The organism is Pueribacillus sp. YX66 (genome assembly GCF_041725775.1).
GTDB lineage: Bacteria > Bacillota > Bacilli > Bacillales > UBA6769 > Pueribacillus.
Map to the genome: position 1 here is coordinate 57672 of NZ_JBEUEL010000005.1, position 57671 is coordinate 115342.

Annotated in this window: 65 protein-coding genes, 1 other RNA gene and 1 pseudogene (1 of these 67 only partly in view); 64 read left to right on the top strand and 3 right to left on the bottom strand. The window is 36.4% G+C overall.

Annotation, left to right across the window (positions count from 1 at the left end):
* From ABU914_RS03630 to ABU914_RS03825, 40 genes and pseudogenes are all read left to right on the top strand, one after another.
* Positions 1-116, top strand: the final stretch of a protein-coding gene (locus ABU914_RS03630; protein ID WP_379668397.1) for a lysophospholipid acyltransferase family protein. It extends 475 nt beyond the left edge of the window; the window shows 116 of its 591 coding nt (coding positions 476-591); the start codon falls outside the window, past its left edge; it ends in the stop codon at positions 114-116.
* Positions 117-187: 71 nt separating this feature from the next.
* Entirely contained in the window at positions 188-1339 is a 1152-nt protein-coding gene (gene rpsA, locus ABU914_RS03635; RefSeq protein ID WP_379668398.1) for a 30S ribosomal protein S1, read from the top strand.
* Positions 1340-1351: 12 nt separating this feature from the next.
* Positions 1352-2398 (top strand): type 2 isopentenyl-diphosphate Delta-isomerase, encoded by a 1047-nt coding sequence (fni, locus tag ABU914_RS03640; RefSeq protein ID WP_379668399.1) that lies wholly within the window; start codon positions 1352-1354, stop codon positions 2396-2398.
* Positions 2399-2483: 85 nt separating this feature from the next.
* The gene (locus ABU914_RS03645) at positions 2484-3089 is read left to right on the top strand and encodes a YphA family membrane protein (protein WP_379668400.1); all 606 of its coding nucleotides are present in this window, start codon (positions 2484-2486) and stop codon (positions 3087-3089) included.
* Positions 3090-3213: 124 nt separating this feature from the next.
* Positions 3214-4527 (top strand): ribosome biogenesis GTPase Der, encoded by a 1314-nt coding sequence (gene der, locus ABU914_RS03650; RefSeq protein WP_379668401.1) that lies wholly within the window; start codon positions 3214-3216, stop codon positions 4525-4527.
* Positions 4528-4538: 11 nt separating this feature from the next.
* The gene (gene plsY / locus ABU914_RS03655) at positions 4539-5156 is read left to right on the top strand and encodes a glycerol-3-phosphate 1-O-acyltransferase PlsY (protein ID WP_379668402.1); all 618 of its coding nucleotides are present in this window, start codon (positions 4539-4541) and stop codon (positions 5154-5156) included.
* Entirely contained in the window at positions 5153-6193 is a 1041-nt protein-coding gene (locus tag ABU914_RS03660; RefSeq protein ID WP_379668403.1) for an NAD(P)H-dependent glycerol-3-phosphate dehydrogenase, read from the top strand. Before plsY ends, ABU914_RS03660 begins: the two co-directional genes overlap by 4 nt.
* 61 nt (positions 6194-6254) lie before the next feature.
* The gene (locus ABU914_RS03665) at positions 6255-6509 is read left to right on the top strand and encodes a stage VI sporulation protein F (protein WP_379668404.1); all 255 of its coding nucleotides are present in this window, start codon (positions 6255-6257) and stop codon (positions 6507-6509) included.
* A gap of 398 nt (positions 6510-6907) precedes the next feature.
* Positions 6908-7108, top strand: coding sequence for a DUF2768 domain-containing protein (locus ABU914_RS03670; protein WP_379668405.1), 201 nt, complete (start codon positions 6908-6910; stop codon positions 7106-7108).
* 25 nt (positions 7109-7133) lie between these two features.
* Entirely contained in the window at positions 7134-7856 is a 723-nt protein-coding gene (locus ABU914_RS03675; RefSeq protein ID WP_379668406.1) for a hypothetical protein, read from the top strand.
* Positions 7857-8072: 216 nt separating this feature from the next.
* Positions 8073-9551 carry a stage IV sporulation protein A gene (gene spoIVA / locus ABU914_RS03680; RefSeq protein WP_379668407.1) on the top strand — a complete coding sequence of 493 codons (1479 nt, stop codon included), beginning with the start codon at positions 8073-8075 and terminating at the stop codon, positions 9549-9551.
* 298 nt (positions 9552-9849) lie between these two features.
* Positions 9850-10122, top strand: a complete 273-nt coding sequence (locus ABU914_RS03685; protein WP_379668408.1) for an HU family DNA-binding protein — start codon at positions 9850-9852, stop codon at positions 10120-10122.
* Between the two features lie 136 nt (positions 10123-10258).
* Positions 10259-10828 (top strand): GTP cyclohydrolase I FolE, encoded by a 570-nt coding sequence (gene folE, locus ABU914_RS03690; protein ID WP_379668409.1) that lies wholly within the window; start codon positions 10259-10261, stop codon positions 10826-10828.
* 8 nt (positions 10829-10836) lie between these two features.
* Positions 10837-11058, top strand: coding sequence for a trp RNA-binding attenuation protein MtrB (gene mtrB, locus ABU914_RS03695; RefSeq protein WP_379668410.1), 222 nt, complete (start codon positions 10837-10839; stop codon positions 11056-11058).
* A 125-nt stretch (positions 11059-11183) separates the two neighbouring features.
* Positions 11184-11999, top strand: coding sequence for a heptaprenyl diphosphate synthase component 1 (locus ABU914_RS03700; RefSeq protein WP_379668411.1), 816 nt, complete (start codon positions 11184-11186; stop codon positions 11997-11999).
* Between the two features lie 6 nt (positions 12000-12005).
* Complete coding sequence (locus tag ABU914_RS03705; protein WP_379668412.1) at positions 12006-12713, top strand: demethylmenaquinone methyltransferase; 708 nt, start codon at positions 12006-12008, stop codon at positions 12711-12713.
* 17 nt (positions 12714-12730) lie between these two features.
* Positions 12731-13699, top strand: coding sequence for a heptaprenyl diphosphate synthase component II (hepT, locus tag ABU914_RS03710; RefSeq protein ID WP_379668413.1), 969 nt, complete (start codon positions 12731-12733; stop codon positions 13697-13699).
* 111 nt (positions 13700-13810) lie between these two features.
* The gene (gene ndk / locus ABU914_RS03715) at positions 13811-14254 is read left to right on the top strand and encodes a nucleoside-diphosphate kinase (protein ID WP_379668414.1); all 444 of its coding nucleotides are present in this window, start codon (positions 13811-13813) and stop codon (positions 14252-14254) included.
* Between the two features lie 67 nt (positions 14255-14321).
* Positions 14322-15110 carry a CheR family methyltransferase gene (locus ABU914_RS03720; protein WP_379668415.1) on the top strand — a complete coding sequence of 263 codons (789 nt, stop codon included), beginning with the start codon at positions 14322-14324 and terminating at the stop codon, positions 15108-15110.
* Positions 15111-15179: 69 nt separating this feature from the next.
* Positions 15180-16352, top strand: a complete 1173-nt coding sequence (gene aroC, locus ABU914_RS03725) for a chorismate synthase (protein ID WP_379668416.1) — start codon at positions 15180-15182, stop codon at positions 16350-16352.
* Positions 16353-16354: 2 nt separating this feature from the next.
* Positions 16355-17458: a 3-dehydroquinate synthase gene (gene aroB / locus ABU914_RS03730; protein ID WP_379668468.1), complete on the top strand. Its 1104-nt coding sequence runs from the start codon at positions 16355-16357 to the stop codon at positions 17456-17458.
* Positions 17442-17804 carry a chorismate mutase gene (aroH, locus tag ABU914_RS03735; RefSeq protein WP_379668417.1) on the top strand — a complete coding sequence of 121 codons (363 nt, stop codon included), beginning with the start codon at positions 17442-17444 and terminating at the stop codon, positions 17802-17804. Before aroB ends, aroH begins: the two co-directional genes overlap by 17 nt.
* Positions 17805-18031: 227 nt before the next feature.
* On the top strand, positions 18032-19558 hold the full coding sequence (gene trpE, locus ABU914_RS03740; RefSeq protein ID WP_379668418.1) for an anthranilate synthase component I: 1527 nt from the start codon (positions 18032-18034) through the stop codon (positions 19556-19558).
* Positions 19551-20576: an anthranilate phosphoribosyltransferase gene (trpD, locus tag ABU914_RS03745; RefSeq protein ID WP_379668419.1), complete on the top strand. Its 1026-nt coding sequence runs from the start codon at positions 19551-19553 to the stop codon at positions 20574-20576. The genes trpE and trpD overlap by 8 nt, the downstream gene beginning before the upstream one ends.
* Positions 20566-21339, top strand: a complete 774-nt coding sequence (gene trpC / locus ABU914_RS03750; protein ID WP_379668420.1) for an indole-3-glycerol phosphate synthase TrpC — start codon at positions 20566-20568, stop codon at positions 21337-21339. Before trpD ends, trpC begins: the two co-directional genes overlap by 11 nt.
* Positions 21336-21992 carry a phosphoribosylanthranilate isomerase gene (locus ABU914_RS03755; RefSeq protein WP_379668421.1) on the top strand — a complete coding sequence of 219 codons (657 nt, stop codon included), beginning with the start codon at positions 21336-21338 and terminating at the stop codon, positions 21990-21992. Before trpC ends, ABU914_RS03755 begins: the two co-directional genes overlap by 4 nt.
* Positions 21970-23169: pseudogene (gene trpB / locus ABU914_RS03760) on the top strand (tryptophan synthase subunit beta). The gene ABU914_RS03755 and the pseudogene trpB overlap by 23 nt, the downstream one beginning before the upstream one ends.
* A gap of 20 nt (positions 23170-23189) precedes the next feature.
* Positions 23190-23945: a tryptophan synthase subunit alpha gene (gene trpA / locus ABU914_RS03765; RefSeq protein WP_379668469.1), complete on the top strand. Its 756-nt coding sequence runs from the start codon at positions 23190-23192 to the stop codon at positions 23943-23945.
* Positions 23946-23963: 18 nt separating this feature from the next.
* On the top strand, positions 23964-25067 hold the full coding sequence (gene hisC, locus ABU914_RS03770; RefSeq protein WP_379668422.1) for a histidinol-phosphate transaminase: 1104 nt from the start codon (positions 23964-23966) through the stop codon (positions 25065-25067).
* 4 nt (positions 25068-25071) lie between these two features.
* A complete protein-coding gene (locus ABU914_RS03775; protein WP_379668423.1) occupies positions 25072-26175 on the top strand; it encodes a prephenate dehydrogenase in 1104 nt (367 codons plus the stop codon).
* A gap of 24 nt (positions 26176-26199) precedes the next feature.
* Positions 26200-27498 carry a 3-phosphoshikimate 1-carboxyvinyltransferase gene (gene aroA / locus ABU914_RS03780; protein ID WP_379668424.1) on the top strand — a complete coding sequence of 433 codons (1299 nt, stop codon included), beginning with the start codon at positions 26200-26202 and terminating at the stop codon, positions 27496-27498.
* 292 nt (positions 27499-27790) lie between these two features.
* Positions 27791-29062 carry a tetratricopeptide repeat protein gene (locus ABU914_RS03785; RefSeq protein WP_379668425.1) on the top strand — a complete coding sequence of 424 codons (1272 nt, stop codon included), beginning with the start codon at positions 27791-27793 and terminating at the stop codon, positions 29060-29062.
* 89 nt (positions 29063-29151) lie between these two features.
* Positions 29152-29700, top strand: coding sequence for a ReoY family proteolytic degradation factor (locus ABU914_RS03790; protein WP_379668426.1), 549 nt, complete (start codon positions 29152-29154; stop codon positions 29698-29700).
* 89 nt (positions 29701-29789) lie between these two features.
* Entirely contained in the window at positions 29790-30254 is a 465-nt protein-coding gene (locus ABU914_RS03795; RefSeq protein WP_379668427.1) for a YpiF family protein, read from the top strand.
* 88 nt (positions 30255-30342) lie between these two features.
* Positions 30343-30885 (top strand): QcrA and Rieske domain-containing protein, encoded by a 543-nt coding sequence (locus tag ABU914_RS03800; RefSeq protein WP_379668428.1) that lies wholly within the window; start codon positions 30343-30345, stop codon positions 30883-30885.
* A 15-nt stretch (positions 30886-30900) separates the two neighbouring features.
* Positions 30901-31575: a menaquinol-cytochrome c reductase cytochrome b subunit gene (gene qcrB, locus ABU914_RS03805; protein ID WP_379668429.1), complete on the top strand. Its 675-nt coding sequence runs from the start codon at positions 30901-30903 to the stop codon at positions 31573-31575.
* Between the two features lie 35 nt (positions 31576-31610).
* Entirely contained in the window at positions 31611-32375 is a 765-nt protein-coding gene (locus tag ABU914_RS03810; protein ID WP_379668430.1) for a menaquinol-cytochrome c reductase cytochrome b/c subunit, read from the top strand.
* Between the two features lie 81 nt (positions 32376-32456).
* Complete coding sequence (gene lhaT / locus ABU914_RS03815; protein WP_379668431.1) at positions 32457-33050, top strand: lipoprotein heptaprenylglyceryl N-acetyltransferase LhaT; 594 nt, start codon at positions 32457-32459, stop codon at positions 33048-33050.
* A gap of 71 nt (positions 33051-33121) precedes the next feature.
* Entirely contained in the window at positions 33122-33907 is a 786-nt protein-coding gene (locus tag ABU914_RS03820; RefSeq protein WP_379668432.1) for a sporulation protein YpjB, read from the top strand.
* A gap of 90 nt (positions 33908-33997) precedes the next feature.
* The gene (locus tag ABU914_RS03825) at positions 33998-34672 is read left to right on the top strand and encodes a zinc metallopeptidase (protein WP_379668433.1); all 675 of its coding nucleotides are present in this window, start codon (positions 33998-34000) and stop codon (positions 34670-34672) included.
* 196 nt (positions 34673-34868) lie between these two features.
* Here ABU914_RS03825 and ABU914_RS03830 read toward each other — a convergent pair whose 3' ends face one another.
* Positions 34869-35759, bottom strand: coding sequence for a YitT family protein (locus tag ABU914_RS03830; RefSeq protein ID WP_379668470.1), 891 nt, complete (start codon positions 35757-35759; stop codon positions 34869-34871).
* Between the two features lie 514 nt (positions 35760-36273).
* On the opposite strand from ABU914_RS03830, the gene ABU914_RS03835 reads away from it, so the two are divergent.
* The 13 genes from ABU914_RS03835 to ABU914_RS03895 all read left to right on the top strand — a co-directional run bounded on the left by ABU914_RS03835 (position 36274) and on the right by ABU914_RS03895 (position 46714).
* Positions 36274-36621, top strand: a complete 348-nt coding sequence (locus ABU914_RS03835) for a nucleotide pyrophosphohydrolase (protein WP_379668434.1) — start codon at positions 36274-36276, stop codon at positions 36619-36621.
* Positions 36611-37417, top strand: a complete 807-nt coding sequence (gene dapB, locus ABU914_RS03840) for a 4-hydroxy-tetrahydrodipicolinate reductase (RefSeq protein ID WP_379668471.1) — start codon at positions 36611-36613, stop codon at positions 37415-37417. The genes ABU914_RS03835 and dapB overlap by 11 nt, the downstream gene beginning before the upstream one ends.
* Before the next feature lie 11 nt (positions 37418-37428).
* Positions 37429-38556: an N-acetyl-alpha-D-glucosaminyl L-malate synthase BshA gene (gene bshA / locus ABU914_RS03845; RefSeq protein ID WP_379668435.1), complete on the top strand. Its 1128-nt coding sequence runs from the start codon at positions 37429-37431 to the stop codon at positions 38554-38556.
* A gap of 14 nt (positions 38557-38570) precedes the next feature.
* A complete protein-coding gene (locus ABU914_RS03850; protein ID WP_379668436.1) occupies positions 38571-39764 on the top strand; it encodes a CCA tRNA nucleotidyltransferase in 1194 nt (397 codons plus the stop codon).
* Positions 39749-40738 (top strand): biotin--[acetyl-CoA-carboxylase] ligase, encoded by a 990-nt coding sequence (locus tag ABU914_RS03855; RefSeq protein ID WP_379668437.1) that lies wholly within the window; start codon positions 39749-39751, stop codon positions 40736-40738. Before ABU914_RS03850 ends, ABU914_RS03855 begins: the two co-directional genes overlap by 16 nt.
* Positions 40739-40958: 220 nt before the next feature.
* Positions 40959-41798: a 3-methyl-2-oxobutanoate hydroxymethyltransferase gene (gene panB / locus ABU914_RS03860; RefSeq protein WP_379668438.1), complete on the top strand. Its 840-nt coding sequence runs from the start codon at positions 40959-40961 to the stop codon at positions 41796-41798.
* On the top strand, positions 41795-42667 hold the full coding sequence (panC, locus tag ABU914_RS03865) for a pantoate--beta-alanine ligase (protein WP_379668439.1): 873 nt from the start codon (positions 41795-41797) through the stop codon (positions 42665-42667). The genes panB and panC overlap by 4 nt, the downstream gene beginning before the upstream one ends.
* Positions 42652-43038, top strand: coding sequence for an aspartate 1-decarboxylase (gene panD, locus ABU914_RS03870; protein WP_379668440.1), 387 nt, complete (start codon positions 42652-42654; stop codon positions 43036-43038). The genes panC and panD overlap by 16 nt, the downstream gene beginning before the upstream one ends.
* A gap of 113 nt (positions 43039-43151) precedes the next feature.
* Positions 43152-43637, top strand: a complete 486-nt coding sequence (locus ABU914_RS03875; RefSeq protein ID WP_379668441.1) for a cell wall elongation regulator TseB-like domain-containing protein — start codon at positions 43152-43154, stop codon at positions 43635-43637.
* Positions 43638-43671: 34 nt separating this feature from the next.
* Positions 43672-44856, top strand: coding sequence for a pyridoxal phosphate-dependent aminotransferase (locus ABU914_RS03880; RefSeq protein WP_379668442.1), 1185 nt, complete (start codon positions 43672-43674; stop codon positions 44854-44856).
* A gap of 54 nt (positions 44857-44910) precedes the next feature.
* Positions 44911-45588, top strand: a complete 678-nt coding sequence (locus ABU914_RS03885) for a DnaD domain-containing protein (protein WP_379668443.1) — start codon at positions 44911-44913, stop codon at positions 45586-45588.
* A gap of 66 nt (positions 45589-45654) precedes the next feature.
* Complete coding sequence (nth, locus tag ABU914_RS03890; RefSeq protein ID WP_379668444.1) at positions 45655-46320, top strand: endonuclease III; 666 nt, start codon at positions 45655-45657, stop codon at positions 46318-46320.
* Positions 46307-46714, top strand: a complete 408-nt coding sequence (locus tag ABU914_RS03895; protein WP_379668445.1) for a YpoC family protein — start codon at positions 46307-46309, stop codon at positions 46712-46714. Before nth ends, ABU914_RS03895 begins: the two co-directional genes overlap by 14 nt.
* Before the next feature lie 28 nt (positions 46715-46742).
* Here ABU914_RS03895 and ABU914_RS03900 read toward each other — a convergent pair whose 3' ends face one another.
* Positions 46743-49268: a PBP1A family penicillin-binding protein gene (locus ABU914_RS03900; RefSeq protein ID WP_379668446.1), complete on the bottom strand. Its 2526-nt coding sequence runs from the start codon at positions 49266-49268 to the stop codon at positions 46743-46745.
* A 45-nt stretch (positions 49269-49313) separates the two neighbouring features.
* A complete protein-coding gene (gene recU, locus ABU914_RS03905; protein WP_379668447.1) occupies positions 49314-49910 on the bottom strand; it encodes a Holliday junction resolvase RecU in 597 nt (198 codons plus the stop codon).
* A 357-nt stretch (positions 49911-50267) separates the two neighbouring features.
* On the opposite strand from recU, the gene ABU914_RS03910 reads away from it, so the two are divergent.
* The 11 genes from ABU914_RS03910 to ABU914_RS03960 all read left to right on the top strand — a co-directional run bounded on the left by ABU914_RS03910 (position 50268) and on the right by ABU914_RS03960 (position 57664).
* Complete coding sequence (locus ABU914_RS03910; RefSeq protein WP_379668448.1) at positions 50268-50795, top strand: MerR family transcriptional regulator; 528 nt, start codon at positions 50268-50270, stop codon at positions 50793-50795.
* 40 nt (positions 50796-50835) lie between these two features.
* A complete protein-coding gene (locus ABU914_RS03915) occupies positions 50836-51204 on the top strand; it encodes a YppE family protein (RefSeq protein WP_379668449.1) in 369 nt (122 codons plus the stop codon).
* Positions 51205-51589: 385 nt separating this feature from the next.
* Positions 51590-52063, top strand: coding sequence for a diaminobutyrate acetyltransferase (gene ectA / locus ABU914_RS03920; RefSeq protein ID WP_379668472.1), 474 nt, complete (start codon positions 51590-51592; stop codon positions 52061-52063).
* A 43-nt stretch (positions 52064-52106) separates the two neighbouring features.
* Positions 52107-53387, top strand: coding sequence for a diaminobutyrate--2-oxoglutarate transaminase (gene ectB, locus ABU914_RS03925; RefSeq protein WP_379668450.1), 1281 nt, complete (start codon positions 52107-52109; stop codon positions 53385-53387).
* A 30-nt stretch (positions 53388-53417) separates the two neighbouring features.
* Positions 53418-53804, top strand: a complete 387-nt coding sequence (locus tag ABU914_RS03930) for an ectoine synthase (RefSeq protein WP_379668451.1) — start codon at positions 53418-53420, stop codon at positions 53802-53804.
* A gap of 460 nt (positions 53805-54264) precedes the next feature.
* The gene (locus tag ABU914_RS03935) at positions 54265-54585 is read left to right on the top strand and encodes a thioredoxin family protein (RefSeq protein ID WP_379668452.1); all 321 of its coding nucleotides are present in this window, start codon (positions 54265-54267) and stop codon (positions 54583-54585) included.
* Positions 54586-54734: 149 nt separating this feature from the next.
* On the top strand, positions 54735-54974 hold the full coding sequence (locus ABU914_RS03940) for a CotD family spore coat protein (protein WP_379668453.1): 240 nt from the start codon (positions 54735-54737) through the stop codon (positions 54972-54974).
* Between the two features lie 176 nt (positions 54975-55150).
* Entirely contained in the window at positions 55151-55462 is a 312-nt protein-coding gene (gene gpsB, locus ABU914_RS03945; RefSeq protein WP_379668454.1) for a cell division regulator GpsB, read from the top strand.
* Between the two features lie 62 nt (positions 55463-55524).
* Positions 55525-55919: RNase P RNA component class B (rnpB, locus tag ABU914_RS03950), an RNA gene on the top strand.
* 128 nt (positions 55920-56047) lie between these two features.
* Complete coding sequence (locus tag ABU914_RS03955; protein ID WP_379668455.1) at positions 56048-57193, top strand: THUMP domain-containing class I SAM-dependent RNA methyltransferase; 1146 nt, start codon at positions 56048-56050, stop codon at positions 57191-57193.
* A gap of 51 nt (positions 57194-57244) precedes the next feature.
* A complete protein-coding gene (locus ABU914_RS03960) occupies positions 57245-57664 on the top strand; it encodes a CoA-binding protein (protein ID WP_379668456.1) in 420 nt (139 codons plus the stop codon).
* The last annotated feature ends 7 nt before the right edge of the window (positions 57665-57671 follow it).

Genomic DNA, 57671 nt, shown 5'->3' on the forward strand with positions numbered 1-57671 from the left:
GTAAACAAATTAACTTTAACCAATTAAAAAATGAAAAACGATCAGCTAAAGAAGGGACAGAAGTAATTATGCATGAAATTCGTAAATTGTTAGAAAAAGAAAGGAGAAATATTTGACATTTGCTACATTTTATATAAACCTTAAGTTAAATGGGATTCTTTTGCTGTAATTTAAGGAGGGTATGTCAATGGGTGACATGAATAAAGAAATAACAAACTTTACTCCACTTGAAGTAGGAGACGTTGTAACTGGAACCGTATCAAAAATTGAAGAAAAACACGCACTTATCGATGTGAATTACAAACTAGAAGGGGTACTCCCAATAAGTGAATTATCAAATTTACATATTGAAAAAATAAGTAACGTTCTATCTGAAGGTGACACATTGGATGTCAAAGTTATCAAATCATCTGAAGATGAACTTGTTCTTTCAAAAAGAGCGGTTGATGCCGAAAAAGCATGGGAAAAGTTAAAACCAAAGTTTGAAAATAACGAAACATTCGAGGTTGAAATCAATGATGTTGTGAAAGGTGGATTAGTAGCTGATTTAGGTGTTCGTGGCTTTATCCCTGCATCATTGGTTGAAAATTATTACGTCGAAGATTTTTCCGATTACAAAGGTAAACCCTTATCGGTAAAAATTATTGAATTTGAACCTGAGCATAACAAACTAATTTTGTCACACCGAGCTGTGTTAGAAGAAGAACGTGAACAACAAAAACAAAAAGAATTAAAAAATTTGCAACCAGGAGAGATTAAAACAGGAACTGTACAGCGAATTACACACTTCGGAGCATTCGTCAACATCGGTGCAGTTGATGGACTCGTTCACATATCTCAACTTGCCCATCATCACGTAGAGACACCTGATGAGGTTGTTAAAGAAGGCGAAGAAGTTACAGTTAAAGTCCTTTCAGTTGATGTAGAAAATGAACGAATTTCATTATCAATCAAAGAAACTCTACCTGGTCCTTGGGAACAAGTGAGCGAAAAGTTTAACAGTGGAGATGTAGTAAAAGGTACGATAAAAAGACTTGTTTCTTTCGGTGCATTCGTAGAAATCTTACCTGGAGTCGAAGGTCTCGTCCATATATCAGAAATTGCGAACCAGCATATTGAAACACCTGGTGAAGTGCTTAAAGAGAATGAGGAAATCGAAGTGAAAATTCTCGATATTAATCCTGAAGCAAAAAGAGTGTCTTTAAGTATTAAAGCACTTCAAGAAGATGATACTCAAGAAACTGTAACAAATGAAATCAAATATGACGAAACTGAATCATCATCAACTAGTTTTTCGGTTGGAGATATGATTGGAGAGCAGCTAAAAAAATATAAGTAACTGGAGAAACGTATGAGAGAAAAACGAAAACATGAACACATTGACAATGCATTAACAACGGGCCAGTTACGTTTACACGGATTTGACGATATTCAATTTGTTCATCAAAGCTTGCCTGAGACAAGGTTAGACGAAATTGAAATATCGACTGCAATTGGCGAACTGGAGCTAAGTTCACCAATCTTTATTAATGCAATGACAGGTGGCGGTGGAAAGCGGACAAAAGATATTAATGCTGCGCTTGCAGAAGTTGCAAATGAATGTAAACTTGCGATCGGTGTTGGTTCACAAATGGCCGCCATTAAAGACCGTTCACAAGAAGAAACATATAGAATCATTCGCAAAAAAAATCCGAACGGAATTGTTTTTGCGAATCTCGGCAGTGAAGCAACTTCTGACGATGCCCAACGTGCAATCGAAATGATTGAAGCAGATGCCCTTCAAATTCATTTAAATGTCGTTCAAGAACTTATCATGCCAGAAGGAGACCGTGATTTTCACTTATCGTTATCTAATATCGAGAAAATTGCCTCCCACATTAACGTACCACTTATCGTGAAAGAAGTCGGTTTTGGCATAAGCAAAGAAACTGCAAAAAAATTATCTGACGTAGGTGCTACAATTATCGATGTTAGTGGCTTTGGCGGAACGAATTTTTCAGCAATCGAAAACATGCGAAGAAAACGAACATTATCTTTTTTAAATCATTGGGGAATTCCAACGGCATGTTCATTAGCAGAAGTTAAGAAATCTTTGCCAACGATTGAAGTGATTGCATCCGGTGGAATTCAAACAAGCTTAGACGTTGCAAAAGCTATTAGCCTTGGCGCCTCAGCTTGCGGTTTAGCTGGATATATTTTAAACATTTTAGTCAATGATGGGGAAGAAAAACTAATCGAAGAAATTCAAAACATTCACCATGAAATTAAAATGATTATGACCGCCCTCGGAACACCAAACATACATCGATTACAAAAGGCTCCGATTGTTATTAGTGGACCTACACACCATTGGTTAAAAGAAAGAGGAATTAAAACAGAAACATTTAGTCAACGATAAAACTGTCTACAATTAGACAGTTTTACTTATGTTTTTTTAGTTTTATGGCTAAAATTATAAAAACTAATGGGTGCAGGTATGAACAATGGAAAAATTTTTATTTTATTGGGTTGCTTGGTTAAGTTGGGTGTGGGCAACATGGATCATGGACAAAGGAAAACGTCGAACACAAATCGCTGTCATCTCTTTATTAGGAATTGTAAGTGCTAGCCATTCCATCTCAATGTTCGGATATACGATCAATTTAGCCATTTTATTTTTTTTATGTTTATCTATTTACTTTCTATTTGAAAAAAACATATTAACACAATTATATTTATATGTTTCAAGTATGATTGTTGCACTCGGATATGTCGCTATTTACTTATTTTCTATTTATGATCCGATCTCGCTACTGATCCCTTTTAAGTTCGTCGCACCGATCTATTTAATTTTCATTGTAACTTTTTTTGCAAAACAAATCCTCTATAAACTCGTTTTAGTATTCCTATCTGTATCATTAGGGGAAATCGTTATTGGAATCATATTAAATCAACTAGGGCTTTATAATGGAATTGGGATGATTGATTATTTAACAAATTTAACGTTATCTTTTATAAGTATTTTAATTTTAACGTTAAGTAAAGCATTGATTCAATCTTTCGAACGTTTTGTTACGAGACTTAAAGAAGAAAAAAGAAATGTAGTTTAATACTTTTTTTTGACATTGATGGAATTGAGCTTCTCTGCTACTATAAATGAGTTGACTGGTTACTACACGAATCCCTTCTTCAAAAGAAGGGGTTATTTATATCACTTGTGAGAGGAAGAGCGATATGACAAAGCCAGTAGTGGCTATAGTTGGACGACCTAATGTTGGGAAGTCCACGATTTTTAACCGGATCGTTGGCGACCGTGTTGCTATCGTAGAAGATATGCCAGGCGTGACGAGAGACCGTATTTATTCAGCGGCAGATTGGACAGGTTACGAATTTCATATCATTGATACAGGCGGAATTGAGATTGGCGATGAACCACTATTAATACAAATGCGTGAACAAGCTGAAATTGCCATTGATGAGGCAGATGTCATTCTTTTTATAGTAGATGGGAAAGAGGGGTTAACTGCTGCTGACGAAGACGTCGCTCAACTTCTTTTTCGCTCAAAAAAACCGACAGTGTTAGCGGTTAATAAAATCGATTATTTTGAACAGCGTGATTTGATTTATGAGTTCTATTCGTTAGGCTTTGGCGATCCTGTGCCAATATCTGGATCACATGGTATAGGGATAGGGAATCTACTCGATAAAATTGTTAGTCATTTTTCAAAAATTGAAAACGATGATTATGATGCAAATGTAATTCGGTTTAGCTTAATTGGAAGACCTAACGTTGGTAAATCTTCATTAGTAAATAGTATATTGGGAAGAGAAAGGGTGATCGTAAGCGATATTGCTGGGACTACAAGGGATGCGATTGACACTTCATTTGAAAGAGATGGACAAGAATATGTCATTATTGATACAGCAGGAATGCGTAAAAAAGGCAAAGTTTATGAAGCGACAGAAAAGTATAGTGTATTACGAGCATTACGAGCTATCGAACGATCTGATGTCGTATTAATCGTGTTAAATGCTGAAGAAGGCATTATTGAACAAGATAAAAAAATTGCCGGATATGCTCATGATGCTGGAAGAGCGCTAATCATTGTCGTAAACAAGTGGGATATTATAAAAAAAGATAATCAAACATTGAAAAAGTTTGAAGAGAAAATTCGTGATGAATTCCAATTTATTAGTTATGCACCCGTTTTATTCGTTTCCGCCATAACAAAACAACGTTTACAATCAATCTTACCAACAGTACAAACGGTTGCCGAAAATCATGCGCTTCGTATAAAAACAAATGTTCTAAATGATGTTATCATGGATGCAATTGCAATGAATCCGACACCAACTGATAAAGGGAAACGATTAAAAATTAATTATATCACACAAGTTTCAGTTAAACCGCCTACATTCGTGCTTTTCGTTAACGATCCAGACTTGTTACATTTTTCATATCGACGCTTTTTAGAAAATCAAATTCGTGATACATTTGGTTTTAAAGGAACTCCTATTAAAATCATAGCTCGTAAGAAAAATGACTAAGGGGGGAAAAGATGAACATTGTTTTTTCGATTATCATCGGGTATTTACTCGGATCGATAAGTTTTAGCTATTTATTGGGGAAGTACATAAAAAAAGTAGATATACGAAAATATGGAAGCGGAAATGCTGGTGCTACAAATACACTTCGCGTTCTAGGTAAAGGTCCGGCTATTGCCGTACTACTATTAGACATCGCTAAAGGGATCGTTGCTGTAATGATTAGTTCATTACTCGGAGGAGAAGAGTGGGTCCCTTTTTTAGCCGGCCTATTTGCAATCATCGGTCATAATTGGCCAATCTTTTTTGGCTTTCGTGGCGGAAAAGGAATTGCAACTACAATTGGCGTATTGCTAGTGTTAGTTCCTTATCCAGCGCTCTTAGCTGGCGTCGGGGCAATTATTCTGATCTTTTTAACTAGATATGTATCTTTAGGTTCACTCGTTTTTACTTTATTAACTCCAATTTTTATATTATTTTTTGACCAATACCCAATCTCATTTTTTTACAGTGCTCTTATCTTTACGTTGTTATCAATATGGCAACACCGTGTCAACATTAAAAAATTAATTCAAGGAAATGAAAATAAAATAGGCGAAAAGAGTAAAATTGAGGAAGTGAATAATTCATGAGCCATATCGCCCTTCTTGGTGCGGGGAGCTGGGGAACGGCGTTAGCACTCGTATTAGCAGATAACGGTTTTCAAGTTAAAATTTGGACGAGACGTTCAGAACATGCACACGAAATTAATTATAACCGCACGAACGAAAAATATTTGCCTAACATCGTCCTTCCAAGTAACATACTAGCAAATTCAACAATGGCTGATGTCGTAGACGGTTCAAATATAATTGTACTCGTTACACCGACAAAATCGATGCGGGAAGTTTTGAAAACATTAAATAAACAGTTGACTCAACCTGTCTCCATCATCCATGCTAGTAAAGGAATCGAACCAGATAGTTTAAAGCGAATTTCTGAAATCATAGAAGAAGAAATTGATAAACAATGGTTAAAGTCAATTGCTGTTTTGTCTGGTCCAAGTCATGCTGAAGAAGTAAGCTTAAGACAACCGACTACAGTAACTGTATCATCGATCGACAAACAAGCTTGTGAAGCTGCTCAAGATTTATTTATTAATGATTACTTTCGTGTCTATACAAATAAAGATATTATTGGCGTTGAACTTGGAGGAGCATTAAAAAATATTATTGCTCTTGGCGTCGGTATATGTAATGGTCTCGGGTATGGTGATAATACACGAGCTGCATTAATTACGCGAGGGCTTGCCGAGATTACTCGACTAGGAAAAGCGATGGGTGCGAATCCTTTAACTTTTTCTGGCTTAACAGGGGTTGGCGACCTCATCGTTACATGCACAAGTAAACATAGTAGAAACTGGCGAGCCGGTTATGCTTTAGGCCAAGGCAAGACTCTGCAAGACGTATTAGACAATATGGGAATGGCTGTAGAAGGCGTTAGGACGACAATGGCTGCATACCAATTATCGCAAAAGTATGCTGTTGATATGCCGATAACAGTAGAATTATACAGCGTTTTATTTAAAAATAAAAATGCGAAACAAGCTGTTGATGATTTGATGCAAAGAAAACGTACACATGAAGTTGAAGACTTAACCGCCATGTTAATACCTAAAGAAAAAAAGTAAATCACAAACTTTGTCCTCCCGCATAAACTAGTTGTAACTGCAACTGGGAGGAGGATGCTCATTGAGTCAAAATTTGTTTGATAACATTGAAAAAAGAACAAATGTAAAAAAAGAAGATATTTTAAAATTAGCCAATTCAGTTAGCAAGGCAGATTTAAAAGATGAACGTACTTTGCGAAACTTGATCGCCGATGTGTCTAGACTCGCTAACGTTCCTGTTTCTAAGGAAAAAGAAAATAAAATTGTGCAAGCGATTTTAAACAATAATATGCCTGCTGATTTATCTCAATTGACAAATATGATTAAAAAAAAATAAATTTCATCTATTATAGGCGAATCAACGATTCAGATCTTTCGCGAATAACATAGACTATTACCGTAAGACAGATAAAAGCTGTTTTCGTTTGAAACGATTTGGTCATCTAGCTGAAGAAAAAAGCCCCTTTACTTCAGCCTTAACACACCTAATACAAATCGATGTGAGCTATTCTTCAAATTGAAGAATAGCTCTTATTTCTTCTTTATTCACCAAAAGTTTTTATCACGTGGCAACCGGCCGTAAGAGCGCGCTTAATAGTCAAATCACAAACTGGAGGCTAACGAGTCGCTCATTACGTAATAAACCTTTCTAACCATCAGTCGGTTATGAATTTCCACTGATCGAAGTTTTGCTTTATGCTATAATGTGAAAGGATAATAAAAGGAGGCATTAAGATGTCACCAGGCTTAATGAAAATGTGGGTCTCTTTTGTTGCAATCGCATTGATGTTTGTTGCAGTCATTACAATATTGCTAAGTCGTGATAAATTAAAAGGTGTTTTAAAAATTATCGTGTCCACATTCGCATATTTATGTATGATAGTTGCTGGTTTTATTATGTTTATCGTTGTTTTTAGTGGCCCAGTGCCAGAATAGTCGAATGAATAGAGGCTTCAAAATCATGAAAAATAAATTTTATTTATGTGTTAGCTTCTTTTTAATCATTTTTTTAACAGGTTGTCTCTATCCCGAAGATAGGAAAGCGCAAAATCAAATTCCATACGAAGATCAGTTACAATCCGTTCAAAATGCCGTCGATCAATATTTGAACGATCATCAAGTTTTGCCAATTATGAATCGTGATCAAGATACACCAATATATCAAAAGTATCCGATTGATTTTAACAAACTTCTTCCTCGTTACATACAAGAACCTCCAGGAAATGCTTATGAAAATGGTGGAGTGTTTCAATATGTACTTGTTAACGTAGAAGAAAATCCAACAGTAAAATTAATCGACTTACGCATCGTCGAAGCGATTCGTGATTATCAATTTCAAATTAATCAATACAAACGTGAAAACAAATACATTCCATTCGGCAAAGTGATTGACAAACATTTATTTCAACTAAATCATGAAGCACTGGGGATAGAAACAACTCCACAAGTTAAAAGCCCAATCACTGGAAACCATTTGCCGTTTATCGTGAATGGGCAAGGTGAAATATTTGTTGACTATTCTCAAGATCTATATCAACTTTTACAAGGGTATGGGGATATATATGATTTTGAAGAAGGACAAGAAGATATTCGTGATCTTATCGTATATCATTCACATTTTGTTCCTGTCTTTTCTGTTCCTTATACTGTTGTAGACGGAATGCCGACTTTTCTGTCAGATTAAAGACATTTTTTGGTATGAAACTTCCCTTTTTATAATAAAAGTATAAAAAGGGAAGTTTTTTGATCAAATTAACAAAATAAATCTGCCGCTTCATTTTTATCGTGTCATAACTTTTGGACAACATCATAGATTGATAATGTACGTAGCAGGTCTGATCAAAAATTAACGTGAATTTTTAGATTCTGTCCCAACTATATTGTATTCGGAGGGGATGAAATGGAAAAAGTGGATATCTTTAAAGATATTGCAGAACGAACAGGAGGTGATATTTATTTAGGCATCGTCGGTCCTGTACGAACAGGCAAGTCAACATTTATAAAAAAATTTATGGAGTTGGTTGTCTTACCAAATATTGAAAACGAAGCTGACAAAATTAGGGCTCAAGACGAACTACCACAAAGTGCTGCTGGTCGGACAATTATGACAACAGAGCCGAAATTTGTTCCAAACAATGCTGTTTCAATTACAGTTGATGAAGGGCTAGAGGTAAATGTTCGATTAGTCGATTGTGTAGGTTACGCTGTCCCGAGTGCAAAAGGATATGAAGATGAGTCAGGTCCAAGAATGATTAATACTCCTTGGTATGATGAGCCAATTCCCTTCCAAGAGGCATCTGAGATCGGTACGAGAAAAGTTATACAAGAGCATTCAACATTAGGTGTTGTCGTTACAACAGATGGTTCGATTGGTGAATTGCCTAGAGAAGAATACATTGAATCTGAAGAAAGGGTCATAACGGAACTAAAGGAAGTTGGGAAACCGTTTATCGTCATTATTAATTCAGCACATCCTCATCATCCTGAAACGACAGCATTAAAAAAAGAAATGATGGAAAAATATGACATTCCTATTCTTGCCATGAGTGTAGAAAACATGACCGAACAAGATATCAATCTCGTATTAAAAGAAGTCCTTTTTGAATTCCCAGTCTTAGAAGTAAACGTTAATTTGCCAAGTTGGGTTATGGTCCTTAAAGAAGGACATTGGTTGCGAGGAAGCTACGAAGAAGTCGTACGTGAAACTGTTAAAGATATTAAAAGATTACGAGATGTTGATCGTGTCGTCAACCAATTCACGGAGTTTGAATTTATTGATGACGCAAAACTAGCTGGAATTGAAATGGGTCAAGGAATTGCTGAAATTGACTTATATGCACCAGATGATTTGTATGATGACATTTTAAAAGAAGTCGTCGGTGTTGAAATTCGCGGAAAAGATCACCTATTGCAGCTCATGCAAGAGTTTGCCCACGCTAAATCCGAATATGATCAAGTTGCAGATGCACTAAAAATGGTAAAGCAAACAGGTTATGGAATTGCAGCACCAACGCTGAATGATATGAGTTTAGACGAGCCAGAAATTATACGGCAAGGCTCTCGATTTGGTGTAAGACTGAAAGCTGTCGCACCTTCCATTCATATGATTAAAGTAGACGTACAATCTGAATTTGCTCCGATTATCGGGACAGAAAAGCAAAGTGAAGAACTTGTACGCTATTTAATGCAAGACTTTGAGGAGGACCCGCTTTCAATTTGGAACTCTGATATTTTTGGCCGCTCACTTAACTCAATCGTTAGAGAAGGAATTCAAGCAAAATTATCTTTAATGCCTGAAAATGCTCGCTACAAATTAAAAGAAACACTTGAACGAATTATAAATGAGGGCTCTGGTGGATTAATTGCAATCATTTTATAACGTTCTAAGAGGTGATATAGTACAATATATATCACCTTTTTTATTTTTTTAAGAAAGGATAGATTTTCACTTCTTTTAAAGTCTGTCCTTATAATTTTTAACACTTTTTGTCGAAAAATGACTAAAAAAGAGGGCTTTTCTAGAAAATTTATAATATTTCCTAGAAAAATATTGAATTTATTGCTGTATTCATTTAATATAAGCGGTGTCAACCGTTGATACTGCTTAGCAAAGTATAAAAGTCTAGATTTCTGTTAAAGAAAGTAGTATCACAAATTTTGAGAGGAGGTGAATAGGAATGAACAAAACAGACTTAATTAATTCTGTTGCGGAAGCTACAGAATTATCTAAAAAAGATGCAACAAAAGCAGTCGAAGCTGTTTTTGATTCGATCACGGACTCATTACGTCAAGGTCAAAAAGTTCAACTCATTGGTTTTGGAAACTTCGAAGTGCGTGAACGCGCTGCTCGAAAAGGTAGAAATCCTCAAACTGGTGAAGAAATCGATATTGCTGCAAGTAAGGTGCCAGCATTTAGACCAGGTAAAGCCCTAAAGGAAGCTGTAAAATAAACGACATACATAGGGCAAAAAAGAGTCGATAGTCGACTCTTTTTTTATTTTTTGCATTTATTTTCGTGAATTGGTAAGTTTTCTTTACGTTTAGGGTATAGCTATGCTAAAATTCCTTTGAATGGAGGAATGAAGATTGACGCAATTTGATAGCGAAAAAATAGAACGTGCAGTAGAAATGTTACTAGAAGCAATCGGAGAAGATCCTTTACGAGAAGGACTAGCAGATACTCCTAAACGTGTTGCAAGGATGTATGAAGAAATTTTTCAAGGGATAAACCAAGACCCTAAAGAATATTTCCAAACGATTTTTGGAGAAGATCATGAAGAATTGGTTTTAGTAAAAAATATTCCGTTTTATTCGATGTGTGAACACCATCTCGTACCATTTTTCGGAGAAGCTCATGTTGCGTACATTCCGAAAGGTGGAAAAGTTACCGGGCTAAGCAAGCTTGCTCGTGCTGTAGAAAGTGTTGCTAGAAGACCGCAATTACAAGAAAGAATTACATCTACAATCGCAAATTCCATCGTTGAAACACTTACACCACACGGCGTAATGGTTGTCGTTGAAGCAGAACATATGTGTATGACGATGCGGGGAATTAAAAAACCGGGCTCGATAACGGTTACTTCAGCTGTTAGAGGAGTTTTTGAAGAAGATGCTGCTGCAAGAACAGAAGTGTTAAATTTAATTAACAATAGATAATGAGGTGTATGGCGGTGAGTAGCCAAGACTTTTTTGTGATTAAAGCAAAAGAAAATGGTGTGAATGTCATTGGGCTAACGAGAGGTACAGACACACGCTTTCATCATTCTGAAAAACTAGATAAAGGTGAAGTGATGATCGCTCAATTTACTGAGCATACATCAGCAGTCAAGGTTCGAGGAAAAGCAGTCATTCAAACGAGCCATGGCATCATTGATACAGAAGATTAAACCAAGGTGTCAAAACGAAAGCAGTTAATTAGAGGCATGACACCTGCTTTTCTTTTTTTATGTGCTATAATACATTCATATATTCAGTTATTTTTCACTTTTTCATATAGATTAGGGGATTTCTAATGAACAGTAACGAACTTTATTTAGAAGCAGCTGAATTAAAGGACGCAATCCAGCAAGCGCTATATCATCCGTACATATTTAAACACATTGAACCACCGATTATTGATGATGAAAAGCTGCTACTTTTATGTTCGATTACAGATGAATCAAATAAACATACACGGAAAGAAATGATTATAAGTACAATGCTCGTTCAAACTGCGATCGATATCCATGAACGAATCTTATATATCGATCTAATAACGAATGATCATAAATCTCGGCAATTAACCGTGTTAGCTGGAGATTACTATAGCAGCCTCTATTATGAGCGATTAACTGCAGTTAATAAACAACTACTTATTCGTTTACTAGCCGATGGAATTAAAGAAATAAATGAATTAAAAACGCTCTTTCTTTATGGTGAAAATATAAATACTGATGAGCTTATATCGATTCAAAAGAAAATTGAAAGCAACATTATAAACCAATTTTCTATTGCAACGATTGGTAAAGAGATTTCTGATGAGGTAAAGCAATTGTTGTTACTAAAACGGATCATTCATGAAAAAAGGTTAGAAGAGAACGGCAAACATTCAATTTGGACTCATTTATTTGGACGTCATCTCAATCAAATTAAACGTTCTCAAAAAATTCATTTATTATCCGAATCAATGTACGAACAAACAAGTCAAATTATTAAATCTGTCTTGTTTAAAACCCATCGTAAGCTTGAAACATTGTTAGCTGACCATGGAAATAACGTGGTCACCTTAATTTTTAACAATCAAACAGAATTATTAAATAAATTGAGCAATTTTTCGGAAGAAGGGTAGATTACCGTGACCTCAAAAGAACAACGTGTACATCGTGTCTTTGAGAGAATTTCAAACAAATATGATTACATGAATTCCGTTATTAGCTTTAAAAGACACGTTGCATGGCGTAAAGACACAATGAAACGAATGAATGTAAAAGAAGGAGCGACCGCTTTAGACGTTTGTTGCGGAACTGCAGATTGGACAATCATGCTGTCTGAAGCAGTCAGTAAAAGCGGATACGTTCACGGTTTAGATTTTAGTAAAAACATGCTTAAAATAGGGCAAGAAAAAGTTAACAATTTAAACTTGAAAAATGTTAAGCTTGTACATGGTAATGCGATGGATCTCCCTTTTGATGATCATACGTTTGATTATGTTACGATTGGCTTCGGACTTCGAAATGTCCCAGATTATCTGCAAGTATTAAAAGAAATGAGCAGAGTCGTTAAACCAGGCGGGATGATCGTGTGCCTTGAAACATCCCAACCAACTATTCCTATATTTAAACAAGCCTACTATTTTTATTTTCGATTTATTATGCCTATACTTGGAAAGCTATTTGCAAAAAGCTATCAAGAATATTCATGGCTTCAAGAGTCTGCAAAAGATTTTCCAGGTAGTGATGAATTAGCTCGCTTGTTTGAAAAGGCTGGTCTTCAAGACGTACAAGTAAAAAAATATTCTGGTGGTGTCGCTGCGATGCATCTTGGATATAAGCCAAAAGATTAATACCTAAGGTGGATAACATGAATTTGAATACAATTTATGCTTCATTGCGAGCAGATTTATCAACAATTGAAGACGAGATGGAACGGGCAGTACAAACAGACCAACCTGTTTTACTGCAAGCCTCTCAGCAACTATTACGAGCAGGGGGAAAACGACTTCGTCCTGTGTTTGTTTTGCTTGCAGCCAAATTCGGAGATTACGATTTTAATAAAATTAAAGAGGTTGCGATTGCACTTGAATTAATTCATACCGCATCCCTCGTTCATGATGATGTCATTGATGATGCAGATGTTCGGAGAGGAAAGCCGACAGTTAAAGCGAAGTGGAATAATCAAACTGCTATGTATACAGGTGATTATATTTTATCACAAGCGATAGAGCGAATAACGTTAATAAATGCTCAAAAAGTCCATAGTATCTTATCAAAAACGTTAAAAGAGCTAAACATCGGTGAAATTGAACAAATCCGAGACCAATTTAATTGGAATCAAAATTTACGTCAATATTTGCGAAGAATTAAACGGAAAACAGCATTATTAATCGCAACAAGTTGTCGCTTAGGTGCAATCGTAAGCAACGTTCCGCTTCATTATCAAAAACATCTAGAACGGTTTGGATATTATGTTGGAATGTCTTTTCAAATTACAGATGATATTTTAGACTTTGTCGGCACAAAAAAAACTCTTGGCAAACCATCTGGTGGAGACTTAAAACAAGGGAACGTAACACTTCCAACCCTATATGCAATGTCTTTTCCTAAAATAAAAGAAAAAATTGTTTCAAGCTTTAAAGATGAAAACATAACAGAGAAATCATTACAAACAATTTTACAGTTGATCCGTTCTTCAGGAGCCATTGAAAAGTCAATTTCATTAAGTAATCTCTATCTTAATAAAGCAAAAAAAGAACTTTTGCAATTACCGATTTGTTCAGCGCGAGATTCACTTTTACAAATTGCAGATTCAATTGGAAATCGTAAATTTTAATACGTATTTGTTTTAAACGACAAATTTTGATAAAGTATATTTGGTTTACGTTCAATAAGGACGATATTACAACTTAATGTATACAGTAAAAGATAAAGCGAGGCGATTCCTATGGAGAAAACTTTTTTAATGGTAAAGCCCGATGGAGTTCAACGAAACTTAATCGGTGACATCGTTTCACGTTTTGAGAAAAAAGGCTTTCAACTATGTGGAGCGAAACTAATGAATATTTCACGTGAATTAGCAGAAGAACATTACGGTGAACATAAAGAGCGCCCATTCTTTGGAGAACTCGTTGATTTTATCACTTCTGGTCCTGTGTTTGCTATGGTTTGGCAAGGCGAAAATGTTATTGCCACTGCGAGAAAAATGATGGGCGCTACAAATCCACAAGAAGCTGATACGGGGACAATTCGCGGTGATTACGGAATTCAAGTCGGAATGAATATTATTCACGGGTCAGATAGCCAAGAAAGTGCTGAAAGAGAAATCAATCTTTTTTTCCAGACCGAAGAAATTATAAATTATGATAAAACGATGAACAAATGGATTTAACATTGTAACTTTACAAGCCAGCCTTACAAGGTTGGCTTGTTTACTAATTTGAAAGGAAATAATAAAGATGGGGGACTACAATCAATTCATACAGCAAATAAAATCTTTGTTACATCTCGATTTAGACTTATATAAAGAAGCTCAAATGAAAAGAAGGCTAACTTCATTTCGAGAGAGAAAAGGGTATACTTCATTTCATCAACTTTATACGGCAATGGAAAACGATTTCACGCTTCAGTCTGAATTTCTAGATAGAGTAACGATTAACGTTTCAGAGTTTTTTCGTAACTATAAAAGATGGGAAATTCTCGAAACTAAAATATTACCGAACATACTGGAGCACAAATCACAAATTAATGTATGGAGTGCTGCGTGCTCAACGGGAGAAGAACCGTATACGTTAGCAATCATTTTAGCAAACTTCTTACCGCTTCATTCGATCTCAATTTTAGCAACAGACATCGATGCAAAAGTGATTGAGAAAGCAAAAATAGGACGATATTCAGAACATTCATTAAAGGAAGTTCCTACACAAATAAAAAACGAAAATTTTACAAAAATAAATTCAAATGAATATGAAGTCAATCAAAATTTAAAAAAGATCATTCAATTTCGTGATCAAGATTTGTTTCAATCTTCGTATCATCAAGAGTTCGATTTAATTGTATGTAGAAATGTATTAATTTATTTTACAGAAGAAGCAAAGCAACGGCTCTATTGTAAATTTAATCGCGCACTAAAAAAAGATGGAATCCTTTTCGTTGGTAGCACGGAACAAATTTTCCAACCGCAAAATTATGGATTTACAACAGAAGATACTTTTTTCTATCGGAAAATTTCATCTCCGTTTACATAAAAAGTATGGTATATTTAGTACATAAAAGCACTAAAGAGTTTGAAGTAGATAAAAAGGAAGTGTTACGTCATGCGTTTTTTAACAGCAGGTGAATCACATGGACCCCAACTAACTGCGATCATTGAAGGTGTTCCAGCTGGTTTACCGCTTACTGTAGAAGATATTAATCATGACCTTGCTAGAAGACAAAAAGGGTACGGTCGAGGTCGAAGAATGATCATCGAAAAAGACCAAGTTCAAATAAAAAGTGGTGTTCGTCACGGATTCACGACTGGGGCACCGATAACGCTAATCGTTGAAAACAACGATTGGAAACATTGGACGAAAATTATGGGTGCTGAGCCGATTACAGAAGAGGAAAAAGCTAAAATGAGACGTGTCATTACGAGGCCTCGCCCGGGTCATGCAGATTTAAACGGAGCAATTAAATATGGTCATCGAGATATGCGAAATATTTTGGAACGTTCATCAGCCCGTGAAACGACAATTCGCGTTGCTGTCGGTGCTGTCGCTAAAAAGATTTTATCCGTATTTAATATTCAAGTGGCAGGACATGTTCGCGTTATCGGTGGAATCGAAGCAAAAGATATTGAATATTCATCACTACAAGACTTAATGGAACGATCTGAGCAATCCCCTGTTCGTTGCCTTGATAAACAAGCAGAAAAGAAAATGATGGAAGCAATTGATGACGCGAAAAAAAACGGCGACTCTATTGGTGGGATTGTAGAAGTCATTGTTGACGGTGTACCAATCGGTTTAGGCAGTCATGTTCATTATGATCGAAAATTAGACGGGAAAATTGCCCAAGCGATTATGAGCATTAATGCGTTTAAAGGGGTTGAAATTGGAATCGGATTTGGGGCTGCATATTCACCTGGCAGTCAAGTTCATGATGAAATCATTTGGAATGACCAAAATGGATATTCGAGGCGTACAAATCGGCTCGGTGGTTTTGAAGGTGGCATGACGAACGGAATGCCAATCGTTGTTAAAGGGGTTATGAAACCTATTCCAACCCTATATAAACCTCTTGAAAGTATAGACATCGATACAAAAGAAACGTTTACAGCTAGTATTGAACGTTCAGACAGTTGTGCTGTACCCGCTGCAAGTGTCGTTGCCGAATCAGTCGTTGCATGGGAAGTAGCGAATGAATTTCTTGATAAATTTGGGGATGAACGTTTATCGGGTATCGAAAAGAACTATAAAGACTATATCGAATACGCGAGAACTTTTTAATGATGGAAACCATTCAAATTAACACAAAATCAAAGCATTATCCTCTATTTATCGGAAATGGAATTCGCCATAAGTTACAAGATCTGATTCAGTCATTAAATAAACCATTTTCAAGTTATCTCATTATTACCGATGAAATGGTTGCAAAATTTTACTTAACTGACCTAGTCAACACGTTAAACGGTTCACATGTATTTACCCATATTGTTCCAAACGGTGAAGAAGCAAAATCGATCGATTACTATTATGAATGCTTAACAAAAGCATTAGAATGTGGACTTGATCGCAAATCATGTATTATCGCATTAGGCGGTGGAGTTATCGGAGATTTAGCTGGATTTGTTGCTGCAACATATATGCGTGGCATTGCATTCATCCAAATTCCAACAACATTACTTGCCCATGATAGTAGTGTTGGTGGGAAAGTAGCGATTAACCACTCACTCGGGAAAAACATGATCGGCGCTTTTTATCAACCTGATGCGGTCATTTATGATGTTGAAACATTACAATCACTAAGTGATACTGAATGGCGCTCAGGATTTGCCGAAGTGATTAAACATGGACTCATTTGGGATAAGCAACTGTTTGAGCAAATTCGGTCGATCCAATCACTCCAACAGTTAAAACAGAGTGATTTAATCTCAATTTTAAAACGAGCCATCAAAGTAAAAGCAGAAATTGTTTCTGAAGATGAAACAGAAAAAGGGATACGGTCATATTTAAACTTTGGACATACGCTCGGTCATGCAATTGAAGCAGAACTTGGCTACGGAACGATTAGCCATGGTGAAGCTATCATAATTGGCATGATCTTCGCCATGAAGTTGAGCGAAAAACATTATGAAAATCATTTAAATATAAAGCCATTGGAAAAATGGTTTCATTCACTTGGTTTTACGACTTCTATCCCATCGTCATTATCAGCCGAACAGCTCATCAATAAAATGAAAAATGATAAAAAATCACATCAGGGATTAATTACGATGATTTTACTTAAAGAAGTCGGAAAGGTTGAAAGTGTTCCATTTCAAGAAGGCACCCTCTATCACTATTTAAAAAAAGAAATCGAGAGGGAGATGAAAACAGATGATTCGCGGAGTTAGAGGAGCAATAACGACAGAAGCAAATGAAGAAAAACAAATGTTAGAAGCAACAAAAGAAGTCATTGCCGAAATGATTAAAGAAAATGAAATAACACCTGAACAAGTCGCCCAAGTGATCATTACTGTAACACCTGATTTAAATGCGACATTCCCTGCAAAAGCATTACGTTTATTTGAAGGTTGGACATACGTTCCCGTAATGTGCGCGACTGAAATTGATGTACCGAATGCACTTAAAAAGTGTATCCGTATTATGATGACCATTAATACGGATAAACACCAAACCGAAATTAAACATATTTATTTAAAAGATGCAAAGCAGTTACGTCCAGAATTCACACGTTGACAACAAACGATGTAACGTTTATCCTTGTCATAGAAAGTATTGATAAGTTAGATGAGTTGAGTTAGAGATGAGAGAGTTGAGTTGAGGAGAGCTGAGGGAATAATCTGATCATTAACCCTAAGGCCTTCTTTTGCCTTAGGTTTTTTATTTATGCACTGTCATATTTTTAATCTTCTTATTTTCCCCTCAACTTATTCTCACATCTACCAATTAACGAGGTGAGAATAATGTCTACAAATTACGAAGATTTTTTAAAAGCCACCTATAAATTCAATACGATTCCCGTATTTGAACGATTTTTCCTTGATACGATGACCCCCATTCAAATATTTCAAAAGTTAAAAGAAAGTGCCTGTTTTATTTTAGAAAGTAAAGACCAAGCATCACAATGGGCGAAATACTCCTTTATCGGCATCAATCCGTACGTCGTATTACAAGAAGAAGACCACCATTTTGTTGCGCAAACGAAAGATGGTGAAGTAATAACGAAAGAAAAACGTTTTCGTGAAGCGTTACTTCATACGGTATCAAAGTTAAATCCAATGCCGATTCATATTCAACTTCCATTTACTGGCGGTGGTGTAGGCTACATGAGCTATGAAGGAATTTCTGAATTTGAAGAATCGATGACTCTTCATCCTCATAACGACTTAAATGTTCCGAGATTTCACTTTTCATTTTGTGAAACGATCATCGCCTATGATCACGATTTAAAAGAAATTACGATCATAACACATGTATTTATTAATAAACATACAAACAATCAAAATTTTAAAAAATTATACGAAAACGCGAAAAAGAACATTCGCAACATTATGAAACTTCTATTGGAAGAGGATGGTGTATCGACTCCATTATTTCAAATGCCAAATCAGTCAGACGAAGTAAGCTTCAACGAAATACAAACGAACTTTACAAAAGAAGCATTTGTCAATGCAGTATTAAAAGTTAAAAAATATATTCACAATGATGAAATTTTACAAGCTGTAATATCTCAACGTTTCGAAAGAGACATTACCGTTTCAGGATTAGATATTTATCGGGTTCTCCGTGTTATTAACCCTTCACCTTACTTATTTTATTTAAAAATTAATGATTTCGAAGTCGTCGGCAGTTCACCTGAAAAGCTCGTCCAAGTAAATGGAAAGCATATCGAAATACACCCGATTGCAGGAACTAGGCGACGTGGTGACACAATAGAAGAAGATAAAAGACTTGCCGAAGAGTTATTACACGATGAAAAAGAACGTGCAGAACATTTGATGCTCGTTAATTTAGCGAAAGAAGAGATCGCGCGTGTCGCCAAACCGGGAACAGTATCCGTTCACTCATTAATGGAAATAGCGTATTTTTCTCACGTTATGCACATCATTTCAAAAGTTACGGGAACACTTCATGAGTATTCAATGCCAATTGATGCTTTAATCTCAGCTTTCCCAGCAGGAACGTTATCCGGTGCACCTAAACTAAGGGCAATGGAAATTATTAAAGAAGTAGAGCCTGTAGCAAGAAACTTATACGGCGGGGCAATCGGATACATTGGTTTTGACGGGAATATTGATTCCTGTATTACGATCCGAAGCATTTTTATAAAAAATCAAAAAGCTTACGTACAAGCCGGTGCTGGTGTCGTTGCTGAATCCATTCCTGAGCATGAATGGGAAGAAACAAGAAATAAAGCGAAAGCGTTAATAAAAGCAATTGGCATTGCGGAGCAATTATTTAATAAAAAGGGGGTCACTCATCATGTTTAAAAACTTTTTACAACAAGCGCTCAACGGAAAAGTATTTTCAGAGAAAGAAGCACAACTATTGATGGACGAAATTATGTCAGGAAAGGCGACACCGAGTCAAATTGCTAGTTTACTGACAATTATCGAACTTCGCCAAAGTACAATTGATGAAATTACAGGATTTGCTAGATCAATGAGGAACCATGCAACTCCTGTTCATCACAATGAAAAATTTCTCGTTGATACATGTGGAACGGGTGGAGATGGATCTTCAACTTTCAATATTTCAACAGCTGTAACGTTTTTGCTAGCAGCAAAAGGGATACCAGTCGCAAAACACGGAAACCGGTCTGTTTCATCAAAATCCGGAAGTGCTGATGTGCTTGAAAAACTGGGCGTACCTATCCAATCAACTCCCGAAGAAGCATCGAAAAAATTAAAAGAAAATAAAATGTGTTTTTTATATGCGCCATTTTACCATTCTTCTATGAAACATGCCGTAACACCACGAAAGGAAATTGGTTTTCGCACTGTATTTAATATTTTAGGACCGATGACAAATCCAGCGAGAAGCAATTACCAATTAGTCGGTGTATACAGCAGTGTACTCGCTGAAAAAATGGCTGAAGCTCTTCACCGTTTAGGTACAAAACGTGCTTTACTCGTAACCGGACGAGATGGACTTGACGAATGTTCCATTTCATCAATTACAGATATTGTTGAATTAAATGATGGAAAGATTACACGTTATACAATTAGTCCCGAACTTGTAGGACTTAATCGCGGAAATAATGATGAATTAAAGGCATCTTCAATTGATGAAAGTGCAACATTAATTTTACAAGTTTTAAAAGGTGAAGCCCCTGAATCGGCATTAAATATCGTTCTTTTAAATGCAGGAGCAGCACTTTATACAGTTGGTGTAACAGATTCAATCGCTGAAGGCGTTCATGAGGCAAGAAAAGTTATAAAAAATGGAGACGCTTTTCGTAAATTAAAAGAATTAGCATCTGGGGAGGTGCAACTTCGTGCTCAATAAAATTTTACTTCAAAAACAAAGAGAAGTTAATAACTTCACGATTCCAAATGTGAAACGAAAACATGAAAACAGATCATTTGTAAACGCGTTGAAAAACCCAAATCACTCTGTTGCGCTTATCGCAGAAATAAAACGAGCATCTCCATCAAAAGGAATAATTAATGACAGCGTGGATCCAGTTAATGTTGCAAAGGCATACGAGAATGCAGGGGCAGATGCAATTTCCGTTTTAACAGATACTACTTTTTTTAAAGGAACGATCGACGATTTAATGGTTGTAAAAGAAAATGTCAACCTTCCGATTTTAAGAAAAGATTTTATTATCGATAAAAAACAAATAGATGAAAGTAAAGTGATTGGTGCAGATGCGATTTTATTAATCGTAAAAGCACTCGGTGCTGAGAAAACGTATGAATTTTACATGTACGCTATAGACATGGGTTTAGATTGCCTTGTTGAAATCCATGAGGCGATAGAACTTTTTCAAGTCCTTGAATTTTTTACACCTGCTGTCATCGGAGTGAATAACCGTAACTTAGCAAACTTTAACACGACATTACAAATGACTGAATCGGTCGCAAATTTTATCCCGAAAGAATCAATATTTATTAGTGAAAGTGGGATACACTCTCGAGAAGATATTGATACAGTAAAACAGCTTGGTGCTCATGGAGTTTTAGTTGGGGAAGCGTTAATGAAAGCGTCTACTCCAGAAGCTGGTATTAAACAGCTATTTTCAAGCGAGCGGATGAATTTAAAATGAAAATTAAATTTTGCGGAAACCATTCATTATTAGACGTGAAAAACACCACTAGTAGTGATGCTCATTATATCGGATTTGTGTTCGCTAAATCAAAAAGACAAGTAAAGCCCAAAGAAGTGCAACAGTGGCTTGCACAAGTAGAGCATAAATCTTCAAAGCAACGCACTGTTGGAGTGTTTGTTAATAACACAGTAGAATTTATTGAACAAGCGGTTCGGGTTGCATCTTTAGATATCGTTCAACTCCATGGAACTGAAACCCCTGCGTTTGCTGAACGTTTGAAAAAAGTTTGCGACGTAGACGTATGGAAAGTGATTCACCATGATGATAGAGCTCTCGACCGAATGGAACAATTCGGTCAGAGCATCGATGCTTTTTTAATAGACAATAAATCCGAAAGGGCGTGGGGTGGAACTGGAAAAGCTTTTGACTGGTCATTCGTCCCCCGTTACATTAAGAAAGCTCATTCATTTCAAAAACCGTGTTTCATTGCGGGTGGGGTAAATGTGATGAATGTACGTGATTTAATGAAGTATCAACCAGATGGAATCGATCTCGCAAGTGGGATTGAGACAAATCTAAAAAAAAATAAACAGAAAATGATTGAACTACAGGAGCGTGTAAAATTAAATGACAATTACGGTACCAAATAAATTCGGGCGATTCGGTGGAAAATTTGTTCCAGAAACGCTAATGGAAGCACTTGAAGAGCTTGAAGAAAGTTTAGCATCAGCTTTAACTGATGAAACGTTTATTCAAGAATACACTGAAATTTTACAAAACTATTAAGTAAACCGACCCCGTTAACGTATGCTAAAACATGTTCACAACAATTAGGCGGAGCGAAAATTTACTTAAAACGAGAAGTTTTAAATCATACTGGGGCACATAAAATTAACAATGCAATCGGGCAAGCCTTGCTTGCGCAACGAATGGGAAAACGAAAAATCGTTGCCGAAACTGGAGCTGGACAGCACGGTGTTGCATCTGCGACAATCGCAGCCCATTTCTGACTACAATGTAAAGTATTTATGGGTGAAGACGATATGAAACGTCAAGCGTTAAATGTCTTTCGTATGCAATTGCTCGGTGCAGAAGTGATTCCTGTCTCATCGGGTAGTAAAACTTTAAAAGATGCAACTAACGAAGCCATTCGTTACTGGGTATCTAATGTCGAAGATACTTTTTATTTAATCGGCTCTGTTGTTGGGCCTCATCCATACCCAATGATGGTGAGAGAATTCCAACGGAGCATTGGAGAAGAAACGAAAAAAACAGTTTAACAACTTATATAAGCAATTGCCCGACGTTGTCATTGCTTGTGTCGGAGGTGGCAGCAATGCCATCGGAATGTTTCATTCTTTCCTCGACGAAGACGTACAGCTAATTGGAGTTGAAGCAGCAGGAAAAGGTGTTGGAACAGGGAAACATGCAGCAACAATTTCGAAAGGAACACTCGGTGTTATTCTTGGTTCAATGACATACTTACTTCAAAACGAAATGGGTCAAATTCAAGAGCCGTATTCAATTTCAGCGGGACTAGATTATCCTGGTGTTGGACCTGAACATGCTTATTTAGCCGAAACAGGGCGTGTTGAATATACGAATGCGACAGATCAAGAAGCACTGGATGCTCTAATTTTTTTATCTAGAACAGAAGGGATTATTCCTGCAATTGAAAGGGCTCACGCATTAGCTGAAGCATTTAAACGCGCAAAAGAAATGGACAAAACCGAATGTATTGTTGTATGTTTATCAGGCAGAGGAGACAAAGACGTGCATACGTTAATGGAAAAATTAGGGGAGAAACATAATGACAGATCGATTTAAAACTTATATAAGCAAGATTTATTATTCCGTTTATTGTTGCTGGTGATCCGAATTGTGAAACAACAATCGAAATGGCACTCACATTACAAAAAGCTGAAGAAAATGTGATTGAGCTCGGAATTCCATTTTCCGATCCATTAGCTGATGGTCCTGTCATTCAATCCGCTGCTACACGAGCATTAAAACAAAATATGACGTTAGAAAAAGCGATTAAACTCGTATCTAAAATGAGAAATAAAGGTCTACAAATCCCTGTCGTCATATTTACTTATTATAATCTTTTGCTACAATTAGGACATGAACGCTTTTTCGCGTTAATGAAGGAAAATGATGTCGATGGTTTACTCGTTCCCGATTTACCGTTTGAAGAAAGCACAGATTTAAGAAAAGCATGTGAAGAAGAAAAAATCACATATATTTCGCTCGTTGCTCCAACGACTTCTGAATTACGCTTAAAACAAATAATTAAAAATGCACAGGGCTTTCTTTATTGTGTTTCATCTTTAGGTGTTACAGGAATACGTAATGACTTTCATCCTTCCGCATACACTTTTTTAAATAAAGTGAAGTCTTATGCGACGATCCCAGTTGCTGTCGGTTTCGAGATTTCAAACAAAGAACAAATTAATCAACTACGAGATTATTGTGATGGTGTGATTATCGGTAGGGCAATCGTGAAGGAAATCGAAAATAGGGAACGTGAACTCCTTCAAGAAGAAACAAGACAAAAAGCGTTATCTGACATTTATCAATTTATACATTCTTTAACAACATAACAGAGGAAGTGTAGAACCATGCAAGTAAAGCCTCAATTAATTCCACTTAAACCTTATGAACCGGGTAAACCGATCGATGAGGTGAAACGCGAGCTCGGATTAGAAAAAGTGATCAAGCTTGCCTCAAACGAAAATCCTTTCGGTTGTTCCGAAAAAGCAAAAGAGGCCATTCGTAAAGAGCTTAATCAAATGCACATTTACCCCGATGGATATGCATACGAAATTAGGCAAAAAGTTGCTGAACACTTAAATGTCAACAAGGAACAACTTATTTTTGGGAATGGCTCTGATGAAGTGATTCTCATTTTATGTCGCGCGCTTTTATCCCCAAATAAAAATACGGTGATGGCTCAACCTTCATTTTCCCAATACAAACATAATGCATTAATTGAAGGTGCTGAAATTCGTGAAGTTCCGCTCAGCAACGGAGAGCACGATCTAGATGAAATGCTTAAACAAATCGATGATAACACTGCAATCGTTTGGGTATGTAATCCAAACAATCCATCTGGAAACTATATCGATAAAGATCGTTTTCTAACGTTTTTAAAAGCAGTTCCAGAAGATGTACTTGTAGTTAGCGACGAAGCGTATCATGAATATGTGGTTGCTCCTGATTATCCCGACACGATTTCACTATTAAATCAATTTCCAAATTTAATGGTGCTCCGCACATTTTCAAAAGCGTACGGTCTAGCATCATTACGAATCGGATACGGAGTTGCAAATGAAGAGTTCATTAAATTACTTGATCCAGCAAGACCACCCTTTAATACATCGACTATCGCACAAGCAGCTGCACTTGCAGCGTTAGATGATCAACAATTTATTCAAACATGCAGCGAAAAAAATCGTGAAGGATTACAACAATTTTATTCTTTTTGTGATGAACACAATTTAAAATATTACCCCTCGCAAGCAAATTTTATTTTAATCGACTTCGAGCGCAGTGGGGATGAAGTATTTCAATATTTATTAGAACGTGGATATATCGTCAGATCTGGCATTCCCCTTGGCTTCCCAACAGCAATCCGAATTACGGTAGGGAATAAAGAAGAAAATGCCGAGATTATTGATTGTATAACGGAAATGTTAGAAAAGAGAGATGAATTAAGGAGTTAATTGCATGACTGATAGGCGTGTTCTCATTATAGGGTTAGGATTAATTGGAGGTTCCATTGCACTAGCAATTAAAAAGAATCATGATGCAACAATTATTGGCTACGACGTTAATCATGTCCAAGCCAAGTTAGCAAAATCATTAAACATTATTGACGAGGCTATCTTTTCACTTGAAGACGGGGTGAAAGACGCCTCTCTTATTATTATTGCTATTCCAGTCATTCAAACTGAAAACATCATGGACGAATTAGCTTCACTTCCATTAAAAAGAAACGTCATCATTACAGATGTCGGAAGTACGAAAACAGCAATAGTAAAAAGATCAGCTGTTTTTCAAAATAAAAATGCAATATTTATCGGTGGTCATCCGATGGCGGGTTCACATAAAACAGGGGTTGCTGCCTCTAAAGCCCATTTGTTTGAAAATGCTTTTTACATTTTGACGCCAAGTAAAGATTGTCATAAGAAACATGTTGAAGAGCTTAAAACTTGGCTTGAAGGTACAAAGGCAACTTTTATTGAAATGACTCCTACACAGCATGATAAATTGGTCGGAATGATTAGTCATTTTCCTCATATTATTGCAGCTTCGCTCGTTCAGCAGTTAGCAAAATCAGAAGATGATGAACTTAATTATTCACGTTTTGCTGCAGGTGGTTTTCGAGATATTACGAGAATTGCATCGTCTAGCCCTGTGATGTGGCGAGATATTTTATTGCATAACAAAGACATCCTCCTTGCTTTATTAGACAAGTGGGAGCTTGAAATGCAAAATGTTAGGGAAATGCTTGAAGCGGCTGACAGTGAAGAGATTTATAATTATTTTTTACATGCGAAACAATATCGCGATAAACTTCCGGAACGTTCAAAAGGGGCAATCCCATCATTTTACGATCTTTTCGTTGATGTAGAAGACTATCCAGGGGTTATTGCTCACGTGACAGGGATTTTAGGCGGTAGAGATATAAGCATTACTAACATTCGTATTATCGAAACGCGAGAAGATATTCTTGGTGTTTTACGATTAAGCTTCAGAAGTGAAGCAGAACGGGAAAAAGCGAAACGATTGCTCGAAGATTATCGGTACGAAACTTACATTCTTGATTAAAATATTTTTCAGGAGGGTACTGCGTTGACGATCACATTAAACCCACACCACACCTCTATACGTGGAGAACTGAAAGTACCTGGGGATAAATCTATTTCACATCGTGCGATTATGCTCGGATCGATTGCAGAAGGAACAACGACTGTCAGCGGCTTCCTTCTCGGAGAAGATTGTTTAAACACAATTCAATGCTTTAAAAAACTCGGTGTATCAATCGAACAAAATGATGACCATGTAACGATTATCGGTAAAGGTATAGACGGATTAAACGAGCCTGAAGACGTATTAAATGTTGGAAATTCGGGAACGACAATCCGTCTGCTTCTCGGATTACTATCGGGAACACCGTTTCACTCCATACTACTTGGCGATGAATCAATTGCAAAACGTCCAATGGATCGAGTTACAATCCCATTAAAAAAAATGAGAGCAAAAATTGACGGACGAAACGACGGATCGTATCCACCGATTTCTGTAAGAGGAGGAAACTTGCGTGGGATCCATTATCATTCACCTGTTGCAAGTGCTCAAGTAAAATCAGCTATTTTATTAGCAGGTTTACAAGCAGATGGCTTAACGACAGTAACAGAACCAGCTTTATCGAGGGACCATACCGAACGGATGCTCACCGCTTTCGGTGTGAAATTAACTCGAGATAAGACGACCGTATCTTTACAAGGTAAACAAAAATTAAAAGCGACACACATTCAAGTACCATCTGACATTTCTTCAGCGGCTTTTTTCATCGTTGCTGCATTAATTACAAAAAATAGCGACATTGTTTTGAAAGACGTCGGCATAAACCGAACACGCTCGGGTATTATTGATGCACTGAAATTAATGGGAGCAAACATCACTTTCATTAACGAAAGAATGTTCAATGATGAGCCTGTCGCTGATCTACATGTAACATCATCAAATCTAAAAAATATTGAAATTAGCGGTGACATGATTCCGAGTCTCATAGATGAAATTCCGATTTTAGCATTAGCTGCAACACAAGCAGAAGGACAAATGGTCATTAAAGATGCGGAAGAGTTAAAAGTGAAGGAAACAAATCGCATCGATGCCATTGTGACACAATTGAAGCAATTAGGAGCAGCGATCGAATCTACGGAAGATGGAATGAAAATTACGGGTAAAACAAAACTTCTCGGCGGAACTGTACATAGTCTCGGTGACCACCGTATCGGTATGATGCTTGCAATCGCTAGTTTAATTTGTGAAAAAGAAACAGTCATTACAGATGAGGAGTGCATCGGAATATCATATCCACACTTTTTTAATGACTTTCAGAAACTGATCACACCGGCAAAATACTAACTTTTTGTCGGTGTGATTTTTTTAAAAAAATTAACTAGTTGTGTAAATATAAAAAGTATAATAAATTATCTTGCATTTTTCAAAATATCGAGTATAATAAGTGTTGTAATGGTTTCTCTCCACTCCTATCCATATTTTTACCCTGAAATGAAAGCGTTATCAAACGTATTTGTTTCAGGGTCTTTTTTTGCTTTTTACACGTGTATTATTTTGTAAAATCAAATCATTTGCCGTTCATTTTTAATTTCTTTATAATAAACAAATTAATAAGGCGATTTGGAAGTGGTAAGTGATGACGATTCTTGAAGAAGCGATAAGAAAAATCGAAATTGGAAAAACGGCTGAAGGATTAAAGACATTAAAACAATTAAAAAAAAATACGAATGACGAAATGCTGTTGTTTAGCATTGCCCAAATTTACGCAAACTACGGATTTTTGCATGAAGCTTTAGATACGGTTCAGACCTTATTAAATAACTATCCTGAAGAAGGGGAGTTAATCTTATTTTCAGCCGAATGTTTAATTGAATTAGGTAATGATTTAGAAGCGTTAGAGTTGTTACATGCTATAGATCAAGAGAGCGACTATTATTTAAGAGGTCTGCTACTTTTAGCTGATCTTTATCAAGCTCAAGGGCTAGAAGAAGTCGCAGAAAATAAACTACTCGAAGCGAACAACATGAATCCAAGAGAGCCTATTATTTGGTATGCGCTAGCTGAGTTTTATTTAACGCAAGGCAATTATTATAAAGCGGGTCTTTATTATGAAAAGTTACTCAATGACAACAACTTTACTGCGGATGAAACTGTTTATTTACATTTTGCAGAAACGTTAAGTATGCTAGGTCAGTTTGAAAAAGCAATTCCCTACTTTCAAAAAGGGCTACAATCAGAAACTAATTTAGACGGATTATTTCGTTTCGGATATACTGCATACAAAGCTGGACATTATAATACAACGATTGAGGTTTTAACTAAATTACAATCACTTGATCCTCAATATAGTACGCTCTATCCATTACTGGCAAATGCTTATACTGAAATCGGAAATACGAAAAAGGCCATTGATACATTAAAACGTGGTTTAGAACACGATGAACAAAACGAAGAAATATACTTTTTGTTAAGCAAATTACTCATGAATACAGATAAAAAACATGAAGCTGAACAATACTTGAAAGAAAGCTTCGCTTTAAATAGTCCTTCAATTAAAGCTACACAGCTATACATCGATTACTTAAAAGAAGAAGGACGTTACGATGACGTAATTAAACACATTCATAAACTGAAAGAACGTCATGAAGATACAGATCCGATGTTAGATTGGGAACTAGCGGAGGCTTATGAACAAATAGAAAACTTCGAAAAAGCGAATGACTATTTCAAAGCGTCCTATCCATTTTTAAAGGATAACAGTGAATTTCTCGAGCGTTATGGTTTTTTCTTACTTGAAGAAGGAAAAGTTCAAGAAGCCAAAACGTGTTTTAAAAAAGCGATTACCATTGACAATAATTTATTTCATCTTGAAGAATTAATCGACGAATTAGAAAATAGACTTATTTAAAATAAGTCTTTTGATTTGCAGGATTTTGTATCTCAGTAAAGAATTTTTATGAACAAGAAAATGAAAACGGGGTAAAGGAGGAGTCCATCATGAGTAACTCCACTTCCATTAGCGAAAAAAAAGATTTTTTAAAGTGGTTCTTAAAAAATCATCGCTTTCATAAGCGCGAGTGTGTTTGGTTATTAAATTACTTTATCAGTGATGACCTTGTCATGGAAAATTTGCATTTTGTGGAACAGGCTGAATTTTGCCCTAAAGCGATCATTTTATCTACTGTTTGTTCAAATGAAGTGCCTTTTCGCTTTTTAAAAGAAAATATTGTGACGTCAGATATCGAAAAATCGTTTCACGACATACGCTTAAACCCGGAAGAAAAAATCTATGTTCAATTAAACTTTAAACACTCGCATAAAAATGCACAATATGGTCTAATTACCGAAGACAACCCTTTTTTGCCTGAAAGCTTGCAACCAAACAAACAGTTTGCAATCTGGACAGATTTTGTCGTCGATGAAGCAATCATTAATTTCAAGCGAAAACAACTAAATAAAGAAATAAATAGAGCGCTCGATAACAATGATAAAAAAACGTTTTTAAAGTTAACAAAGCAACTGCAAAACCTATTAGGTCCTTTTTAAACAAAAAGGACCTATTTTATTATACAATGGAATGCGTATAAAAAATTTGATGTGTGGAAAACTTTTTCTATCAGAGAGGAAGAATAGCATTGAAATGGACATCGAAGGAAATTGAAATTTATTTGTCTGCAAAAGAATATATCGATACTGCATTGATTACGCTTATTCCTTTTTCATTACAGGAAGATATGAAGCAAGCGGTATCGATGGGAGAGTTTAGTACAATATTAACGAATGAAATCGAAAGACAGCTGCACGGTAGAACACTTGTCACCCCCCCATTCACGTATTTAAAACTAGAAAGGTTAGAAAGAAAAGTTGAAATGCTGACATGCTGGATCGAAGAATTACAAAAAAGTGGCTTTCGATATATATTCTTATTTACGTCTGACAATGAGTGGAAACTTGTTGAAGATAAATTAAAAGAAACGCTTATTTGGATACCTGCTATTCCTCTTGAACATATGGATGACAAATACAAAAGTGAAATCGTTCAAGAACAAACGAAACAAATTCTTCAAATTGTAACAAATCAGTGGCAATCCGATAGTTAATTGTTATTCAGACTCGTCATATTATTGACAGTAACAGCCCGATTCGCTATCATGGGTATGTCCTAGTAATATGTGTGTATTATTAATCATGAGTATAAATTACGATAGGAGGGAAAACCGATTGGCAAAGAAAAATGAGATTACAAGAAGGCAGTTTTTAAACTATACTCTCATGGGAACTGGAGGATTCATGGCAGCCGGTATATTGATGCCGATGGTTCGTTTTGCGATTGATCCAATCTTAAAAACCGAAGCAGCTTCAGACATGGTTGATATAGACCTGAAGGTTGATGACATTACAACAGAGCCCGTAATGAAAAAATTTAAAGTCAACCAAGTGGATGGTTGGCATGAATCAGAAGTGGAACAAGCAGCTTTCGTTTACAAAAATGATTCAGGTGATATTGTAGCATTGTCTCCTGTCTGTAAACATTTAGGCTGTACGGTTGACTGGGGAACAAACCCTGCCTACCCGGATGAGTTCTATTGCCCATGTCATGCTGGACGTTATTATAAAGACGGTGTCCAAGTACCTGGCACAGCACCTATAGCTCCTTTGGATGTCTATGAAATGGAAATTAAAGATGGTAAAGTATTTTTAGGAAAACCATTGCCTCACCCAAAAGCTTAGTAGGAGGTGGATGAAATGCTTCAGAAATTGTACGATTGGGTTGATGAGCGACTTGATATTACACCGATATGGCGTGATATCGCAGACCATGAAGTACCAGAGCACGTAAACCCCGCACATCATTTCTCAGCTTTTGTTTATTGTTTCGGGGGATTAACATTTTTCATTGTAGTTATTCAAATTTTATCTGGTATGTTTTTAACGATGTACTACGTACCAGACGTTATAAACGCTTGGGAATCTGTTTATTACCTTCAAAACGAAGTAGCATTCGGAGTTATCGTTAGAGGGATGCACCACTGGGGAGCCAGTTTAGTTATTGTCATGTTATTTTTACATACATTAAGAGTGTTTTTCCAAGGTGCGTACAAAAAACCACGTGAACTTAACTGGGTTGTTGGTGTATTAATTTTCTTCGTTATGCTCGGATTAGGTTTCACAGGTTACCTACTTCCTTGGGATATGAAGGCGTTGTTTGCAACAAAAGTAGGTTTGCAAATTGCTGAAGCAGTACCGTTTATCGGTCCAGCTATTAAAACACTATTAGCAGGTGATGCAACAATTATTGGTGCACAAACACTTGCACGTTTCTTTGCGATTCATGTGTTTTTCTTACCTGCTGCATTACTCGGTTTACTCGCTGCACACTTCATTATAATTCGCAGACAAGGAATTTCAGGTCCTCTATAGGATTTCATATACGTTAAGTAAAGGGAGGGAAATCAATGCACCGTGGTAAAGGTATGAAGTTTGTCGGGGATTCACGAATCCCTGCAGAACGAACACCTAACATTCCAAAAGACTATTCAGAATACCCTGGGAAAACAGAAGCATTTTGGCCAAATTTCCTTCTGAAAGAATGGATGGTAGGAGCTGTCTTTTTAGTTGGATATTTGATTTTAACCGTTGCACACCCATCGCCATTAGAACGGGTTGCGGATCCGACTGACACATCATATATTCCGCTTCCAGACTGGTATTTTCTCTTTTTGTATCAATTGTTGAAATATAAATACGCAGCTGGTGACTTTACATTAATCGGAGCTCTTGTTATACCGGGAGTTGCGTTTACAGCCCTTATTTTAGCACCGTGGCTAGATAGAGGCCCTGAACGCAGACCATCTAAGCGACCGATTGCAGTTGGAATGATGCTCTTAGCAGTGATTAGCGTCATTTACTTAACCTGGGAGTCTGTAGTAAATCACGACTGGGAACAAGCAGCTGCTCAAGGTGAACTTAAGGAAGAAGTTGAATTTGATCCTAATGCAGAAGGATTTATCATTTATTCAGATCAAAGCTGTGTAGGCTGTCACGGTGGTAATTTAGAAGGTTCTGGTACTGCTCCAACACTTGCAGGTACAGGATTATCTGTTGAAGAAATTAAAGACATTATTGTTGATGGTGTTCCACCGAACATGCCACCAGGAACATTTAATGGTACTGACGAAGAACTTCAAAAATTAGCGGAATTTATTGCATCACTTGAATAATACTAACAAAAAACTCGGCTTAGTTAGGCCGAGTTTTCTTTTCGATCATTTTCAATCAATGTAAAGGTGGTGTTTTGAAACGTGATCTGGCTATTACATGTATTAAAACAACGTTCCGTTTTGTGGATTTTATTAATAATTAACCTTCTTGGGACGATCTACGGGTACATATGGTACGGCTATCAACTTGCAAATACACCTTGGTATTTTATCCCATTCGTTCCTGATAGTCCGACAGCAAGTTTATTTTTCGTTTTTGTTCTTATCGGGTTTTTATTAGGTCGAAACTTTTCATTGCTTGAAGCATTAGCGGCAATTACACTATTTAAATACGGCATTTGGGCTGTCGGAATGAATATTGGAGGGATTCTCATTTCAAACACGATAACGATTGAAAATTGGATGCTTATTTTATCACATCTTGGTATGGCTATCCAAGCGATTTTATACGCCCCATTTTTTAGGATTAAAACGATTCATTTTCTATTTGCAGTTATATGGACGTTTCATAACGATGTTATTGATTATATTTATAATATGTATCCGAGATATCCACTTCTGCATGAATATATTATGCATATCGGATATGCAACATTTTGGCTTTCGCTTCTAACATGTTTCCTTATTTATTCCGTTGCCATTCGAGAAAACAGATTGACATTAGATCTTCGCTAAACATGCGCTATACATAGGTCTAATCTTGTCCACTTTGTCATAAGCTTTACTATGGCAAGGAGGGACAAACAATGAAAAAAAATACACTATATCTATTTCTTATTATTTTTATATTCCAAACGTCCATTGTGTTTGCTAGTGAAGACGATCAAAATTGGAACAAAATCAATGAAATTGCAGAACATGTACTTCAGCTTGGCAAGCAAAAAAAATATGAGGAAGCTAAAAAAGTAATTGCAAATTTTTCTGAAATTTTTTTGAAGAATGCTGCCGAAAAAAACTTAACTATGGAAGAAATGAAGATGGTGATTTATTCATACGAACAAGCGGAGTCTGCTTTAACTTCTATAAAAATGAACGATGAAGAACGGCTTAATAAGTTACTCCAATTTCGATTAACTGTTAACGCTGTAACGAACGAACACCACCCACTATGGAAGGATACAGAGACATTCGTATTGGAACCATTGAATAAAGCGATTGCAGCATACAAAGCCGGGGAACGCATTCAATTTCAAATGCACTTAAATAATTTTTTATCAAAATATGAAGTGATTCGACCATCCTTAGTCATCTCTTTACCTGAACACGAATCCGGACGATATGATTCATACATAAATTATTTAGAACACTATCGCAATAAAATTGGAGACTCACCAGAAAAAAACAAACAGTTGTCAGAAATTCAACGTGAGTTTCAATTACTTTTTCAAAACGATAAACATTCCAGTGCAGAACCTGGGTTACTCGGACTTATTTATGCAATTGGAAGCATTATTGCTATTACATTAATTTATGTTGGTTGGAGAAAATATAAAGGTGACAAACAGAAAAAAAAGATAAAAGATCTTGATTAAACTCACCTCATTTATTGACGAATGGACATTTTTTGACTAAAATTGACCATAGAGAAATATTAATTTACGGAAGTAGGTGGAGAATAACGAATGTATTTTTTAATTTACTTTGCGATTTTGCTCATTATTCCGATTTGGGCACAAATGAAAGTTCGAAAAGCATATAGTCAATATTCAAAAGTGCCTTCTTCATCTGGTATGACTGGAGCACAAGTTGCGCGAAAAATACTAGATGATAACGGCTTATATGATGTTACAGTCGAAGAAGTGCGTGGCAAACTTACAGACCATTACGATCCAAGGACGAAAACGGTTCGATTGTCTTCTGACAACTATCATGGACACTCTTTAGCTGGAACGGCAGTAGCAGCACACGAAGTTGGACATGCGATTCAAGATGCTGAAGACTATGCATTTTTACGTTTTCGCCATGCTTTAGTACCTGTTGCAAATCTTGGTTCCAACTTTTCCTTTATTATAATTTTGGCTGGTTTACTCCTTTATTCGTCAAATTTAATTTTACTTGGTATCATCTTTATGGCTGCGGCGGTTCTATTTCAAATTGTCACACTTCCTGTTGAATTTAATGCTAGCAGCAGAGCGATGAATCAAGTCGTGTCGCTTGGAGTCATTCGAAATGATGAAGAACGAGAAACGAAAAAAGTTCTTGATGCCGCTGCATTAACTTATGTTGCCGCTGCGGTTGTAGCCGTAATGGAACTATTACGTTTCATTCTTGTCTATGTCGGTATGAATCAAGATTAAATTAAAACCCCTTTTATGAACAACTGCACCTCAATTAGAGGTGCAGTTTGTTTATCGTTAAAAATCGTAAAATACAAAATCACAAATATTTTATATAAGGATTTGATTGCATGTTAATATGTTTATTCATATAACACTGAGTCCTATACGGTCTTGAACATTACATCATTAAATTAACGTCCAACATACATCCCACTTACTCCTCATGCAACGGACGTTTATGTTCATCAAGCGTAAATCCTTCGCCGAGCACTTCATGAACATCAGTCAGTGCGACAAATGCGGTCGGATCGATTTCTTTAATTAAGTTTCGCAGCCGTGTCAGTTCACTTCGACTAATTACACAATATAAAACATCACGTTTTTCACCTGTATAACTACCACGTCCGTGCAAAATGGTCACACCACGATCCATAGTCTCCGTTATCTTTTCTACAATCTCATTGGATTTCTCAGAAATAATCATTGCTCCACGAGCTTTATACGCCCCTTCTTGAATAAAATCAATCACTCTCGTTCCAATAAAAACAGCGAGTAAAGTGTACATCGCTTCACGGTAATTTAAATATATAAGCGACGCAGTAATCACCGCAGTATCAAAGATAAGCATTGTTTTTCCGATGCTCCAACCTACATATTTACGAACGAGACGAGCGATAATGTCAACGCCTCCTGTCGTTCCACCAACACGAAAAATAAGCCCAAGTCCAACACCGATAAACGTCCCTGCAAAAAGTGCGGCTAGTGTTAAGTCTTCATGCAGCGGCATTGAAAATTTTAAATGATTTTGGAAAAGCCATAAGAAAAATGAGACTGCAAATGTTCCGATCAACGTATAAATAAATGTGATACGCCCTAACAACTTCCATCCGATAAAAAAAATCGGAATGTTCAATACAATATTCGTAATCGCCGGATTAATCTCAAACAAAAAATAAAGAAGTAACGTAATCCCTGTAAATCCGCCTTCGGATAAATTATTTTCCATATTAAAATGAACAAGCCCAAATGAGAAAATTGCAGCACCTAGCAATATAAAAAACATATTTTTCACTTTGATTCGCAAGTAAACGCCTTCTTTCACCATATACTCAGTTGAACGAAACTGCGCCGTACCGCTTCGGCAAAATGCTTCGCTTTGCGCAGGCACGGCCTCAGCCTCCGCTATACAAGAAATACAAGTGTCGGTGACGTTACAGGACGTGACCGTTGTCACCGACCTCGCTCATACCTCACTGCGGGATCTTCGGACTCGTGCTGTTCCTTCTGGAGTCTACGCATTCTGTCTACGCTAGTCGAAGCTATTTAATGTTCACTAGTTATAAACTAGCCTTCTCTTGTGTGATTATTTGTATATACATTCGTCGATTGCCCTGCGCTTCAATCAACATAGCACTACTGGCGGTTTATCGATATTGCTCATTAATACTATCTTTTATTTATATCATTTTCCTTTTTGAGAAAATAAAACATTCACTTAATTTGTCCTTCATTATATATTGAATAAAGGGCTAGTTCAATTTCTGCTAACCATTTGTATTACACCTCGTTTTTCGTTACCATTAATGTGAAATGTGAACAATTTTTAACGAGGTGTGCTAATGCAAAACAAAACGATGAAAGAGATACAGCTTGAGGTTCATAAATACATAACCCAATTTAAAGAAGGATACTTTAGTCCACTTGCAATGTTAGCACGTATGAGTGAAGAACTTGGTGAGCTCGCTCGGGAAATTAATCACTATTATGGCGAAAAACCAAAAAAGGCTTCAGAACAGCCTAAAACAATCGAAGAAGAATTGGGTGATATTTTATTCGTACTTGTATGCTTTGCTAATTCACTAAATATCGATCTAACCGAAGCATTTGATCTCGTAATGAAAAAATTTGCTGAACGCGATTCAAATCGTTGGACGAAAATAGAGAGGGGAAACGATGATGCAAAATAAAAATATCCGAATTGTACTAGCTGGACCGAGAGGGAATATGGGCTCTGAAGCAGTTAAAATGGTTGCAAATACAAATCATTTTAATTTAGTAGCCGTCGTCGATTCAAAACACAATAATATGCTTCTAAAAGATGTTCCCGGAGCACCTCAACTTGACATTCCTGTCTTCAATGATCTTGAAGAATGTCTAATTAATCATGAATGTGACGTGCTCATTGATTTAACGACCCCAAAAACAGGTAGACGACATATGGAAATTGCTTTTCGGCATGGGGTACATCCAGTCGTCGGCACAACCGGGTTTTCAGAACAAGATATTCAACAGTTAACTGAAATCGCAAATGAAAAGCAAATTGGTGCGATAATTGCGCCAAACTTTGCTATCGGTGCGATTTTAATGATGAAATTCTCGCAAGCAGCCGCTAAGTATTTTCAGAATGTCGAAATTATTGAACAGCACCATGATAAAAAGCTAGATGCCCCTTCAGGAACAGCAGTAAAAACAGCTAAAATGATTATGGAAAATCGCGAGGGCATGAAACAAGGGCATCCTGACGAAGTTGAAACAATCAAAGGATCTCGAGGAGGAACTTTTGAAGGGATTCCTATCCATAGTGTTCGTTTGCCTGGTCTCGTTGCACATCAAGAAGTTATTTTTGGCGGACACGGTCAGACATTAACGATCCGTCACGATTCTATAAATCGTGAATCATTTATGCCTGGAGTGAAGTTAGCAGTCGAAACCGTTATGAAGTTAGACACTCTCATCTATGGTCTTGAAAATATAATTGATTAGAGTTGAAATAAATGCAGTTACGAATTGGAATATTAGGTTATCCAACGATCGGTGGCTCTGGTATCATTGCAACCGAACTAGGGAAAATGCTCGCTAAAAAAGGACATCTCATTCATTTTTTTTCATCAAGTGTACCTTTTCGACTTGGAAAAGTGTACCCAAATATTTTTTTTCATGAAGTGGAAGTCAATCAATACGCCGTTTTTCGTTATCCGCCATACGAGTTAGCGCTCGCCAGTAAGATTGCAGATGTTATCGAGCGAGAACAGCTTGATATTCTTCACGTCCATTATGCTGTCCCACATGCAATCTGTGCATACTTGGCAAAGCAATTTTCTGGAAAAGATACAAAAATTGTGACTACGTTACACGGTACAGACATTACTGTCCTTGGGTATGACTCAACATTGGCAAACGCGATAAAATTTGGCATCGAAAATTCTGACGTTGTCACCGCAGTCTCAAATGATTTAAAAAACAAAACTCAAAAGCTTTTACATACAGATTTTCCAATTCAAACCGTTTATAACTTTGTCGATGAAACGACTTATTATAAACGTGAAAACAAAAAGTTGAAGCGAGATTTTCAAATTTCTAACACCGAAAAAACGATTATTCACATTTCAAATTTTCGCAAAGTGAAGCGCGTTCCAGACGTCATTTATACATTTCATAAAATTTCACAACAAATTGAAGCAAAATTACTATTAGTAGGGGATGGACCTGATCGGTTTATCGTTAGTAACATGATCGATCAACTCGGCTTACGTGAGAAAGTGATATTTTTAGGAAAGCAAGAAAACGTTGCGGAAATTCTTTCGATTAGTGATTTGCTTATACTCCCTTCAGAGAAAGAAAGTTTCGGTCTCGTATTGCTAGAAGCGATGGCATGTGAAGTCCCTGTTGTCGCCACAAATATCGGTGGAATTCCAGAAGTCGTCATTCACAACGAAACAGGTTTTTTATGTGAAGTTGGCAACATCGATAATATGGCAAATTATTCAATAAAAATTTTACAAGATGAAAAGCTGCATGCACAATTTGTACAGCATGGACTTAAACGTGCCAGAACACATTTTCACTCAGAAAAAATTGTAAATGATTATGAAACGATTTATAAACAAATTCTTTCGAATTGAATGGATGGAAGAACATGAATCAGTCATTTATAAAAGCAAAACCAATCTTAAATACGTTAACTGAACATGGTTATGAAGCTTACTTTGTAGGAGGCGCTGTTCGAGATTACTTGCTAAACCGTCCAATTCATGATATCGATATTGCTACGTCAGCAACACCAAACATCGTGCAAGCACTTTTTAAAAATGTTATCCCTGTCGGCATTGAACATGGAACTGTCATTGTTGTTCACGACGGCGTAGCTTATGAAGTTACAACGTTTCGAAAAGAAAGTGAATATCATGATTTCCGTAGACCAAATGAAGTCACGTTTATATCGAGTTTACAAGAAGATTTAAAACGCCGAGATTTTACAATGAATGCCATTGCTGTATCTAACAATTTGGAAATCATCGACCCTTTTAACGGAAAGCTAGATATTCATAATCAACTCATTCGAACAGTCGGCTCCCCATATGATCGCTTTCAGGAAGATCCACTTCGAATATTGCGAGCGATTCGATTTGTGGCACAATTAAATTTTTCGGTCGATAAAGAAACATTGCATGCTATCGATGAGATGAAATCGTATTTAGAACATCTTTCAGTTGAACGAATTGCCCAAGAGTTCGAAAAATTATGTTTAGGTCAAGCAAGTGGTAAAGCACTCAAGCTTATTGCTACTTACAATATTCATTGTTTTTTACCGTGTTTAAAAGGATATCAAGCGGAGATAGAAACGATTGCAAAACTTTCTTTAACGCGATTAAAAGAGCCTCATGAATGCTGGACCTTGTTACTTTTTTATATAAACCATGACCCTAAAACATTTTTAAAGGCTTGGAAACGACCAAAGCGAATGATTAAACAAGTAGAAACGTTGCTGTACGCCTTAAAACGAGAGAAGTCAAAACAGTGGGATGCTTATCTTTTCTATTCACTAGGATGGGAATTAAGCCAATCTTACATTACAATTCATACTGTTATTCATAAGCAATCTCTCGAAGTTAATCTCAGAAATTTTCATAAGATATATGCCGAACTTCCGATCAAACAAAGAAAAGATCTCGCGATTAACGGCAATGACCTTATCGATTTTACGAATAGAAAAAGAGGTCCCTGGATTGAAGAAGTTCTAACTCTAATTGAACAATCAATTATTGCTGGAACGCTACGTAACGATAAAAATGAATTAAGAGAGTGGGTTTCACATTGGCACAATCAATAAGAGAAAAATTATTAACGTTGCTGCTGGAAAATCAAAATGATTACATCTCTGGACAAAAAATAAGTGAGCAATTAGGATGTTCTCGAACGGCCATTTGGAAACATATTTCTGAATTAAAAAAAGAAGGTTATGATGTGGAAGGGGTACAAAAGCGAGGGTATCGTTTAATTTCAAAGCCCAACAATATTAGACCGCATGACATTCGTACGAATTTGCAAACAAATACAATTGGTCAGCACATCCATTTTTATGATGTCGTCAGCTCTACACAAGAAATCGCACATACGCTTGCACTTGAAGGTACAAAAGAAGGGACAGTTGTCATTGCGGAGCACCAGTCAAACGGGAGAGGTCGTTTAGGTCGCCAATGGGAATCCCCGAAAGGGAGTGGAATTTGGATGAGCTTAATTATACGACCAAATATCCCTCCGCATCAAGCACCACAATTAACTTTGCTAACAGCTGTCGCAATTGTACAAGCTATTCAAGCGGAAACAAATATTAAAGCAGAAATTAAATGGCCCAACGATATTTTAATAAACGGAAAAAAAGTCGTTGGCATTCTTACTGAACTACAGGCGGAAGCAGATCTTGTACAATCGGTTATCATCGGAATTGGCATTAATGTAAACATTAAGCAGTTTCCAAAAGAATTAAAGAATAAAGCAACATCACTTTTAATTGAAAATGGTCATCATGAAATTGAACGTGCTCTGTTAATCCGAACATTTTTTCAACAATTTGAGATACTATACAAAGAATATTTGGAATATGGATTCAAACCGATTAAACTTCGCTGGGAAAGTTATGCTGTAAGTCTTGGAACATATATAACTGCTCGAACATTAAATGGTGAGATTTATGGATTTGCTAATGGGATTACAGATGAAGGTGTTCTCCTTATCGAAGATAAGGATGGCAACACCCATCAAGTCTATTCAGCTGACATTGAAATTTCTTCTTCACAATCATAAGTGATCTTGTTATACTGTAAACAGATTGGGCAGTATCATTAGAACTGCACCATTTTGTTCGTCATTTAGTTAAATATACGGATTCTGCCTTGATCCTTTTTAGGACGGGGACAGAGGGATGAAAATCAACATAATCACGTAATCCTTCTTTCCTGTAAAGAAGGTTTTTTGATTTTCTCACCCTCTAACTAGACATTTGATATTTGGAGGGATTTCCTACGTGAAAAGTACAACAGATTTTATCAAAATGAAAGAAAATAAAGAACCGATTGTGATGATTACAGCTTATGATTATCCGTCAGCAAAAATTGTTGAAGACGCAGGCGTAGATATTATTTTGGTTGGTGATTCGTTAGGTAATGTCGTACTAGGATATAACTCAACTGTCGACGTTACACTTGACGATATGATCGTTCATACGAAAGCCGTTAAAAGAGGAGCTTTCGATACGTTTATTGTAACGGATATGCCATTTATGACCTATCATTCGTCATTTTCTGAAACGCTCGAAAACGCAAAGCGATTAATTCAAACAGGCGGAGCGCATGCATTAAAACTAGAAGGTAGTGGAGAAGTTGTCGACCATATTTATAAGTTAACCCAAGCGGGTGTTCCTGTTGTCGGTCATCTTGGTTTAACTCCACAATCTGTCGGCGTGCTAGGTGGGTATAAAGTGCAAGGTAAAGATGCAAAAGCAGCGAGGAAATTAATCGAAGATGCAAAGCAAATTGAAGCGGCTGGGGCATTTTCCATCGTCCTTGAACTCGTTCCTGAACAAGTGGCTGCCATCGTAAGTGAAGAGTTATCCATCCCGATAATAGGAATTGGAGCAGGTGCACATACGGACGGTCAAGTGCTCGTCTATCATGATCTGATAGGTTATGGCAATCACCGTGTACCAAAATTTGTGAAACAATATTGCCAAATTTCAAAAACGATTGAGCAAGCCGTTACGAATTACACAAATGATGTGAGAAAAAAAGCATTTCCTAGTGAAGCACATACATTCTCGATAAAAAATGAAGAATTGAAAAGCCTATACGGAGGCGTACGCACATGATCGTTGTAAAAACTGTGAAGGAAATGCAACAGTTATCAAAAAAGTTTAAATCGAGCGATAACTCAATTGGCTATGTTGCAACGATGGGATTTCTTCATGAAGGGCACCTTTCTCTCGTAAACGAGGCAAGAAAAAGAGATGATATCGTAATCATGAGCATCTTCGTAAACCCAACACAATTTGGACCGAATGAAGACTTTGAAACCTATCCGCGCGATTTTGAACGTGATTGCCAGCTAGCTGAAGCAAACGGTGTCGATGTTCTTTTTTATCCGTCGGTTACAGAGATGTATCCATCAGAATTAACTTCTGAAATTCACGTAGTAAAAAGAACGAATGTTTTATGTGGTAAATCAAGACCTGGGCATTTTGACGGCGTTGCAACTGTTCTTTTTAAATTTTTTCATATTATTTCACCTGATCGTGTTTATTTTGGAATGAAAGATGCACAACAAGTCGCTGTTATCGAAGGTTTTCTAACCGATTATTTTTTCCCGATTAGTTTAGTCACTTGTCCAACGGTGAGAGAACATGATGGATTAGCAAAAAGTTCTAGAAATGTTAATTTAACAACAAAAGAGCGGAAAGAAGCACCCATTATATACGAAAAATTACAACAAGTAAAAATGTTAGTTGAAAACGGTGTACGGGATTGTGAACAATTAAAAAAAACGATAGTCAATAAATTATCTTCCGCTATTACGGGAAAAATAGATTATGTCGAACTATTAACGTATCCTGATTTAACAAAAACTAATACGATAAAAGGAAAAATGATTCTTGCAGTAGCTGTACAATATTCGAAAGTTCGTTTAATTGATAATATCATCTTGACTATAAAGGAGGATAACGAATGTATCGAACAATGATGAAAGGGAAACTTCATCGTGCAAGAATAACGGAAGCCAACCTTAATTACGTCGGAAGCATTACGATCGATGAAGACCTTCTTGACGCAGTGGACATGCTTCCAAATGAAAAAGTACAAATTGTGAATAATAACAATGGTGCCCGCTTTGAAACATATATTATTCCGGGAAAAAGAGGTAGCGGTGTCATTTGTGTGAACGGTGCAGCCGCACGTTTAGTGCAAGAAGGGGACGTCATTATCATTATATCTTATGCATTAGTATCAGAAGAAGAAGTAAAAAATTTTTCGCCTAAAGTCGCGATAATGAATGAAGAAAACAAAATAGTGGAAATGATTGATCATGAGCCAGAAGCAACAATTATATCATAACGTTCAGCCTTTATTTAATCCGATGACTCCACCAATCAAGAAGCGACATCGTTGATTTGCAAAAATAACGATAATCGTTGAAAATATAGAAGTGTGCTATAGAAGGGGATACGATGAAAAAATGGGTCTTCATTAGTATTATCGTAATTTTTTTATTTGCTATAATTCAATCTGCTTATTTATATCACAATGCTTCAAAACCGTTTTCAAATGAACAAGAACGAGCTATAAAAATTGCTAAAAGCAGTGTGGAAATAAACGACATACTAGAGGTAACTTTTTTTAACGGGGATGAATCCTATCAGGTCGTTCGTGCATTAGATGAACAAAATGAAGAAATCATCATTTGGGTCCCAGAAAAAAAACCAGATGATATTATGATTGAAAAAGCACGAAACGGACTTACCGAAGAACAAGTGAAAAAATATGCACGATCTGAATTTGATATTAAAAAATTACAAAATGTTCGCATCGGAATGAAATATAATATTCCCGTTTGGGAAATTACATTTATTGATTCTAATGATCGATATAGCTTTTATTATTTACATTTTGACGGAAAAACGTGGATTGAAAATTACCGTTTAAAAGCGATTTAAACATAGAAAAAAATGTGAAACTGGGGGAAATACAATGCAATTATCGAAACGAGCGTCATCTATCTCACCATCTACAACATTAGAAATTACAGCCAAAGCTAAAGCACTTCGAGCAGCAGGACACGATGTTATCGGACTCGGGGCTGGGGAACCTGACTTTAATACACCAAAACATATTATTGAAGCTGCGTATCATTCTTTAAATGAAGGGCTTACAAAATATACACCTTCAAGTGGTTTACCAGAATTAAAAGAAAGCATCATCGAAAAATTTCGTAACGATCAAAATTTAAAATACAGTTCGAATGAAATCATTGTATGTTCTGGGGCAAAACATGCTCTTTACACATTATTTCAAACCTATTTAAATGAAAAAGATGAAGTGATCATTCCTACTCCCTTTTGGGTAAGCTATCCTGAGCAAGTAAAACTAGCTGGAGGCATTCCGATTTACGTTGAAGGAAAAGAAGAAAACTCATTTAAAGTCACTCCTGAGCAGATCGAGGCTGCGGTTACTGAGAAAACAAAAGCGATTGTACTTAATTCGCCTAGCAATCCTACAGGTATGCTCTATTCTAAAGATGAACTCGCCGCCATTGGACAAGTATGTTTAAAACATAACCTACTAATCGTATCAGATGAAATTTATGAAAAATTAACATATGATGGTGCAAAGCACATATCAATCGCCGAGGTTTCTGAAGAACTAAAAAACCAAACAGTCATTATAAATGGTGTCTCAAAGTCACATTCTATGACAGGGTGGAGGATCGGGTATGCAGCTGGAAATGCTCAATTAATTAAAGCTATGACGAATCACGCTAGTCATAGCACCTCAAATCCTGCAACTGTTTCTCAATATGGTGCAATCGCCGCGTATAATGGACCTCAAGAGCCTGTAGAAATGATGAGACAAGCATTTGAAGAACGGTTAAACAATCTATATGAAAGGTTAATAGAAATTGAAGGATTTACTTGCATTAAACCGCAAGGTGCTTTTTACTTATTTCCAAATGCGAAAGAAGCTGCATCACGTACTGGCTATTCATCTGTAGATGAATTTACAAAAGCGTTGCTTGAAGAAGCTAATGTTGCGCTCGTACCAGGTTCGGGCTTTGGAGCACCTAATAATGTTCGCTTATCTTATGCAACTTCACCAGAAATTCTAGATGAAGCGATTGTGAGAATCGCACGTTTTGTTAGGGAACGAATGAAATAAAACATGTTTAAATTACATGCCTCACGTTAAATCGATAAATGGGGTGTCAAACAATTGAAAAAAGAACTTTTAGAAAAATGGTTCAATGAGGGCGCCATCTCGATCCCTAATTTACTACTTCAGCATTATAAACAGATCGATATGAATGAAATTGAATGCATGTTAATCATTCAAATTTACAGTTTCATAAGTAAAGGAATTCACTTTCCAACCCCCGATCAACTTTCTGAACGTATGACATTATCAAGTGAAGATTGCATGCAGTTAGTGAGAACATTGATTCAGAAAGACGTATTGCTCATCGAAGAACATAAAGAGCCATATTCTGAATCATACTCACTCTCACCATTGTGGAAAAAGCTATCTGCCTTCATCGTAAATAATGAAAAAAAGATAGAAGCGACTATAGCAGAAGAAAACCTTTATACACTGTTTGAAAACGAATTTGCTCGACCGCTTTCACCGATAGAATGCGAAACATTGGCGATGTGGATTGATGAAGATAAACATTCAACAGAACTTATAAAAGCGGCTCTAAAAGAATCCGTACTTTCCGGAAAATTAAACTTTCGTTATATTGATCGAATTTTATTTGAATGGAAGAAAAACGGGATAAAAACAGTCGAAGAAGCACATACCTACGGTGAAAGATTCAGACGTCAACCGCAAAGACAAACTCAAGAGAAAGAAGTAAAATCAAACATAAGTTATCCTTTTTATAATTGGCTTTAATTGAAAGCGGGCAAAAACTGTCCGCTTTCTTATTTGTAAACTAAAAATGGAGGCTTAATCAAACGAATGTTAACGAAAAAACAAGTTCTATATGTCCTCGATGAAATCGATAAAATGTTTCCAAATGCACATTGTGAGCTACGTCATTCAAATCCATTCGAATTATTAATCGCTGTTTTGCTGTCAGCTCAAGCAACAGACGTCCTCGTCAACAAAGTTACAGAAAACCTCTTTAAGAAATATAAAACACCTGAAGACTACTTATCTGTTCCTTTAGAAGAATTACAGAATGACATTCGCAGAATCGGACTTTATCGCAATAAAGCGAAGAATATTCAAAAATTATGCCATATGCTTCTGTACGAGTACGAGGGCGTTATTCCGCAAGAACGCGATGAATTGACGAAATTTCCTGGTGTCGGAAGAAAAACAGCTAATGTCGTCGTTTCAGTTGCCTTCGGAATCCCTGCAATTGCTGTCGATACACACGTAGAGAGGGTAAGCAAGCGACTTGGAATATGCAGGTGGAAAGATTCTGTTTTACAAGTTGAAGAATCATTAATGAGGAAAATTCCAAAAGAACGTTGGTCACAAGCACATCATCAACTTATATTCTTCGGGCGATATCACTGTAAAGCACAGTCCCCGAACTGCGATATATGTCCGGTTTTAGATCTATGTCGAGAAGGTCAGAAAAGGATGAAAAGGAGAGGGAAAATTGTACAAAAATGAGCATGATTTTATGCAATTTTTTCATGCTAATCATCCTCCTAAAGACGTAAGTGTAAACATAAACACCCTATTTGAAAAGTGGAACAAACGAGCAAACGAGCTTAAAAACCTGTATGAAACACGTGATAGCGAAAAAGCATTTAAGTCCATGTGTGAAGGGATTTTATCATTTCTCTATGCCCTTTTTATAACGAATGGACATTCAATTATAAAAGTCGATATTCATCAATGGAAAGAAGTAACAAAAAATTTTACCGTCAAACCTGTTAATACAACTGAACGACTCAACTTTATCATTGAACATCCAACACAGTACCATTCTTTTGTACAACTAAACTTACTTTACAAAGAACTTATTAAAAAACGTGCCGTTCATAATTTAAGAATAAAATAAATGCATCGGCTAACCCGATGCATTTATTTTATTCATTTTGATTTGGTCTAGCTGTGTTAGGAAGATTTGGCCTACCTTGTTGCACACCTTGTGGTGAGACCGGTCTGTCACTTGTATTTTCTTCTTCTTCATCAGAAGGGTTTTCCTCTTCATCTTGCTCATCTTCCTCTTCTTCATCACCATCTTCAGGCGGTTCAGCCGGATCTTCCTCTTCTTCAACCTCAGCAGGGATCTCAATGGTGACTGAAGCAGGATCACTCTTTACACCTTTTTCTTCGTTAACAGCAACCACTTGGAATACGTATTTCGAACCTTGTGTCACATTTGGTACAGTTAATGATAAATCAGATGTTGGCGCTAATGAACTCTTCTCACCATTAACTGACATACTAATTTCAAAGATTACATCATCAGCATGAGAGTGATTCCATGACAAATATATCGACTGTGAATCCTCATCATATTCAGCAGTTAACCCTGTCGGTGGTTCAAGTTTATCATACGTATCCGATATTTCACTAGGCTCGGTTCCACGAACAAACAATTCGTAGCTAATTTTATCTTTCGGTGTGAAAGCACTTGGTTTTTTCTCAGTACCGATCTCAATCGGAACTTCAACAACTGAACTTGGCTTTTTAAAATCTGGTGTCTCAATTCCTTGTGATGCTTGAGTCAACACTTCTTTTACAATTGTTTGAGCTACACGGCTTCCAATCTCATTCTTTATATAGGTCTCTTGCGTCGTTTCTTCATAACCTGTCCAAACAGCCGCCGTATACCTCGTCGTATAGCCAGCAAACCAACCGTCTGACGTACCATTACCAACAATGCCTTCCTTAAGGTTTGTTGTTCCTGTCTTTCCAGCCATTGGTAAGGAAGGGGCACGACCGCGTGTTCCTGTACCGCTTTGGACAACTGTTTTTAACATATCTGTCACCATATAGGCAGTATAATCACTCATCGCTGCCACTGGTTCAGGTTTAGTATTAATTTCTCGTCCATCAGGGAAGACGATTTTCCTAACTAAATGCGGTTCGTTATAAATTCCTTCATTTCCAAAAGCAGCATAGGCTCCTGCCAACTGCAATGGAGAAATACCATGTTTAAAACCACCGATCGCATAAGAAGGAGTAACTTCATCATTTTTAAGTGGAATTCCCAGTCCTTCTGCAAATTCTCTTGTTTGGTCTGCGCCGACTTCAAGAAAAGTATTTACAGCCGGGACATTATATGACCACTCTAATGCATTTCGCATCGCTACCCGACCACGGTGCGTACGGTCCCAGTTGCGGATTTCGTGACCGTTAATGACTAATTTTTCATCTTTAATTAATTTTGCTGTCGACCATTTCAAATGTTCAATTGCAGGACCATAAGCAAGAATAGGCTTAATGACGGATCCTGGTTGACGAGTAATTTGTGTCGCAAAGTTTAGCCTTCTTTTCTGCTTTTCTTCTTCTAATTTATGACGTCCACCACCAACTGCTCTTACCTCGCCAGTTTCTGTATCAAGTAGGATAATCCCTGTTTCGAATTTTTCATCTGGATAGTAGTTATCATTTTCGATTATTTCTTCAACGTGTTCTTGTGCCTTTATATCTAATGTCGTGTGTATCGTTAAGCCGCTTTCATAAATATCACGAGAAGATAAACCTTCTATTTGTTCAACTTCATTAAACACTTGATCAATAAACGCCTCATATTTCGTTTCTTCTTTTTCTTTTACATTCAACATATCCGCGACTTTAATCGCCTTCGCTTCTTCTGCTTCCGCTTCTTTAATAAACCCGTATTTCAACATTGCCGAAATAACCGTATCTCGTCTTTTTTCAGCTGCTTCAGGATTTGTTGACGGATCAAGATAATGCGGACGTTGCGGAAGCCCTGCTAAAAGCGCTGCTTCAGAAACAGTTAATTCATCAAGTTCTTTTTGGAAATATGTTTCCGCCGCTGTTTTAATCCCATACGCACCTTTACCGTAATAAATTTTATTTAAGTACATTTCTAAAATTTGCTCTTTTGAATAACGTTGCTCTAATTTTACAGCAAGGTAAGCTTCTTGTACTTTTCTCTTAATTGTTTTTTCAGGTGTTAAAAACGAACGTTTAATTACTTGTTGACTAATCGTACTTGCTCCTTCAGAACCGTAGCCTTCTCTAACGTTTGCAACAACGGCTCCGAATATTCTACGAACATCAAGTCCAAAGTGCTCATGAAAGCGAACATCTTCAATCGCTAATGTCGCATCTTGTACAAGTTCGGGAATTTCCTGTATCGAAACAACTTCCCGATTCTCGGCTCCAGACATCGTAGCAATTTCTTCATCATCTTTATCGAGAATTGTAGATGAAACAGGATCTTTCAACAGTTCTGGATTTAATTCAGGTGTACCTCGTAACATCGCAAAGACTGTGACTGTTCCAACGATAAACATAATTAATAATATGATCGCAAGCACCGTGAGAATGCGTTTCGCAAGTCCTTTCTTTGTCTTTCTAGGTTGTTTTTGTAATGCTTTTCGCCTTTCTGCCCTTGAACGATATTCCTCACTCATAACAGTTTCCTGCCTTTCAAAAAGGTAGTTTCATTGAAAACACAATTAACCAAAATAAATTTTATCAATAACTGATAGATAGTCAATTCTAGGTTGATACTTTATCGGGACAACTTCGCCATGTTGTTTGACATATGATAATGGAATCGATTTGCGTCCATCTTGTAAATGATCGTCCCAAAATATAAATAGGTGGTCGACACCTAATATAAAAATCGTATCAATATGAACAAATTTTAAAATAACAAAACAAATTCCACCTTGATTAACAACATTTTTCATATGTTCAATTTGGTGTGAATGAAAATTATTTAATGGAAATGACGTTTTATTTCTCGTTTCTTTCGCTTCAAAATCAATATATTTTCCGCGATAAACACCATTGTAGTCGGTTGTTGAAGCAAGCTTGAAATATGCCTCTGTTATGACAGCTGCACTTCGCTTCGGATAATCAACATTAACAATTTGAATTGGTGTAGGTTTTTTATGGATGACTGCTTTTCCTGTTTGCAAATAAAATTGATTCGTTACGTTTATATCTTCTTCAAGAGTCATCCCTCGGTTACCGAAATTTGTTTTCGTTTTCTTTGTGTTTTGTTCACTAAATGGGATGAATTTTTTACCATTTGGATAATGAAACATCGTTTGTCTCCTTCATTCCAAACTATGAATAAGAGAACAGCCTTTCTCTTTGAATTGATTTTACCGCTGATTCATAAAAAAGCAAACTATTATTACTTAAAAATTGTGACAAAATTGCACTTTCTTTGCCGAACAGTTACTAGTTTTGTCAAGTGAGAAGGGACTTCGCTTCATACATAGAATACATGGTCAATACTGAACGTATAAGAGGATGTTCAATAAGGGGCTGAAAATCCACTGTGCATTTCTTCGTTACGGTCTAAAAAACACCGTCGGTTTTTTTATTCCGTGCCTCGATCTGCTTACACGTCTGATCCATGCCCTTTTTTGAACACGAACTATAAGGAGGTATTCAAAATGAGAACGGTCTTTAAAACAAAAGAAGTGTCTCAAGAATTAGGAGTTAACCCGACAACAGTGCAAAGATGGGTGAAATATTTTAAGCTTCCTTGTGAAAAAAATGAACATGGGCATTATCTATTTAACGATACGAACATTTTACAATTAAAAGAAATTAAACAACAACTAAATCTTGGTTTACCAATGTCGCAAGTTAAAGTTACACACTTAAATGAATACGATTTTACGGGAGCAGAGGACATGACACACAATAAAATAAACGATGTGTTAAAGAAGTTTAACGCCATGACTACTCGTTTAGAAAATGTAGAATATCAATTAGGAGAAAAAGCGACGAACGTCGTTAATATCCAATTGCTACAACATCGGCGTGAACTAGAAAAACTATATAAATTAGTCGAAAACTTAAAAAGCGAAATTGAGCAATTAAAAGCTGAAAAACCGAAGGAAGAGGATGTTATTCCTTATAAACAAAAACAAAAAGCACAAAGAAATTGGTTTGCTAGTTTTTTAAATATGCTTTGAGAGGTTAATTTGATAAACTGAAATCGTTGGGGGTGTTCCATTGAATACTAACGATTTACAAAAATTGCGACATTTAACAAATCAACTCTTAAGTTTTAACAAACAAGCATTTGAAAAATATGCGACAGCAAAAGCAGATGATAGTTACGTTGCTGATTTTTATAAAGATGTAAAACCTTTCGCTGACGAAGTTTTTAACACAGCTTCAAATTGGAAACAGTTAGCCTTGGATTGGCTCAAAAAGGAAGAAATCAAATATCTTTATCCTCAACAAATCGAAGATTGTTACGAAAATTTATTAATCGTTTCAGTTAAAGCTTTTCAAAAAGACACAGGTCGAAGGCGATTTAATGAAATGATTAAGTCCATCGATTATGTATTAAACACAATATTGTCCCGTATTGCATAACTGATTTATAAAAAAACTGGCAAAACGCCAGTTTTTTTGTTAGAAAAATGAGCTTATTTTTGTATATAGTCTCATATAACGTGATTATTCACGATCTCGTCATATTGGCTCACGCATCATTTTAATCCCTCATCTATTATAAATTCTCCTATATGATAATACTGTTAGAACGACGATATGGCCGTTATTAGTAGTAAATAGAGGGTAATTCCTTCAGTCTCCAGTTTATAGAGAATAAATCCAAAATACTCAAATTTTTTCCTTTTGCTTTTTCCAATCGTTCCCTTTATGCTGACTCATAACGTTGCTCCATGAAGTTGGGAGGTGAAAAGCACTGAGCACTACACTGCTAAACTCTTCACCATTATTAAAAAGTGAAAACACTATATTTAGAGAACCGACTGAAAATGATGGTTCGAAAATGTATACACTTGTTAAAAAAACGAAAGTCCTCGATTTGAATTCACCATACAGTTATTTAATGTGGGCAAAATATTTTAACAAAACTTCAATTATAGCGGAAATAGACGATGAACTTGTAGGGTTTATTTCTGGATTTATTCAACCCCACTCCCCTCATACGTTATTCGTATGGCAAGTAGCAGTAGACAAATCTCAAAGAGGGAAGGGACTAGCAACAAACTTGTTAGTAAATCTTCTAAAACAACTTGAAGACAAAAATATTCACTATCTGGAGGCAACTGTAACCCCTTCAAATCTACCTTCAAGAAATTTATTCACAGGTTTAGCGAATAAATTAGAAACAAACTGTAAAGTAAAAGAATGTTTTTCAGCTGAACAATTCCCTGACTCTACGCATGAACCCGAGTTTACTTATCGAATTGGTCCGCTTAAATAAATTTTAAAAAAGTTTTAAATTTTAATGGAGGTATGTAAACTTAATGACGACTGTTAAAGAAAAATCTGAAGTTGGTCTAAATATTTTTGAAAAGTACGAATCAGAAGTCAGAAGCTACAGCCGCAGTTTTCCTACTGTATTTAAAAAAGCAAAAGGCTACAAAGTATGGGACGTTGACAACAAAGAATATATTGATTTTTTTGCGGGTGCTGGAACTTTAAACTATGGGCACAATAACGAGCAAATGAAAAAGCTACTTCTCGATTATATTGAACAAGATTTTATTACGCACAGTTTAGACATGGCAACTGTTGCAAGGGCAGAATTTCTAGAACGTTTCAATGAAGTAATCCTTAAACCACGCGACCTTGATTACAAAATAATGTTTCCAGGTCCGACAGGAACAAATACAGTTGAAAGTGCATTGAAGTTAGCTAGAAAAGTAACTGGTCGTGATAAGGTGATTAGTTTTACGAATGCATTTCACGGTATGACGATCGGTTCACTATCCGTTACTGGAAATTCCTTTAAACGTATCGGAGCAGGAATTCCTTTGAACAACAGTGTATCAATGCCTTTTGATAATTATCTAGAAGATGGAGATTCAATTGCTTATATCGAGCAATTTCTTGAAGATAGCGGAAGCGGACTAGATATGCCTGCAGCAATCATCTTAGAAACGGTTCAAGGAGAAGGAGGAATTAACGCGGCTAGCTTTGAATGGTTAAGAGAAGTCGAAAGAATATGTAGAAAGTTCGATATATTGCTAATTGTCGACGATGTTCAAGCTGGATGCGGGCGAACAGGAAGTTTCTTTAGCTTTGAACCCGCTGGAATAAATCCTGATATCGTCTGTCTCTCAAAGTCAATCGGAGGTTTTGGTCTTCCAATGGCTTTAACGTTAATTAAAAAAGAGTATGATATTTGGGAGCCAGCCGAACATAACGGCACATTCCGAGGCAACAATTTGGCGTTTATCGCAGCTACCGAAGCATTGCGTTTTTGGGAAACTGATGAATTCTCAAAAGAGATTGCTGATAAGTCTAAAATGATGAGCGAATTTCTTGAGCAAATTGTAGATGAATATAAGGAGTTAGATGCTGAAACGCGAGGCAGAGGGTTAATGCAAGGCGTTGCATGTAACAAAGCTGGGCTTTCTGTAAAAATTTGTGCCGAAGCATTTAAAAGAGGACTTTTAATGGAAACGTCCGGACCGAATGATGAAGTTTTTAAGTTTCTACCTCCTTTAATTATAGATAAAAAAGGTTTAGAACAAGGTTTTTCAATTGTAGAAGAAAGCATTCAAGCAGTCTTAAATCAATAGCAAATGTAACATCAAAAGGAGAATATCGACATGATCGTTAAAACATTAGATGAAATTATTAATACAGAAAATGATGTTAGAGCTGAAACATGGGCAAGCCGGAGGTTTTTATTAAAAAAAGACGGCATGGGATTTTCTTTCCATGAGACAATCATTTATGCTGGTACAGAAACACACATCTGGTATAAAAATCACTTAGAAGCCGTTTATTGTGTTGGTGGAGAAGGTGAAATTGAAACGATTGCAGACGGAAAAATTTATCCGATTAAAGACGGCACGATGTATGCATTAAACGAGCATGATGAGCATTATTTACGCGCAAAAACAGACCTCAGATTAATTTGTGTGTTCAACCCGCCACTCACTGGTCAAGAGGTCCATGATAAAGATGGAGTTTATCCACTATTAGAAGATTAATATTTTTTTTAAAAAAAGCAGCAGGTGTGAATCGATGGTTCCTCCTGTTGCTTTTTGCTATGATTTTCTTTAAAGCCATCTTCTTGTGCTGTAAAGGGACTCGAAGTCTTTGATAAAGACGATTTAACCGTCGTGTATGTTGTTCAACCACTCGATTTAAACGCGTTATTTCACGATTTTGACGTTCATTTTCTCGTTTTAAAGCAGTGACCCGTCTTTGAAGATTTGATACGAAAGGTTGTTGTCTTTCAAAACTTTCATCTTGATCCTGCATATTGTAAGGCTCATACTCTAAAAACTGCTGGTACAGATAAAAAAAATTCAGGTTGAAAATCGTAAAAATTTTTCACACTCCCTGTATAAATATTTAGGTAAATATGCCATATCATATGACTATACGAGCAAGGGGTTAGGGCATTGTTCAGAATCACAAAAAATATTAAAAAAGGAATTTTTGCAAATGAAAAACATTGAAAAATTAAACGAAATAAAAGAAATCATAGCAAAACATAAAATTACGTTGCTATTTATTTCACAACCAAATTGTTCAGTTTGTCACGCATTATTACCTCAAGTTGAATTACTTCTGAAGAAATTTCCAAACATTCAATCGCTACATATTGATTCAGAAAAAACTCCGGAAATTATTGGGGAATACTTAATTTTTTCGGCACCAGTAGTTATTGTACTTGTTGATGGCAAAGAAATGATTAGAAAAGCGAGGTTCGTCCCCATTAAAGAGCTTGAAGACGACATCACTAAACTGATTAATGCAATATAATGTAGTTCATTAAAAGCATAAGTTTCAATAAGCTTTCATAAGTTATTTATGGTACATAACCAAAATAGTTGGCTGTCCTATTACAAATTATAATGGTTAAACATAAAGTAGTAGTGTAGCGAATATTAAAGGGAGGAGAGATTTTTAATATGAGTTGGTTCCCTAGACAGCCAAGACCTACTACTTTACGACCTATTGTGTGTCCTACGAGAACAATCGTGAAAAATGTATATCACCCATATGTCGTTCCTGTTATACATCCAACCCATACGAAATATAATCATCACAAAATTTATCAATACCAGCACCACTGTCCGCATACGGTATCACATCACCAGTCTGTCTCTCATCAACACGTGAATTGTAATTGTCCTAGATGCCGTTACTAAAAAAGAACGACTCGAACACGTAAAACCTTTACTTTTAAAGTGAAATACCTCCTCATTACACCTAAGAACGAACCTAAAATACAGAGGTTCGTTTTCTTTTTAAAAACGAAAATTGACAATTTCATAAGCATCTGAAAAAATAAGAATTAAATGGAATGAACAAGTGAGGTGGACAGATGAAACCCGAATATAACATTCAATTGACTCCGAAAGATGTCTTAGAAAAAGATTTTAAAATTAGTGTACGTGGCTATAAACAAGATGAAGTCGATAAGTTTCTCGATATAATAATAAAAGATTATGAGCGTTTCCAGATTGAGTTCGAAAAATTACAAAATGAAAACACACGTTTAAAAAGGGAATTAAACAAATTAAGCGAGTTACAAAAAAGAACAAATACATCAGCAGGCAATACAAACTATGATATCTTAAAACGTTTATCTAACTTGGAAAAGCACGTTTTCGGAAGTAAACTTGCCGAGGATTAACCGTGAAAACTTGCAATACTCTTATTATTATTATATAATGAGGAGTGGTCAATTAGTAAGTAACGTTCAGGTAATCGCTGCATTTTTTCAAATGTAGAGGAAAGTCCATGCTCGCACGGTCTGCGATGACCGTAGTGTTCGTGCCTAACGAAACAATAAGTTAGGGTAATTCAGTTTTTTGACTGAATTAACGGCTGGACAAACACCTACGTCATAATGCGTTATGATAAGGTGTGCGCCTATAAAAGTGCCACAGTGACGTAGTTCTCATGGAAACGTGAGAAGTGGAACGCGGTAAACCCCACGAGCGAGAAACCCAAAATAATGGTAGGGGAGCTTTCTCGAAGGAATTGAACGGAGAGAAAGCCGGATTATATATCCGGAGATAGATGATTACCACCTGAGTACGAGGTGAAAACCGTTCGCAGTACAAAGGTACAAAACATGGCTTATAGAACGTTACTTACGTGACTGCTTTATGACAAGTCCTTTCTAACCTAAGGACTTTTTTCATTTACATAATCGGATAAAACAAAATCGTTTAACTGATAATAATGTTTAAGAATATACAATGGAGCCAATACAATGAATCATTTTACGCTAATTGCAACGGCGGCAATGGGAATTGAAGCGCTCGTGGCGAAAGAAGTAAAAAACTTAGGTTTTGAAAACGTTAAAGTTGATAACGGAAAAGTTATGTACGAATCTAGCTCAAAAGGAATTGCACGTTCAAATCTTTGGCTAAGAACAGCAGACCGTGTAAAACTTTTAGTCGGAGAATTTAAAGCGACAACATATGATGAGTTATTTGAACAAACAAAAGCATTACCTTGGAGCGATTTATTACCTCGTGATGCTAAATTTCCTGTTATCGGAAAATCAATAAAATCGAAATTATACAGTGTTCCTGATTGTCAGGCAATCGTAAAAAAAGCGATTGTTGAAAGCCTTAAAGAGAAATATAATGTTTCATGGTTTGAAGAAACGGGAGCAACATACCGAATTGAGATTGCATTACATAAAGATATCGCAACGTTAACGATTGATACGAGCGGGGATGGACTTCATAAACGAGGATATCGTTATTTACATAATGTAGCACCATTGAAAGAAACGTTAGCTGCTGCGATGATTATGCTAACAAATTGGCAATATGATCAACCTTTTGTCGATCCATTTTGTGGTTCTGGCACGATTCCAATCGAAGCAGCGATGATCGGTCAAAATATTGCTCCGGGTTTTAATCGATCGTTCGTTTCACAAAAATGGCATCTTCTAAGTTCTAAAGATTGGAGAGAAGCAGCAGAAGAAGCTGAAGACTTAGCTAAATATGATCGTAACTTACAGATAATGGGAACTGATATTGATCATAAAATGGTTGAACTTTCCGTAAATAACGCCGAAGAAGCTGGCTTGTCTGAACTTATTACATTTAAACAAATGCAAGTAAAAGATTTTCACCGAAAAGAAGTTGGCGGCTACATTGTCTGTAATCCACCCTATGGAGAAAGGATAGGAGAGAAAATTCAAGTGGAACAGCTTTACCGAGATATGGGGGAAACATTTCAACAGTTCCCTACTTGGTCTGTCTACGTACTGACTTCAAATGAAAAATTTGAAACATTTTATGGCAAGCGAGCTACAAAAAAACGCAAACTTTACAACGGTAGAATAAAAACAGATTACTATCAATTTTTCGGGGAACGAACCAAATCATTTGGAAAACATTAGATGTATCGTTTATACTGCATATAACAAAGCTAGATTTTAGGGGTGAAAATTATGTCAGCTGAAGACTTAGAAACAACCATTAAAAAAATTATTAATGAAAAGAAAAGAATTGCTGTCGTCGGATTATCTGACAATCCCGAACGTACTTCTTACACTGTAACGGAAGCGATGCAAAATGCTGGTTATGAAATTTTTCCTGTAAACCCAATGATCGATGAATGGAAAGGAATTCCTGCTTTCAGTTCTTTGAAAGAAATTGACGACCACGTTGAAGTTGTAAATGTGTTTCGACAAAGTAAATTTTTACCTGAAATTGCGAAAGAAACGGTTGAGATCGGTGCTGACGTATTATGGGCACAACTCGGAGTAGAACATGAAGAAGCTAAAGAATATGCCGAAAAACATGGTGTGACCGTCGTTATGAATCGATGCATTAAAGTAGAACATGCAAAATATAAAAATAAAGCATAAACAAAAC

Excerpts from the sequence above, each read along its gene's own strand:
- rpsA (WP_379668398.1), top strand. The coding sequence starts at position 188 with ATGGGTGACATGAATAAAGAAATAACAAACTTTACTCCACTTGAAGTA.
- fni (WP_379668399.1), top strand. The coding sequence starts at position 1,352 with ATGAGAGAAAAACGAAAACATGAACACATTGACAATGCATTAACAACG.
- ABU914_RS03645 (WP_379668400.1), top strand. The coding sequence starts at position 2,484 with ATGGAAAAATTTTTATTTTATTGGGTTGCTTGGTTAAGTTGGGTGTGG.
- der (WP_379668401.1), top strand. The coding sequence starts at position 3,214 with ATGACAAAGCCAGTAGTGGCTATAGTTGGACGACCTAATGTTGGGAAG.
- plsY (WP_379668402.1), top strand. The coding sequence starts at position 4,539 with ATGAACATTGTTTTTTCGATTATCATCGGGTATTTACTCGGATCGATA.
- ABU914_RS03660 (WP_379668403.1), top strand. The coding sequence starts at position 5,153 with ATGAGCCATATCGCCCTTCTTGGTGCGGGGAGCTGGGGAACGGCGTTA.
- ABU914_RS03670 (WP_379668405.1), top strand. The coding sequence starts at position 6,908 with ATGTCACCAGGCTTAATGAAAATGTGGGTCTCTTTTGTTGCAATCGCA.
- ABU914_RS03675 (WP_379668406.1), top strand. The coding sequence starts at position 7,134 with ATGAAAAATAAATTTTATTTATGTGTTAGCTTCTTTTTAATCATTTTT.
- spoIVA (WP_379668407.1), top strand. The coding sequence starts at position 8,073 with ATGGAAAAAGTGGATATCTTTAAAGATATTGCAGAACGAACAGGAGGT.
- ABU914_RS03685 (WP_379668408.1), top strand. The coding sequence starts at position 9,850 with ATGAACAAAACAGACTTAATTAATTCTGTTGCGGAAGCTACAGAATTA.
- mtrB (WP_379668410.1), top strand. The coding sequence starts at position 10,837 with ATGGCGGTGAGTAGCCAAGACTTTTTTGTGATTAAAGCAAAAGAAAAT.
- ABU914_RS03700 (WP_379668411.1), top strand. The coding sequence starts at position 11,184 with ATGAACAGTAACGAACTTTATTTAGAAGCAGCTGAATTAAAGGACGCA.
- hepT (WP_379668413.1), top strand. The coding sequence starts at position 12,731 with ATGAATTTGAATACAATTTATGCTTCATTGCGAGCAGATTTATCAACA.
- ndk (WP_379668414.1), top strand. The coding sequence starts at position 13,811 with ATGGAGAAAACTTTTTTAATGGTAAAGCCCGATGGAGTTCAACGAAAC.
- ABU914_RS03720 (WP_379668415.1), top strand. The coding sequence starts at position 14,322 with ATGGGGGACTACAATCAATTCATACAGCAAATAAAATCTTTGTTACAT.
- aroC (WP_379668416.1), top strand. The coding sequence starts at position 15,180 with ATGCGTTTTTTAACAGCAGGTGAATCACATGGACCCCAACTAACTGCG.
- aroB (WP_379668468.1), top strand. The coding sequence starts at position 16,355 with ATGGAAACCATTCAAATTAACACAAAATCAAAGCATTATCCTCTATTT.
- aroH (WP_379668417.1), top strand. The coding sequence starts at position 17,442 with ATGATTCGCGGAGTTAGAGGAGCAATAACGACAGAAGCAAATGAAGAA.
- trpE (WP_379668418.1), top strand. The coding sequence starts at position 18,032 with ATGTCTACAAATTACGAAGATTTTTTAAAAGCCACCTATAAATTCAAT.
- trpD (WP_379668419.1), top strand. The coding sequence starts at position 19,551 with ATGTTTAAAAACTTTTTACAACAAGCGCTCAACGGAAAAGTATTTTCA.
- ABU914_RS03755 (WP_379668421.1), top strand. The coding sequence starts at position 21,336 with ATGAAAATTAAATTTTGCGGAAACCATTCATTATTAGACGTGAAAAAC.
- hisC (WP_379668422.1), top strand. The coding sequence starts at position 23,964 with ATGCAAGTAAAGCCTCAATTAATTCCACTTAAACCTTATGAACCGGGT.
- ABU914_RS03775 (WP_379668423.1), top strand. The coding sequence starts at position 25,072 with ATGACTGATAGGCGTGTTCTCATTATAGGGTTAGGATTAATTGGAGGT.
- ABU914_RS03785 (WP_379668425.1), top strand. The coding sequence starts at position 27,791 with ATGACGATTCTTGAAGAAGCGATAAGAAAAATCGAAATTGGAAAAACG.
- ABU914_RS03790 (WP_379668426.1), top strand. The coding sequence starts at position 29,152 with ATGAGTAACTCCACTTCCATTAGCGAAAAAAAAGATTTTTTAAAGTGG.
- ABU914_RS03800 (WP_379668428.1), top strand. The coding sequence starts at position 30,343 with ATGAGTATAAATTACGATAGGAGGGAAAACCGATTGGCAAAGAAAAAT.
- qcrB (WP_379668429.1), top strand. The coding sequence starts at position 30,901 with ATGCTTCAGAAATTGTACGATTGGGTTGATGAGCGACTTGATATTACA.
- ABU914_RS03810 (WP_379668430.1), top strand. The coding sequence starts at position 31,611 with ATGCACCGTGGTAAAGGTATGAAGTTTGTCGGGGATTCACGAATCCCT.
- ABU914_RS03820 (WP_379668432.1), top strand. The coding sequence starts at position 33,122 with ATGAAAAAAAATACACTATATCTATTTCTTATTATTTTTATATTCCAA.
- ABU914_RS03825 (WP_379668433.1), top strand. The coding sequence starts at position 33,998 with ATGTATTTTTTAATTTACTTTGCGATTTTGCTCATTATTCCGATTTGG.
- ABU914_RS03830 (WP_379668470.1), bottom strand. The coding sequence starts at position 35,759 with ATGGTGAAAGAAGGCGTTTACTTGCGAATCAAAGTGAAAAATATGTTT.
- ABU914_RS03835 (WP_379668434.1), top strand. The coding sequence starts at position 36,274 with ATGCAAAACAAAACGATGAAAGAGATACAGCTTGAGGTTCATAAATAC.
- dapB (WP_379668471.1), top strand. The coding sequence starts at position 36,611 with ATGCAAAATAAAAATATCCGAATTGTACTAGCTGGACCGAGAGGGAAT.
- bshA (WP_379668435.1), top strand. The coding sequence starts at position 37,429 with ATGCAGTTACGAATTGGAATATTAGGTTATCCAACGATCGGTGGCTCT.
- ABU914_RS03850 (WP_379668436.1), top strand. The coding sequence starts at position 38,571 with ATGAATCAGTCATTTATAAAAGCAAAACCAATCTTAAATACGTTAACT.
- panC (WP_379668439.1), top strand. The coding sequence starts at position 41,795 with ATGATCGTTGTAAAAACTGTGAAGGAAATGCAACAGTTATCAAAAAAG.
- panD (WP_379668440.1), top strand. The coding sequence starts at position 42,652 with ATGTATCGAACAATGATGAAAGGGAAACTTCATCGTGCAAGAATAACG.
- ABU914_RS03875 (WP_379668441.1), top strand. The coding sequence starts at position 43,152 with ATGAAAAAATGGGTCTTCATTAGTATTATCGTAATTTTTTTATTTGCT.
- ABU914_RS03880 (WP_379668442.1), top strand. The coding sequence starts at position 43,672 with ATGCAATTATCGAAACGAGCGTCATCTATCTCACCATCTACAACATTA.
- nth (WP_379668444.1), top strand. The coding sequence starts at position 45,655 with ATGTTAACGAAAAAACAAGTTCTATATGTCCTCGATGAAATCGATAAA.
- ABU914_RS03900 (WP_379668446.1), bottom strand. The coding sequence starts at position 49,268 with ATGAGTGAGGAATATCGTTCAAGGGCAGAAAGGCGAAAAGCATTACAA.
- recU (WP_379668447.1), bottom strand. The coding sequence starts at position 49,910 with ATGTTTCATTATCCAAATGGTAAAAAATTCATCCCATTTAGTGAACAA.
- ABU914_RS03910 (WP_379668448.1), top strand. The coding sequence starts at position 50,268 with ATGAGAACGGTCTTTAAAACAAAAGAAGTGTCTCAAGAATTAGGAGTT.
- ectB (WP_379668450.1), top strand. The coding sequence starts at position 52,107 with ATGACGACTGTTAAAGAAAAATCTGAAGTTGGTCTAAATATTTTTGAA.
- ABU914_RS03930 (WP_379668451.1), top strand. The coding sequence starts at position 53,418 with ATGATCGTTAAAACATTAGATGAAATTATTAATACAGAAAATGATGTT.
- ABU914_RS03935 (WP_379668452.1), top strand. The coding sequence starts at position 54,265 with ATGAAAAACATTGAAAAATTAAACGAAATAAAAGAAATCATAGCAAAA.
- ABU914_RS03940 (WP_379668453.1), top strand. The coding sequence starts at position 54,735 with ATGAGTTGGTTCCCTAGACAGCCAAGACCTACTACTTTACGACCTATT.
- gpsB (WP_379668454.1), top strand. The coding sequence starts at position 55,151 with ATGAAACCCGAATATAACATTCAATTGACTCCGAAAGATGTCTTAGAA.
- ABU914_RS03955 (WP_379668455.1), top strand. The coding sequence starts at position 56,048 with ATGAATCATTTTACGCTAATTGCAACGGCGGCAATGGGAATTGAAGCG.
- ABU914_RS03960 (WP_379668456.1), top strand. The coding sequence starts at position 57,245 with ATGTCAGCTGAAGACTTAGAAACAACCATTAAAAAAATTATTAATGAA.